At 44.4% G+C, this 44,628-nt stretch carries 35 protein-coding genes and 1 pseudogene; 22 read left to right on the forward strand and 14 right to left on the reverse strand.

The window, feature by feature from the left end; genetic code table 11:
• The coding region (gene istA / locus ACX0G7_RS23640) for an IS21 family transposase (RefSeq protein WP_458926003.1) at window positions 1–830 on the reverse strand (830 nt) is incomplete at its 3' end.
• Between the two features lie 312 nt (window positions 831–1,142).
• On the opposite strand from istA, the gene ACX0G7_RS23645 reads away from it, so the two are divergent.
• Complete coding sequence (locus ACX0G7_RS23645) at window positions 1,143–1,664, forward strand: hypothetical protein (RefSeq protein WP_458926004.1); 522 nt, start codon at window positions 1,143–1,145, stop codon at window positions 1,662–1,664.
• Window positions 1,665–2,152: 488 nt separating this feature from the next.
• On the opposite strand, the gene ACX0G7_RS23650 is transcribed toward ACX0G7_RS23645, so the two are convergent.
• Genes ACX0G7_RS23650 through ACX0G7_RS23660 form a run of 3 tightly spaced genes read right to left on the reverse strand, consistent with a single transcriptional unit; the run spans window position 2,153 to window position 5,741 of the window.
• The gene (locus ACX0G7_RS23650) at window positions 2,153–2,776 is read right to left on the reverse strand and encodes a DUF7002 family protein (protein WP_458926005.1); all 624 of its coding nucleotides are present in this window, start codon (window positions 2,774–2,776) and stop codon (window positions 2,153–2,155) included.
• 1 nt (window position 2,777) lies between these two features.
• Window positions 2,778–4,412, reverse strand: a complete 1,635-nt coding sequence (locus ACX0G7_RS23655; protein ID WP_458926006.1) for an adenylosuccinate synthetase — start codon at window positions 4,410–4,412, stop codon at window positions 2,778–2,780.
• Window positions 4,413–4,418: 6 nt separating this feature from the next.
• The gene (locus ACX0G7_RS23660; RefSeq protein WP_458926007.1) at window positions 4,419–5,741 is read right to left on the reverse strand and encodes an ImmA/IrrE family metallo-endopeptidase; all 1,323 of its coding nucleotides are present in this window, start codon (window positions 5,739–5,741) and stop codon (window positions 4,419–4,421) included.
• Between the two features lie 254 nt (window positions 5,742–5,995).
• On the opposite strand from ACX0G7_RS23660, the pseudogene ACX0G7_RS23665 reads away from it, so the two are divergent.
• From ACX0G7_RS23665 to ACX0G7_RS23675, 3 genes and pseudogenes are all read left to right on the forward strand, one after another.
• Window positions 5,996–6,426, forward strand: a pseudogene (locus ACX0G7_RS23665) (NAD(P)H-dependent oxidoreductase).
• Window positions 6,427–6,631: 205 nt separating this feature from the next.
• On the forward strand, window positions 6,632–7,756 hold the full coding sequence (locus tag ACX0G7_RS23670; protein ID WP_458926008.1) for a hypothetical protein: 1,125 nt from the start codon (window positions 6,632–6,634) through the stop codon (window positions 7,754–7,756).
• A 218-nt stretch (window positions 7,757–7,974) separates the two neighbouring features.
• Complete coding sequence (locus ACX0G7_RS23675; protein WP_458926009.1) at window positions 7,975–8,943, forward strand: phosphate/phosphite/phosphonate ABC transporter substrate-binding protein; 969 nt, start codon at window positions 7,975–7,977, stop codon at window positions 8,941–8,943.
• A 109-nt stretch (window positions 8,944–9,052) separates the two neighbouring features.
• Here the strand turns inward: ACX0G7_RS23675 and ACX0G7_RS23680 are convergent, their stop codons facing one another.
• Window positions 9,053–10,606 carry a M20/M25/M40 family metallo-hydrolase gene (locus ACX0G7_RS23680; protein WP_458926010.1) on the reverse strand — a complete coding sequence of 518 codons (1,554 nt, stop codon included), beginning with the start codon at window positions 10,604–10,606 and terminating at the stop codon, window positions 9,053–9,055.
• 28 nt (window positions 10,607–10,634) lie between these two features.
• Between ACX0G7_RS23680 and ACX0G7_RS23685 the strand changes: the two genes are divergently transcribed.
• A complete protein-coding gene (locus ACX0G7_RS23685; protein ID WP_458926011.1) occupies window positions 10,635–13,655 on the forward strand; it encodes a DEAD/DEAH box helicase in 3,021 nt (1,006 codons plus the stop codon).
• 63 nt (window positions 13,656–13,718) lie between these two features.
• On the opposite strand, the gene ACX0G7_RS23690 is transcribed toward ACX0G7_RS23685, so the two are convergent.
• Together ACX0G7_RS23690 and ACX0G7_RS23695 are read right to left on the reverse strand one after the other, a co-directional pair.
• Window positions 13,719–15,347 (reverse strand): beta-N-acetylhexosaminidase, encoded by a 1,629-nt coding sequence (locus tag ACX0G7_RS23690; protein WP_458926012.1) that lies wholly within the window; start codon window positions 15,345–15,347, stop codon window positions 13,719–13,721.
• 394 nt (window positions 15,348–15,741) lie between these two features.
• Window positions 15,742–15,942, reverse strand: coding sequence for a hypothetical protein (locus ACX0G7_RS23695; RefSeq protein WP_458926013.1), 201 nt, complete (start codon window positions 15,940–15,942; stop codon window positions 15,742–15,744).
• Between the two features lie 593 nt (window positions 15,943–16,535).
• Here ACX0G7_RS23695 and ACX0G7_RS23700 point away from each other — a divergent pair.
• From ACX0G7_RS23700 to ACX0G7_RS23725, 6 genes are all read left to right on the forward strand, one after another.
• A complete protein-coding gene (locus tag ACX0G7_RS23700) occupies window positions 16,536–16,976 on the forward strand; it encodes a hypothetical protein (protein WP_458926014.1) in 441 nt (146 codons plus the stop codon).
• 124 nt (window positions 16,977–17,100) lie between these two features.
• Window positions 17,101–17,556 (forward strand): hypothetical protein, encoded by a 456-nt coding sequence (locus ACX0G7_RS23705; RefSeq protein WP_458926015.1) that lies wholly within the window; start codon window positions 17,101–17,103, stop codon window positions 17,554–17,556.
• Window positions 17,557–17,715: 159 nt separating this feature from the next.
• A complete protein-coding gene (locus tag ACX0G7_RS23710; RefSeq protein ID WP_458926016.1) occupies window positions 17,716–18,192 on the forward strand; it encodes a DUF6843 domain-containing protein in 477 nt (158 codons plus the stop codon).
• Window positions 18,193–18,894: 702 nt separating this feature from the next.
• A complete protein-coding gene (locus ACX0G7_RS23715; RefSeq protein ID WP_458926017.1) occupies window positions 18,895–20,955 on the forward strand; it encodes an SUMF1/EgtB/PvdO family nonheme iron enzyme in 2,061 nt (686 codons plus the stop codon).
• Window positions 20,956–21,003: 48 nt separating this feature from the next.
• Window positions 21,004–22,197, forward strand: a complete 1,194-nt coding sequence (locus ACX0G7_RS23720) for an SEL1-like repeat protein (RefSeq protein WP_458926018.1) — start codon at window positions 21,004–21,006, stop codon at window positions 22,195–22,197.
• Window positions 22,198–22,422: 225 nt separating this feature from the next.
• Entirely contained in the window at window positions 22,423–23,166 is a 744-nt protein-coding gene (locus ACX0G7_RS23725; RefSeq protein ID WP_458926019.1) for a hypothetical protein, read from the forward strand.
• Between the two features lie 103 nt (window positions 23,167–23,269).
• Here the strand turns inward: ACX0G7_RS23725 and ACX0G7_RS23730 are convergent, their stop codons facing one another.
• Window positions 23,270–23,608 (reverse strand): hypothetical protein, encoded by a 339-nt coding sequence (locus ACX0G7_RS23730; RefSeq protein ID WP_458926020.1) that lies wholly within the window; start codon window positions 23,606–23,608, stop codon window positions 23,270–23,272.
• A gap of 883 nt (window positions 23,609–24,491) precedes the next feature.
• Here ACX0G7_RS23730 and ACX0G7_RS23735 point away from each other — a divergent pair.
• The 4 genes from ACX0G7_RS23735 (at window position 24,492) to ACX0G7_RS23750 (ending at window position 28,553) form a co-directional block, all read left to right on the forward strand.
• Entirely contained in the window at window positions 24,492–25,142 is a 651-nt protein-coding gene (locus tag ACX0G7_RS23735) for a response regulator (RefSeq protein ID WP_458926021.1), read from the forward strand.
• Window positions 25,143–25,323: 181 nt separating this feature from the next.
• A complete protein-coding gene (locus tag ACX0G7_RS23740) occupies window positions 25,324–26,163 on the forward strand; it encodes an aminotransferase class IV (RefSeq protein ID WP_458926022.1) in 840 nt (279 codons plus the stop codon).
• Between the two features lie 45 nt (window positions 26,164–26,208).
• Window positions 26,209–27,513 carry a cryptochrome/photolyase family protein gene (locus ACX0G7_RS23745; RefSeq protein ID WP_458926023.1) on the forward strand — a complete coding sequence of 435 codons (1,305 nt, stop codon included), beginning with the start codon at window positions 26,209–26,211 and terminating at the stop codon, window positions 27,511–27,513.
• A 491-nt stretch (window positions 27,514–28,004) separates the two neighbouring features.
• The gene (locus tag ACX0G7_RS23750; protein WP_458926024.1) at window positions 28,005–28,553 is read left to right on the forward strand and encodes an ORF6N domain-containing protein; all 549 of its coding nucleotides are present in this window, start codon (window positions 28,005–28,007) and stop codon (window positions 28,551–28,553) included.
• A gap of 618 nt (window positions 28,554–29,171) precedes the next feature.
• Here the strand turns inward: ACX0G7_RS23750 and ACX0G7_RS23755 are convergent.
• Both ACX0G7_RS23755 and mqnB read right to left on the reverse strand, forming a co-directional pair.
• Window positions 29,172–30,038, reverse strand: a complete 867-nt coding sequence (locus ACX0G7_RS23755; RefSeq protein ID WP_458926025.1) for a 1,4-dihydroxy-6-naphthoate synthase — start codon at window positions 30,036–30,038, stop codon at window positions 29,172–29,174.
• The gene (gene mqnB / locus ACX0G7_RS23760) at window positions 30,035–30,715 is read right to left on the reverse strand and encodes a futalosine hydrolase (protein WP_458926026.1); all 681 of its coding nucleotides are present in this window, start codon (window positions 30,713–30,715) and stop codon (window positions 30,035–30,037) included. Before mqnB ends, ACX0G7_RS23755 begins: the two co-directional genes overlap by 4 nt.
• A 69-nt stretch (window positions 30,716–30,784) precedes the next feature.
• On the opposite strand from mqnB, the gene ACX0G7_RS23765 reads away from it, so the two are divergent.
• The 4 genes from ACX0G7_RS23765 (at window position 30,785) to fabD (ending at window position 33,434) form a co-directional block, all read left to right on the forward strand.
• Window positions 30,785–31,195, forward strand: coding sequence for a 6-pyruvoyl trahydropterin synthase family protein (locus ACX0G7_RS23765; RefSeq protein WP_458926027.1), 411 nt, complete (start codon window positions 30,785–30,787; stop codon window positions 31,193–31,195).
• Between the two features lie 112 nt (window positions 31,196–31,307).
• On the forward strand, window positions 31,308–31,730 hold the full coding sequence (locus ACX0G7_RS23770; RefSeq protein ID WP_458926028.1) for a 6-pyruvoyl trahydropterin synthase family protein: 423 nt from the start codon (window positions 31,308–31,310) through the stop codon (window positions 31,728–31,730).
• 73 nt (window positions 31,731–31,803) lie between these two features.
• Complete coding sequence (gene folE, locus ACX0G7_RS23775; RefSeq protein WP_458926029.1) at window positions 31,804–32,400, forward strand: GTP cyclohydrolase I FolE; 597 nt, start codon at window positions 31,804–31,806, stop codon at window positions 32,398–32,400.
• 143 nt (window positions 32,401–32,543) lie between these two features.
• Window positions 32,544–33,434 (forward strand): ACP S-malonyltransferase, encoded by an 891-nt coding sequence (gene fabD / locus ACX0G7_RS23780; protein WP_458926030.1) that lies wholly within the window; start codon window positions 32,544–32,546, stop codon window positions 33,432–33,434.
• 241 nt (window positions 33,435–33,675) lie between these two features.
• On the opposite strand, the gene ACX0G7_RS23785 is transcribed toward fabD, so the two are convergent.
• The 3 genes from ACX0G7_RS23785 to ACX0G7_RS23795 all read right to left on the reverse strand — a co-directional run bounded on the left by ACX0G7_RS23785 (window position 33,676) and on the right by ACX0G7_RS23795 (window position 37,073).
• The gene (locus tag ACX0G7_RS23785) at window positions 33,676–34,977 is read right to left on the reverse strand and encodes a PQQ-dependent sugar dehydrogenase (protein WP_458926031.1); all 1,302 of its coding nucleotides are present in this window, start codon (window positions 34,975–34,977) and stop codon (window positions 33,676–33,678) included.
• 207 nt (window positions 34,978–35,184) lie between these two features.
• Complete coding sequence (locus ACX0G7_RS23790) at window positions 35,185–35,649, reverse strand: GNAT family N-acetyltransferase (protein ID WP_458926032.1); 465 nt, start codon at window positions 35,647–35,649, stop codon at window positions 35,185–35,187.
• A 197-nt stretch (window positions 35,650–35,846) separates the two neighbouring features.
• A complete protein-coding gene (locus ACX0G7_RS23795; protein ID WP_458926033.1) occupies window positions 35,847–37,073 on the reverse strand; it encodes a trans-sulfuration enzyme family protein in 1,227 nt (408 codons plus the stop codon).
• Window positions 37,074–37,400: 327 nt separating this feature from the next.
• Between ACX0G7_RS23795 and ACX0G7_RS23800 the strand changes: the two genes are divergently transcribed.
• A complete protein-coding gene (locus tag ACX0G7_RS23800; RefSeq protein ID WP_458926034.1) occupies window positions 37,401–38,447 on the forward strand; it encodes a nucleoid-associated protein in 1,047 nt (348 codons plus the stop codon).
• Window positions 38,448–38,545: 98 nt separating this feature from the next.
• On the opposite strand, the gene ACX0G7_RS23805 is transcribed toward ACX0G7_RS23800, so the two are convergent.
• On the reverse strand, window positions 38,546–39,538 hold the full coding sequence (locus ACX0G7_RS23805; RefSeq protein ID WP_458926035.1) for a beta-ketoacyl-ACP synthase III: 993 nt from the start codon (window positions 39,536–39,538) through the stop codon (window positions 38,546–38,548).
• 547 nt (window positions 39,539–40,085) lie between these two features.
• On the opposite strand from ACX0G7_RS23805, the gene ruvA reads away from it, so the two are divergent.
• Window positions 40,086–40,670 carry a Holliday junction branch migration protein RuvA gene (gene ruvA / locus ACX0G7_RS23810; RefSeq protein ID WP_458926036.1) on the forward strand — a complete coding sequence of 195 codons (585 nt, stop codon included), beginning with the start codon at window positions 40,086–40,088 and terminating at the stop codon, window positions 40,668–40,670.
• Window positions 40,671–40,756: 86 nt separating this feature from the next.
• Window positions 40,757–44,628 (forward strand): T9SS outer membrane translocon Sov/SprA (gene sov / locus ACX0G7_RS23815; protein ID WP_458926037.1); only part of this gene is annotated, 3,872 nt, incomplete at its 3' end.

Consider the following 44,628-nt stretch of genomic DNA (forward strand, 5'->3'; position numbering starts at 1 on the left):
AAGGTTTGGTTTCGCAGGGGTGCATATATGTTTCTGTAAACTATATTCACTGCTTTTTCGACCATAGCCTTGTCTCTGGGTTTGCCTGGTCTTGTTGCTGAGAAGGTGGTTTGATAATGTTCACTAAGTTGATAGCATAAATCTGTGAAGGTCGGTTCATAGCGATCATATTTTGTAACGGCGGTCTTTAAGTTATCGCAGAGAACTGTTTGAGTAACGCCTCCAATGTACATGAGCATGTAGTTGCTGGCCTCTAAAAAGTCTGCTGTCTTTTGACTATGTACCGCCCGACAAAAGATCAAGCCGCTATATGGCAATGTAGCAACGAATACCTCACAAGCTATACGTTCACCAGTTTCCATATCGACATAGAAATATTTCTTACCAGCAAAATCAACCATGATCTCCTGACCGGGATTATAATTGAGATGCATAACAACATCTTTTTTGTTCAAGAATTGTTGTAGATAGTAGCAGTATTGGCTATATCCGTAACCCTGAGGATCAGCATCCAGATATTCTCGCCAAAGTAATTGACGGGTAACACCAGGTCTGCTAAGTTCTTTTTCAATGTTCTCAAAGCGTGCAAGAAGTTCCTGGTACTTGACGCTTTTAATAAAAGCTGTATCCTGGTTAAACATAACTGCAGCCAGTTCACGATCGGTTGCATTAGGGGCATCTGCAGGAGCATCAGATCTTCTGCTCAAGTATGATCGAACTGTGTTACGCGCAAGGCCAGTCAGGCGCACAATTGCCTTGATCGAATGCCCAGTGCCATGAAGTTGTAACACTTGTTTTAATTGTTCCATTGCTATTGGTTTTGCTGCCATCCCTGTTTGATTTAGGAGGCAAGGTTACAACAGCAGAAAACCAATCTCTTACTATCTGATTAAAAGGGGGGGGTCAACATATGCCGGAATGACTGTGGATAAAAATTACACCGGGGGGGGTCAAGTTGGTCCGGAATAAACACTTCAGAATCGAACATCCTTAAGCTTTAAGAAAAGTGACGGGGTCAACATCGTCCGGAACAGGGGGGTCAACATCCCCCGGAACACCGGGGTCAGTTTGCTCTGGAACATGGGGGTCAGAATATCCCGGATTTTACATTTCATATTTTTACTGACCTAAACCTAAAATTAATGGTAACTATAGACTTAATGAAGGTTCCCTACATCAAATTAATTACTGGATTTTTCATGGCGACAGCGACAGTATTATCGCCGCTTCATTTTATCTTCCAATATGCTCCGGATGTTTTCAAACAATACGATACTTTGAAACTAGTGGTCGCATGTCTTGCGTTAGGGATTCCTTCGTTTATATTTTCCTCTGTTTGTATAACTATAATGCTTTGCGACGTCGATCAAGGTACAGGAGTTAAGTTTAGTGCTAACATTATTTTTGCAGGGATGGTCAGTGCTTCTTTCTTGCAAATTATGTTTATCCATGTGCCTATGCTCGACTACTTAATGGTAGCTAAAATTTACACTTTGCCACAAGCGATTGAGAAACTCCGTGTGAGTGGTAAATTATATCTCATTTTACTTCCGATATTAGCAGCAGGATTTTTCTTTGGAAAATTAATATACAGCATTGGAAAGGACTTCAGAGCAAAAATGAAAGTTAAAAGAAATAATCCACCGTCAGCTGAAATCAGCTAAAGAATGTATACATATCGTTGACGTTTACAAATTTAAGGAATACTCAAACTCGCCTAATAAGTTGGCCAGAGCTATGGGTAAACAAAAGTGCAGTAGGTAGATTAAGCAAGCTTATGGCTTGTCAGATTTCTTGATTAACAGGGGCCGGGCTACTACTCAGCGATAAAGCCACTTTAGCGTGCGATTCAAATCCACACATGCCGAAGATCCATGGCCACATTTTATAAAGGCCAATTTCCTATTCATGGTCTTATGCGGATCACATCCGATAAAGCGGAACAAAGCTTTGGGAAATATATAAGAATGTCAAAATAAGAAGCTGCAACTCGATTGATTGTGCTGTTGCAGAGTTGGAAGTCGAGTTTCCGGTATCCCACTTCACTCCCCCGAACGTAGCGCAAACCAGGTCGCATAACAAGGACGCATCAGTGATTTACGAATGTGATCGAGACCTGAGTTTTCAATGGTGGTGTTTAAGAAACCTATTGTTATTTCGGTTTCCATGGGCCCGCAGGGTGTTGACCTAACAGGAATGTGCTCGGAATTACACATAGTCGGGGGAATGTTACCTCCGCAATGGTTGCAGGTTGCAAATCATAGTTTTGCAGCTGTACAAAAGTGTCCTTTCCCCTAGCCGCAGCCCGGCCCCCTAATGTTCCACTTGGTCTAGTTGCACCTGAGTTTATCCGACTTAATTGAATATTTCGATTCAACTCTAATACTTCCTTACTTCTGAATCGCAGAATGACGGGCTTCTCATGGGCGTATCGACCAAAATGGATATTTAGCCTTTTAAGATTGGGCCACATAAAAACTCTACAGTTCAAATGTCTGATAAAATCTTCCCTTGTCCATCCATCTGTAAGACACTTATCCAATGCTTTGTTCAAAGGGCGTTGATCGCGTATGCGGACTGTCGCATCTCCAATTTGCAAAGTGGTGTGTTCGGCACGTCTAGTGCTGACAAAGGTTTGAACAGATTCTGGATTAGCCAGTTTTATCAGCTCCTCAGTACTCAAAAGGGCTCCCTTCTCCACTATATACGGAAGATTGGATACGTCCGTCAAATGATACAAAAAAGGGATTTTCTCAATGAATGTTGTACTAAGCATATTATACCCAATTTCTTCTGTCAATAATTGATCTGTATGAAAACCTGGTTGCAATCAGGCTTACTGGCCTTCCCGAACAGCGCTCAATTTCCTCTATAAATTGGGTGGTCTTGGCTGATAGTTGATCGAACCTACGAGCTCCCTGGTTGGAATAGTCCAAATAATCCGCAAATGTCAGTGCAATGTCTGTTGGGGAGTTTAACTCGCATGCTTTTCGGTACAAAGACCAACTAAACTCTGCTATCCTCCTTTTCTTCTTGGTAGTAGTCGTCATTTCGGTCCTTTCTAACTCCTGCAATGGAACACCAGACCTCCTATGAATTTCTTCGAAGGTTATCTCATCACTCTGAAACTCTCCAGATGTGCCATCTTCTGGACTTTGCACGCGAATAGGGTAAGTACGAGTGACCATTATTATTTTGCGGACGCGATTTATGGCTATACCTGCTTCTGCAAGACAGCCTCCAGCTGTTGTGTCCCTGGAAGTAACATAAGGGTAAAAGCCATGATGTAAGCTTAGAAGAGTGCCTTGCGTACCTTCCAACAATATTTTCTTATTTGCGCTAAGAAGTTTTTCTAATTCTTCATGAGATGACCCTAGATATTGTGTTAATTCCTTACAATTTTTTGCCTTATGTTGGTCCTTTTCTTGAAGCCGAACTAATAGATTACCTGCAGTAGCGGAACCTACGCCTTGAGCAGTCGAGCCAATTTTGCTCATCTTTCGCTCGTAAGCAATATCCTGCTCGCTAATGATCGTTACGTTGGAGTCGATAAGTAAGCGTTTAGGATCTTCAATGTTGAACTCCTTAATTTCTCGCAAGAGTACCTCTTTGCTGATAACCGCCCCAGGGCCAACGATTATTTTCGCCTTCGGATTTTTCACAGTACCAGATGGCAGTATGTGAAAGACGTGCGGATTAGGCTCAGCAAACACCTTGTGCCCGGCATTTGGTCCTCCGACACGAACCAAACAATCATAATTGGTTGATAAGTAGGCAGAAATCTGGCCCTTGCCTTCTGATCCAAATTGCCCTCCGACTATTACGTCTACCAGTTGGTTATTTATTGGTGGCAAAATTTTGAGGAACCCTGCTACTCGAATTAGCACATCCTCCAATTTGTTTCGTTCAGTATTTACGACTATATCGGCTTTGGGTTCCAGGGTATTAACTTGCTTCTCTGTTCGGTCGCTTTTGATTTTCTTGTATAGTGCCAGTAGTTCGCCTTCACTGCCGTCGACATCTTGCCTGTGTAGGTAACGTTGTTTCAATTCCTCTGGTGATGACTTTAGATGAACATGAACAACTGAATGGCCATATGAATGCCTAAAAGAATCAATTTGACTGGAGATACGCAGCGAATCGATAACTACCCTTTCGGAATTTAAAATCTCGCTTTGAAAAAAATCTCTTACCCAGGTTCCCTTTGATTCGTTGTCAAGGGACTCGCCAAGAGATTGTAGGTGTTGTCGACCTTCCTTAAGATTCTTGTTTCTTTCTTGAGCTATGGTTTTTAGGGCATCTTTGGTCTTTAAGATCTTGAAGCCAAGTCTTTTTTCCAGCTGGTCGGACAACTGCGATTTACCGCTACAGATTTCCCCGCTAAGCAGGACTATAATTTTATCATTCTTCATAGGCAATTACGAATCGAATAAAGTTAAAGGAGATGTATTGTTAGCAAAAGGTTTTGATCCAGGTAGAGTATATACAGTCACACTGATGTTGTGCTGAACAAGTTCGTCATAGATCATCCCCTCAATAATGTTCCAGTCTCCTTTTGCTTGCCCTGCCCCTATCATTGGCATATGGATCGACGCTTTCAGATCTATAGCGAGTTCACGAAGCTCTTCTAGACACAGTTGCAGACTAATGTAACTGAGAATTCTTTCGCCTTCGAACCTTGGCCTTATCCTCTTTTGCGCTAGAACTTGATAAACATTGATGTCATCGCTGAGCCTAGTCAGTTTAGCTTCGCCGAGTTTGAAGTCTTGTTGATCTTTCCATTCTTGTAAAGCTTTCTTGCTGGCTGGCCACTTGACGGCCATTGCCCGTCCAAATCCAAAGCCAACGGCGGCACTGGTGTTTACTAGCTGCACAATGATTTTTTCTCCGTCTCCACGTGGCTGCGTTGCGTCTCCATTTATCGTATAAATAGCTCTTGTAGGGACATCATCATACAACTCTGGCGCAATAAATATCCCAACTCGTTGACGCTTTTGTTTTTTTAAGGGGGGCAGTCCAATTGAAAAAACCTTGAATGGTTGGCCATCAAACATTTCCCAGCTCTCTAACGCTTCGGAGGTCCATCCTGAGTTAATACATTCATAAGCCTTCGAATCCCGCGGAACCGCTACTTTATTCGTGATTTTTTGATCAAATGAATGGGAGGTCTTAAAGTAGTCTATGACAAGGTCCTTCCTCTCATCCTTTTCAAAATATGCAATGATAATCGCACATGGTTTGTTCACAACTTCCGCAAATCGGAGGAAAACCGCTTCAAGTGAGGCTTTGTATTTATTCGATATTTCTAACAATGACTTCATGTTAAGGGCAACGGAATTGGCTTCAGTTGTAAACTCTGCATAGGGCAGCAGTATTTCAGATGCCGCTACATCACAAAGGAATTCCAGCTCCCACAAATCACCAATTCTCTTATCCTCTCGATTTCTGATCGTTTCACTCCAATCAGAGAACAGAATATGGCCCAATTCGTGTGAAACTGAAAAATTGGTTCTCGTTGGCTTTTGGAATGGATTATACTCAATCTGAAATTCACCATTGACCTCCAGGATGCGCGCATCTGTGATTGACTCATTTGGCGCCACACCAATATTAAGGAGTCTCGCCAGTTTAAAAGGGTCAAAAGGAGGTCCGCTCCATCCTCTCTCAAAAGCATTTAAAACCATTGTGCGGGCTTTCTGCCGGACGATAGCCACCGGATCTCCCTGATAATTTTCTTTCATCAGCTTTTTCACTGACTTGTTCCGCCAATCGCGATTCATAAATAATTGCCCAAAATATTTTTGAAAACTGCAATGTACTATAAAATTCTACATGCCAAGGTGGATGAGCCATCCGTATTATACTTCATAGAGGGCAGACCGAGAGAGCAGACCACTTAGTTTCATAGTCACGGTTACATGAGGTCAAACCAATATGCGATATCCGCACCAGCTATCCCGACGGTCAGATTGATGTACCTGCAGAACAGGAGGGCCTGCGTGAGGCGTCACTCATCATCCTGCAATTTCCCTTTGTATGGTATGGCGGCCCGCCCATATGCGAAGCTGGATGGAGGCTGTGTTCGTCCATGGTTTTGCTTATGGCGAAAACGGCTCCGCCCTGCGAAACAAACGCCTGTTGCTGTCCATCACACTGGGTGGCAGCGGGAAAGCCTACAGCAAGAACGGGCAACATCGCTACCCGGTAGAAAGCTTCCTGCTTCCACTGGAAATGTTCGCAGCCTATTGCGGCATGATTTACCTGCCACGGGTTTATGGTTATGAGATGACAAACAGCAACGGCGGTGATAATGACCTGCCGCGTAAAATTGCCCTGCATGTGCACCGGCTAACGCAAATCATTAACTCGATGGACCACCCGCCGGTTATTTTGCCACCCCTTTATGATCTTCAAAGTGTTCAATAGTTCATGAATCACCCCGGCTTCGATCCACCGGTAATTTAACAACCACCGCGTATTAAATCCTGGCGAATACCAAGATTTACCAATGGGATTTAAAAGAGTTTTGCTTTCCATCAAAGCCTGAAACATGAAAGTAAAAAGGATCCTTTGAAAAGAAAAGTGGGTACCCTTCCTGAAAAAGAGATCAATCAACTTCGAAACAAAAAAAATGAAAAACAAAATCGTGTTACGCGTTTTATTCGTGGCCTTACTCGGCCTCTCCTTTGCGGCCTGTACAAAAGAAGGCCTGCAAAAGCCTCCGCATAAACCTGCCGAACAACCGCCACCGGTTAAAAACGATACAACAGTCAAAATAAAACTGCAGGCGGTCGTCACCATTGGCGCTATTACCTACGACAGTCTCCCCGCACAATGGCGCATCACTTCCTGGGATGTAAACAATGTTCCCTACCAGAAAGATACGCTCCTGGCTGCCGGAGTTAATACCGTCACAGTACCGAAGGATCATATCCGCTTCCGGTTCCGCTTGAACAAATGGGGCATCACAGATGAACTGATGTTGCGGAAGGACCAGTTGCAGGAAGATGTCGTATACACCCTTGGCGGCCAGAAAGCTGCCAAAAGACTGCGCAAAGAAGAAAACTTTCGTTTTGTGATGCAACAGTGGGAGCCTTCTTCACGCATTCACTATGCTTATGGCAACAACGGCCTTTCTGCAGTCGAGTTCTACCAGAAAATGCCACAGTACAGTGCGCTGCAGTTCACTCAAAAACATCTTTACCAATACAACGGTTCTGCTGTTTCGCGAATCAATGTATTTGATGAAACGAACGCCGCTACCGGCTTCACTGAGTTTACCTATAACCCTCAGGGTACCAAAGTCACCCATATCCATCAGCAATCATACGATGTGGAGACCTTTGCTGCGGTGGAACACAGTTACCGGACGGGGACGGCGGAGATCACGATTGACTACCTGTACAATAACGGCAACGCCATGGAGTACGTGATGAAGATGAGGGGCGGTAACAAGGTGGAAGAACGGGCAATCAGTTCCACCGGTGGGGGTGAGGGCGGCACCTTTACATATGATTTATACATTAATCCCTTTGCACACATGAACATGCCTGATATTTTTATCTCCAACCTGTCGAAAAACAACCTGGTGGACGAGCAGAAAAACTATTCCGGCAATATTCCATCAGCCGTAGTGTACAAGCGGGAATACACCTACGACAGCGATGGCTACCCCGTGGAAGTCGTGAAACATTACAAAGGGTACCAAACTAACGAGCACCTGTACACGATCAAAACCGTTTACACCTACCTGTAAACGAACAGGACCTGTGCCTGGAAAATGCAGTTTGCCAGATGGTAAATAAAATGCAGGAGGGAGCTTTTTGCTGATGGCCCCTGCCAGGTGTTAAAACATTACCGAGTGGCTGCGGTTGTGGTTATAATGAATCCGTAATATTGTATACTTGTAAAAGCCAGCGGAGAGTGACCTTTCAGCTACAAGGCAGGACAGGATGATCAAAAAAAGCAGTCAACATGAATCTTACCTTTTTATCAATAAAATCCGTCGCGGCGATGCGATTGGCTTTCAGTACCAGGTACCGGATATTACTCTTATCGTGCCTCTTCATTTTCCAAAGCGCATGGTCGCAATCCAAACCATGGGTGGTGGCGACCTACCAGTATGGTGATAACAATCGTATAGGCAACATTAAACCGCTGGCCGATCACCTGGGCCGGTTATTGAACAATCCTGTTGAGGTGCGCAGTTATGCAACCGTCCATCTGTTTCTCTCGGCGCTTCAGTCCAGCGAAGTGGACATTGCGCTGATCAACACCTTTGGTTATTTGTTGTTAGATGCCTCGGGCAGGCATCACAGCATGATTCCAACGGTGGTCCTGCAACCAAAAGCAGGCACGCAGGACAATTACAAAACTGCAATTATTGCCAGCAAAAATGCCGGTGTGCAATCCATAAAGGCACTGCCGCAAAAGGCTGAAAAACTCCGGCTGGCATTGGTTAGCCCGGGGTCCACTTCGGGTAACCTGGTTCCCCGTTTGGCATTAAGCCGCCTTGGGTTAGAGCACCCGGAAAAGCAATTTCAGCAACTCAGTTACAGCGGAAATCATCGCCTGGCCATTGATTCGCTGCTGGCCGGTAAAGCCGATGTGTGCGCCGTTGGCAGCACCGAATATTTCCGACTGATGGAAGACAGTGTACGGGCTGCTCAGTGTACGCTGCTCTGGCTTTCACCGGAGATTCCTTTGGGGCCGGTACTTTTACATAAACGTTTACCGGATGAAACGCGCCGAAAGATCACCACTGCCTTTCTCGATCTGCATGGACAAAACAGCCTGGCGCTTGAAGCCGTAAAGCAAGGCTGGAGCGAAGCAAAAGAAGCGGAGAAGTATGTTCCCTTTTCAGAAAATTATTACACGCCTTTCCTGAACGAGATCGGCAGCAGGGAGTCTATAAAGATGATCATATCGCAATTTGCTAATTGATTGGAGGACGGCGTGGTGTTAACAATCTTCCATCTTTTCATGATACTGAATGTGGTAGAACTGTAAATCGAAAATTCCCCGCATCCCAGGTGATACCGCCGGAGCGGAATTATTTAATCATCATCAGTGATCCCAAAACTACCATTCCTTCAAATAAGTTGCCAATACGAATATTTTCATTTTCTGCATGTTGGTTATTATCATGGTTAGCTATAGGAACTGTAACAGTTTTAGCATCCAGGTATTTTTCAAATAGGAAAAGCGGAAGAGAGCCGCCCATCGTGGGCTGTAAAACAATCTGATCCCTGGTTGTCGTTTTAACTGCTGCAATAACTTTTTTTATAATTGGGAGATCCATTGATGTGCGTTGTGCATTGTAGCCATCAGCTCCGGCTATGACTTTGATGATCTTTGGGTATTTTTTTCTTTCTTCATCGGTAGGCTCATTATTAGTTACATAATAGCCCTCTTTTTTTATATGATTGATTACCTTTTGCTGCTGCCTCTGCCAATCATTACCTAGGACCAACCTAAGATCAAGAACAGCAGTTGCATAGGTTGGTATTTGATTGGAAGCCATCTTTCCTACATTGCCGCTTTGTATGCCATTAATATTTAATGAAGGCTGGTTTATAGATTCACTTAAGGACAGGCCCTGCATATCTGTAGTACTAATTCCCAGTTCTGTTTTCATTTGTTCATCCACCGGGGGAACTTCATTTAAAGATCTTCTTTCAGAAACGGACAAAGGGGTTACATCGTCATAAAATCCTTTTATAGTTACTCTTCCGTTTTCATCTTTCATGGAGGATAACAATTTTGCCAACATCATGGCCGGGTTAGGAGCCCAGTTTCCATAATGACCGCTATGCAGTGGTCTTTTTGATGCATATACAGTAAGATCAAGTTTTGCATCACCACGAACGCCAAATACAATTTGTTTTTTTCCAGATTGATGAACAGGCCCGTCACAAATAATCCACAGGTCTGATTGGAGCAACGCACGGTGATTTTCCAGTATTTCATTCAGATGTGGAGAACCTGCTTCTTCTTCTCCCTCAAAGAAAAACTTAAGATTACAATTTGGAGTAAGCCCGCTTTTTTTTATAGCATCATATGCATTTATGATGGCACTGACACCTGCTTTGTCATCAGAAGCTCCACGGGCATATATCCTCCATTCGTTTTTGTAATTGCCGTCTATAGGAAGGGGAATATCAGTTCCACCTTTATCTATGGCATCGGAAAACAACTTCGGGTGAAATGGATCAAGTCCCTTCGCCCATTGTGTGGGGTTAACGGGTTGTCCATCGTAATGAGCATAAAAAATAATAGTTTGTATTGCACCGGGAACTATTACTTCGCCATACACTGCCGGGGGCACGCCTGGTGTGTTAGCCCTTAATAGCTGCACTTTTTTAATACCCCTTTTGGTCATCATCTGCATGATGAAATCTGCATTCTTTTGTTGACCTATAGGGTCTGCAGCAACGTTTGGCAAAGCAAGAAACGCCAAGAACTCATTCATGATGTTGACGGCATTTTCACTTCCGTATTTTTTAATTGTCAGAACTTCTGGTGATTGTGCTGAAACTGATTCAGTATTCAAAAAACTTAACAGGAAAAAGATGAAGATTTTGATGTTTTGAATATGTTTTACCATATTGTTGAAGGTTGAAAGAGGGTGGGCCATGAATATACCCAATTCTTTGGTCAATGATGAGGCCTTCCCGTATTTCCAGTTTGACTCCCGTAACTTCGCGGCCTTTAGCGCCGGTTTACTTATGGATACGATCAGAGATTTAGCTCAACTTTTACTGCCTGACGATGAACCTTTATTTCATAGTGGAGAACCTGACGGCGTCCGTATCGTAGTGTTAAAGCAGTTTCGCTTTCATAAAAGTCTGAATATTGAGCTGTATGATGCCAGCCTCACACAGGCCGGGAAGATAAAAAATCCACTGCGGAGCATAACCCCCCAGGATGCTTCTTTGTATTCAAACGATACGAATGCACTCTTGTTCTATTCGTCGATCAGCCGCTTTCAAAATCCACCACCTGCATCCAAACCAAATGTTGATATAAGGGCACTAAAAACCATTGTCAAAAATCCGGCGGCTCTTCGCTTTTTCTATCATGATCCGAATTTCTCAGAAACGGTCAGTGCCGGTTCGCTCACGGAAGTGAAGGTCGGGCCAATGATATCAAACTTTTCTTTGATGATAAACAAGGAGGATCACTTCTACGTGATAACACCGCAACTTCGGGTTGGCGATGCCTTGCTTCATCCAAAGCAGGCAAAGCTCATGTTCGGGTATTTTGTTTTGCATGCAAATAGTTTTTACCTGGTGCCTGATGTGTACATGGTGAAATTGCTCAGGTATTTTGCGACGCGCTTATCCATGCAGGTAAGTGAACAGCAGTTTCCCGCATTTACAGAACAGGTGTTGTCTAAACTGGAAGACAAGGTCCGGGTGATCCATACTTATATCAGGGCGGCGACCAAAGAACAGGTCGATGAGGCCGGTCTGTCTGGCGCTATGGAAAAGATCATTTACTTATCTGATCTGAATCAGTATGTGATGATCAACCCGGTAATGCGATATGGCAGCATTGAGGTACCCATTCGCAGCAACAAGGCCATTTATCTGCCGGATATTCGTGGCAGGATGATGGCGATGGAGAGAGATACTGCAGCCGAGGATGATTTTCTCGCTTTGCTTCTTCGTCAGCACCCGCTTTTTTCGGAACAACTTGAAGATGGTCTCACTTATTTCTACCTGCACCGCGATCGTTTTCTTGATGAAGACTGGTTCCAGGAAAACTTCATGCAGTGGCGCGACGCTGGGATTTCCGTTTTTGGATTCAGCCAGTTGAAAGGGAATAAAAAGAATCCGAACAAAGCGTCTATTTCAGTAAATGTGCAAAGTGGACTTAACTGGTTTAATACCAAAATCAAAGTGGTATTTGGTAACCAGGCTGTGGCATTGAAGCAGTTGCAACTAGCCGCCCGCAACAAAAGCCGGTACGTGCGGCTGGATGATGGAACGCTTGGAATCCTGCCTGAATCATGGATTGAGAAAATGGCCGATTTCTTTTTTGCAGCTGAAATTGTAGGAGCAGACCTCAGGATCCCAAATTCCCGTTTTGATCTGATCGCCCGACTCACGGAAGACGCCGGAGACAACGAAAAAGACAGGAACACGGCAGGGCAGGTAGCGGTGGACATTGATGATAAGGTTAAAGAGGCCGTTGAACATTACAGGCACAGACTTTCTGATATCAGCGCTATTGAAAGTGTCAGAATTCCGCGGGGACTTAAAACAACCCTCCGCAATTACCAGGTGCAGGGATTGAACTGGCTGTGCTTCCTGGCTAAACACCAGTTCGGAGGAATACTTGCTGATGATATGGGTCTTGGAAAAACCGTGCAGGTAATTGCCTTTATGCTTTATCGTAAAGAAAATAACATTGCGGGTACACACCTCGTCGTGGCACCGACGTCGGTAATTTTCAACTGGCAGGCGGAAATCAGGCGTTATGGACCCGACCTGGCAGTGCATATTCATCATGGTGCTGAAAGAAAAAAATCAACTGTTGACTTTGATAAATATGATGTCGTGATCACTTCTTATGGAACCCTTCTTTATGATATTGGTTTTATGAAGGATTACGGATTTGGGTATATTTTTCTTGATGAATCACAGCAGATAAAAAATATTGGTTCGCAGAGGTACGATGCGGTGCGGTTGCTGCAGTCGCAAAACAGACTGGCAATCACCGGTACACCCATTGAAAACAATACGTTTGATCTTTATGCACAGCTATCATTTGTGAATCCCGGCCTGCTTGGCGATTCGCGGTATTTCCGGGAAGTATATTCAATACCGATTGATAAATTTGAAGATACCCGGCGTGCGAAAGAACTGCAGCGGAAAGTTGCGCCGTTTATTCTTCGACGTACCAAAGATGCGGTTGCCTGGGAGTTGCCCGACAAGACTGAACAGGTGTTACTTTGCCCGATGGGCAATTCCCAAAAATCGGTTTATGATGCGTACGAACAGGAGTTGAGGGATTACCTGGAAGGCAGAATAAAGGACGAGACGCTGCGGGTATCTATTCATGTTTTACGCGGTCTTACTCAACTACGGCAGATCTGCAATGATCCCCGCTTACTTAAGGCCGACCAGGTGCAGGGCGGCGGATCTTCAAAGATTGAAACACTGATGGAGCAGATCGATAGTAAATCGGTGACCCATAAAATTCTCGTTTTTTCTCAATTTGTTTCTATGCTGGAGTTGGTGGCTGGCGAGTTGGACAAGACGGGAATAAGATATGTTACGCTCACAGGTGCAACTACAAACCGGAAGCAGGTAGTTGATCAGTTTCAGAATGATCCGGAGGTCAGGGTGTTTTTGCTTAGCCTCAAAGCAGGTGGGATGGGCTTAAATCTAACGGCAGCTAGTTATGTTTATTTGATTGATCCCTGGTGGAACCCTGCGGTAGAGGCGCAGGCCATCGATCGTGCATATCGTATCGGCCAGCACAAAAATGTACAGGCGATCCGCCTGATCTGCCCGGGTACCATAGAAGAAAAGATCATGTTGCTGCATGAAAGTAAAAAAGCGCGTCTCGCCGGTTTGGTTAAGTCGGGAAAAAGTATCGTCGGAAATATGACTATGGACGATTGGAAAGAAGTGCTCGGTGGGTGAGTGTTTCCGGTGCGCGACTGTTCTAATGAGCAAAAAAAATCCCGCAGTGGGCGGGACTTTTTGTTATTTGTTTTTGGCCTGGTCAGGCCATTGAACTTTGGGCGAGCGATAATAATCAATTCCCATTGCTTTCCACATTTTCGCATGGTTAGCAAGTCGTCCTTTGTAATCATCCCAGTTTCGTGCTGACGATGGTGTCCATCCAATTTCAGCCACTCCTGGAAGTCGTGGAAACACAAGGTATTCGATGTCGTCCATGGTCACTACCGTTTCTGTCCAGAGTGGTGCTTCAACACCCATTATCTGCTCACGCCCGATACCCGGGACAAGCTTCGCAGGATCCCACTGATAGGATGAATCAACCTCGATATAAGCAGCCCAATTGAGCCCGATGCGTGAAGTTGAGTCATACTGCATGTCGAGATATACTTTCTTCGAAGGCGAAAAAATGATTTTGGCTCCCTTGTCAACAGCCATCTTTGCATATTCCGCGGAGTGCCAGTATTGAACTATCGCTCCTGAGTCGAGATTTCCCTGTGCTGATTCCTCCCATCCCACCATGATTTTTCCGTTGGCTTTGACAATTTCCTTAAAGCGATTAATGAACGCGATATAGTCCGGTTTTTTCGTTACCGCCGCTTCATCTCCACCTATGTGGAAATACGGCCCGGGAGTTATTTCAGAAATTTCGCGAATCACATCATTGATAAACTTAAAGGTCTCCTCTTTTTCCAGGCTGAGGGTACTGAATCCAACTTCGATGCCGGTGTGAGGATTGCCTGCGATCGGTCTGGGTGTTTCTCCGGCTTTCAGATTCATTGACGGGCTGGGAAGCAGTTCATTGCGATACGAAACCAGGGCCGCGTTTGTGTGACCAGGCATGTCTATCTCCGGAACAATTGTAATAAACCTACTCTGTGCATAAGCGACAATATCTTTGTATTGCTCCTGTGTGTAGAAACCACCTTTGCCGCCACCAACCTGGCTTTGGCCACCCACAGCCGTGAGGTTCGGCCATGATTTAATTTCGATACGCCACCCCTGATCGTCACTAAGGTGCAGATGAAGAATGTTGATCTTATAATAGCTCAGCAAATCGATGTAACGTTTCACATCTTCGACCTGTATAAAATGACGCGCAACATCGAGCATGGAACCGCGCCACGCATACTCAGGATAGTCCGTGATCTTTCCAGTTGCAATTCCCCATTTGTCGCGCCCTGACTTATCATCCTTGTCAGCGATAATCTGACGAAGGGTCTGCACAGCATAGAATATACCGGCGGGTTTGTTCGCGGTAATCTTTATTTGCTGTTCATCAATCTGCATTTCGTATCCTTCGTTTCCGAGTGAGGACGTTCCGCCATTGAGGGAAAGAATGATTGTGTTCCCCTCGGTTCCAGAACCGGTATTCAACGGGAGACCCGTCACAGTCTTGAGGTTTTCTGCGAGATAATCCGCAATAGCACCAAGTTCTGAGGATGAGTCGGCTACGATGGTAGTCTTCCCGGTAAGCATAAAACTTTTTCCAGTCGCGTTTGCCGAGACTGGTTTAGGAATGACGCGTCCGAAGGCAAGCTTTGCTTCCGCGGATGTTTCTTCAGAATCCGAATTCCCGCAAGAGGCAAACAAAAATATAATAGCAATGAACGAAGCACAGTTAAAATATCTGCGCAAGAGTAAAAAATGCATAGCGTCGTATATGTTTTAGGAAACCGAATGTAAAGAAAATAGTGATTCGCGTCTTATTATCCAGAATTTGGATAAGATTTGATATAATTGAACACGCTCAAAAACAAAAAACCCAGCAATATCAAGTGTTTTGCTGGGATATGGTATCATTTGATACCTGTAGTTGTGGCCGCGTCAGGATTTAAGCCTGATGCGCAATGTCTTGGCCTGCCTGAATTTCAAAGAATATATAAGTCTCAATTCACCATTGTGATTCCAAAGATTGGGACGTAAGCTCCGGCAGGCTGAAACCTCTGACCAAACAAGCAAGTGCTTTAAACAAAAATATTGAACTAATCAAGCGAAAGGCGCACAACGGTTTTGACCAATTTAAATATCAAATACAAAGCTGTCGTCACCTTACTTTGTAGATAATAGTGACGTCGTCTGCCTTTTTTTCCTGAATAAAAGGCCGCAATTTCTTGTCATAGTCAATTTGCAAAATATCATTCGAACGCCATATGTAATTTATCGATGTAAAGGCAAGCCATGTTTTGCCGTGGTCAGTGTCAACCGTAAAAGCATTACCACCTTTTACCTTTGTTCTTTGTGCCAATATGGGTAAATTAAATAGGTTAGCCCAATTTAATTTGACCTTCGGAGATGAGAGATGGCCACCGGTAGGCAACTTGTCAGACCATATCGAAGAATTCTGCATTTCCGCTTTTATTTCTTCAGAGTCTGTACAATACTTAAGGCTATCAATCGGTAAAAGCCTGTGTAAAATCGAAAGGGAGGACGAAGGAGAACCGTTGTTCAAATGATATCATTAATATTGACAAAATTTGTGGTAGTAAAACTCTCAAATCAAAAATGATCTTGTACTTCCCTCCAGATACCCAGAAGTTGCGAAAAGACTGGGACTTTAAATTGGATACCAATGGACGCGGAACAACGGAGACTATTAAGCAAAAGGTGAATGATGCACTTTATTAGAACTATAATATGTTGAGGAAAATCTCCGGGATATTTTTGATTATGACCAGTTTATTGGGTTGCGACACGTTCTATACGCCTGAAAAGTCTAACCATAGGCGTGACCTTAAGAGAAATTTTAATTCAAAGGACTTATTGGGACCGGACTCATTAAATTCTGGAGAATACTTCAGGCTTATACGGCAGTTTGAGAGGAAAATGAAAATCCCTGTAATGGCTGAATGTGCGGACTCTGTGCATCTGCGAATATGGTTTGTTTATGAACTGTCATCCACTGGTCAGCTTCTTGATATTCGAATGAGTTCTGGCGAATGGAATGCAGACCTTATAACCTATTCCAGCAATACTTTGTATTCCGACACACTCAAAATGTCGATAAAGGCGCGAAAGAGTGGCCTGCGACCCAAATCCGGGTGGGAACTGTTTCCCCGATGGTTGCATCGTCTGCGGGATAATGGTAATATTCCGGAGATGCCTGGCGGTGCTGATGGTGTCACCTATTGTTTCGAAGTTGCAGATCCATCTAGCTATCAATTTTTTACTAAGTGGACTCCAGAAATTTCTGCGCAATCCGACATTGCTTCAAAAGAAGTTGCTGAATTCCTTGCCAAAATGGAATATGAATTTGATTTCCAAAGATTATATGTCGAGTAATCGATGATTCAAATTTTGACTGTGAGTCTGCGCGGCTGTGAGATTTCGCCTATACTTGATAAGTTTAAGTGATTCACAGAAGTTTGCAAGGAGCGTCAACACAATCATAGAAAAAAGAAAACAGATGTATATCGGAAGATTATATAGATTAATTAAAATAATCTGGGTTATTTCAATCATTCATTTTACTTCTTGCAAAAATCACATTCAGGAACGTCGAATCAGGTTAATATTTACAGGAATAGAAGTGTTGCCTGGATATGTCTATTCGCCAGAATCGGAATATAAAGTAAACAACAAATTATATTCTTTGAGGGATGTCGCCGAATACGACCCAAACGGAAGTATCATTAAATTGACAATTTTTAAACCTGAAGGAATACTTGAATACGACAAAGATCATTTGATTAAGGATTCAGCCCTTTTGAAAAGCGTCAGTTTGCCAACCAGACATCACCTGAAATACGTTTCTGAGAAAGGACTTATTGATGAAAATAAAATATTCCCAGTGGAAGTCATAAATGAATCAATTTTTGTTGTCAGTGAAGGGATATTAACGGTCTTTTACAAACTGGATTAACTTTAGGGGAGGTCCATCATTATCCGTTTACCTTGATTCAAAAGGGGATATCCTCACAAGCAGCGGACATACTTGCCAATAAGTACAAGTTCGGAAGAAAGAAATTACAGAGCAACGATTTCAGCGATAATACATCCTGTCAAAAATTAAAAACTGAATATGATACTGAAAGCACAATTCATTATATGTTTAGCATTGATATGTATATCATCATCATGCCAAAGTAATGGAGAAGATTGTATTTACTTAATACCTAAAAACTTTGAGGGGAACCTATTGATTGTATATAATCAGGAAAACGGGACTGATACTATCTATGAAGGTAGGGATAGAGTATATAGTTTTGACACAACAGGGATTCTTAGAACGAAGTTTAAGCCAAACTATGGCTTACAGAGAAACTTCTATTTTTATATAGACAGTTTAGGGAATAGGCACAGCCTTAGATATGGAATACTATCACAACTAAATGGAAATAATGAAGTTGTCTGCTTAAATAAAGAAACTGGTAAAGACTTTGATAAAAGCAAATCAGTTGATAGGCATTTTGAAATGATAACTGTAGCCAAACAAGTTAACATGGATTCTATAGGTGATTTAAGGAGTTCTTTTCTCTGGAAGGCGTTTGCTCAATGATATTAAAATATAAGCCCGACATTCGCCGGGTTAAGCGCTCTGAAAAATTAAAAAAGATGTACCCGGATAAGCAATCTTTTTTTGAGTAGATAACTTCTTCTTGTTGAACCGACACGTAAATTGTAGAAGACAAAAGTTGTAGAGTCTCATAAGGACGATGATGTTAACTCCCCCACCTTCTCGCGTTTCAAAATTAAATAGCCTGTCTAAAACACGTCCAGAAAGTTTTTCCTGCAATTGATTCATATCCTCGCTAACCTTGCTTTCTAAAACTTTGGCATAAATCTGCGTCGTCGTAATTTTTGTACGCCCTAACATTCTACTAAGTGTTTCTATCGGTACCCCGTTTGTAAAGTGACAGTAGTGGCGAAAGTATGTCGAAGGTTTGGTTATCTTGCTTTATAGTAATCGAGTAAGCCAACCTTCGGTACAACGAAGGGTTTGTTAATGAATATAATCATCAGTTCGGTCAAAAAGTAAAATCAACCAGAAGAAACCGAACTGCACTTTGTCTTTTACGTGTTACGCAGTCAATTCAAAATCAACAACGCTCTTCAAATCCACGAGCAAAAATTTCGAACTCCGGCTAGTCCTGTGCACCTGCGTTCGATGCCGCTTAATACATATAAAAACATCCACAAGTGAGTAAATTAAAATCGGTAACTTACGTTACACCATAATTGGCGCTGCAAATAACACAGCATGAACGGCCAAATATTTATCAGTTACCGACGCGACGACAGCCTTGGTTCAACCGGCCGAATCTATGACCGGCTGCTGGAACATTTTTCCGCTGAACAAATCTTTATGGATGTCGACACTATCCCGCTCGGTGAAGACTTTGTTGAATACATAGAAAAGGCGGTCACCAGGTGTGATGTATTGCTTGCTGTCATCGGCAGGGATTGGGTTACCATCCAAGACCGCAACGGACGCAGAATGCTTGATAGTGATGGTGATTTTGTGCGAGCAGAAATCCGGGCGGCCTTACAACGAAAAGTGAAGGTGATTCCGGTGCTGGTAGAAAATGCTGATGTACCCAGTGAGGAAGACTTGCCGGATGACCTCAAACCCTTAGCCCGAAGAAATGCAATTGAGCTGCGGCATACCGCCTTTCATGCCGATGTAGACAAGTTGATCAAAGTCGTGCAACGGTTTTTCCAGGAAGAAGAAGAAAAGATAAGGATCAGGTCCGAACAGGAAATGGCACGGCAAAAGCAATTGGAGATGCAGGAAAAGGAAGAGCAGGACTGGAACCATGCTGTCGGGGAAGATTCCATCGAATCGTATTCGGTATATTTAAACCTTTATGCCAATGGAAAATATGCAGCGGATGCAACCACCCGCATCAATGCCTTGCAGGACCTGGCAGCACAGCAAAAAAAACAGCAGGACTTTGACCGTTTCGTAACGCTGGGTACCCAGGCCTATGAACAGCAGCATTTTGAGCAGGCCCTGGTTTATTTTGATGAAGCACGAAAGCTGTTTGCTGAGAAAGAAGAAATAAAAGAGTGGCGTCGTAAATGCGAGGAGGCCATAGTTCAGAAGCAGCGGGAAGAATACCAAAAAAAAGAGGCCAGGCAGCGGCAACAGGAAGAAGAGGCTCAGAAAAAAGCAGCGGAAGAAGAACGCCTTCGCCAGGCGGCAGCGAAACTGGCTGAAGAAAAACGAATTGAATTGCAGGTCCGGGACCTTGAACAGCGGGGCGATAAACTTCGAAAAAAGAAAGATTACAGGTTAGCATTGGCTTGCTTTGAGCAAGCGGTAGCCCTTCAGCCAAACCGGCAATATAGCCAGGAGGCTATTCAAGTTTGTCGGGCAGAAATACAGGCAGCAGAGGCGGAACGACAAAGAGTGCTTGAAGAAGAAAAAAGGGAACAAGACCTTGAAAAAAAAGGCGGAGAGAACACTGCCGGATCATCAAACAAAAAAAAATGGTACGCCAACCAATGGCTGATTGCCGGCGGCGGGCTCCTTTTGATCGGGGTCGTCACGATTTTACTTTTTTCCAATAAGAAAGGGAGTTCCCTAAAAAAAGATGAAACGGCAAAGCTCCCTCCAAAAGACACAGTCAGGAAGACCATACCCATCAGCTTACCGGACACACCTGTAAACACGCCCATAAGCCAGGCCGCCAGATTGATTTGGCAACAAATGGTTCCCATTGCCGGCGACTCCTTTGTCATGGGAAGCAACAAAAAAACAACCCCTGAATGGCCGGAACATACTGTGGCGGTAGATTCATTCTTATTGTCGAAATACGAGATCACAGGGAAACAGTGGAACGACATCATGAACGTAAGGAAGTACAAGACTTCGTTGAATGTGCCAGCGACCACCGTCTCCTGGGACGATGTACAAGAGTTCATTGAAAAACTCAATGCTGCAAGCGGCCGGCAGTATCGCCTGCCGACGGAAGCCGAGTGGGAATATGCCTGCATAAAAGGCCATGGTAATCATTACAGGAGCATCTTGAACGAATACAGCTGGAACGTCAACAACTCAAACGACAGCCTACATCCAGTAGGGCAAACAATCCCGAATGCGCTGGGTATTTATGATATGCTGGGCAACGCGTATGAGTGGTGTGCCGATTCGAAGGGAGCTTACCAAAGCAGCCAAAAAGATGAAAACAAGAAAATTATCAGGGGCGGAGACTATAAATCCAAAATCGGTTTTGTTTCACCAAAAGTGCGGAATTGGAATTTGAAGGCAGAAGGCAGGCTCGGGATCGGCTTTCGGCTGGCCATGGACGAAAAATAATAGATTCGTTTTCTCAGTCTAATCAAGCACTATCCAAAAACATTTTCTATGTTCAAAAATGCTGTCTTTCTTTTGCTGACGCTGTCCTGGTTCACTGCCATATTTGCCCAGGAAAGAGTAGATTTCATTGAAGTGCAAACACCTGTCGTCCCCAGGAAGGCCGTTTTTTCATCGTCTAAGTCAAAAAATACTCCCCCCGGAAGCAATAAGCCAAAAACGGGAGAACCCTACGTAAAAGAAGAGCCCTACGTTAATGAATTACGGAAGGCAGATGAAGAGTACGAAGGCGGAGAGTATGTCCCGGCGAAAACTGCTTTTCTAAAATACAGGACTAATCTCGACAGCGAACAATGCTATCGCCTCGGCTGGATCTTTGAAACAGGCAAAGCCGGGGAGACAGATATCGTAAGTGCCATTTACTGGTACAAGAAGGCTGCCGATCAAGAACATCCACAAGCCATGAACAATATTGCCTGCCTGTATTACAATGGACTGGTCGGCGTGGCGGAAAATTACAAAGAAGCCCTTGCGTGGTTTACTAAAGCCGCCAGTCTTGGCAATGGCGTATCGATGTCGAATCTTGGAATTCTGTACAGCAATGGTAGTGGTGTGCCAAAGAACGATGTCCTCGCAATGGAATGGTTTAAAAAAGCTGCGGCAGAAGAACATCTGTTTGCCATCAACAAAATCGGTTCTTTGTATGCTACCGGTAGAGGCGTGCCGCAGGATTATGCCGAGGCAAGGAAGTGGTTTGAGAAAGCCGCCGGAAAAGGCTATGCCCAGGCAATGAATAATCTAGGGGTGTTGTACGCCAACGGCCGGGGTGTACCGCAGGATTATGCCACCGCTTTGCAGTGGTACACAAGGGCAGCCGAAAAAGGAAATGCGGCCGCCATGGGAAATATCGGTGCCTTGTATGCAGATGGCCTTGGCGTGAAAAAGAATTTGAACGACGCGATGAACTGGTACAAGAAAGCGGCAGAAAAAGGAGATGGAGTAGCTATGTATCAGATGGGCGAATTTTACTACAAAGGCCGCGGCGTTTCAAAAAGCTACAGCGAAGCGATAAGATGGTACACCGAAGCGGTCCGGAAAGATGTTCCGGAAGCCATTTACAAAATCGGTCGGATGTACGAGAAAGGCGAAGGCGTTAAAAAAGAAAAAGACGAGGCAAGATTATGGTACATACATGCTGCGGAGTTGGGCAATGAAGATGCAAAAAAAGCATTGAAAAAACTTTAGGATTATAAGTATTGTTCCTTGCTTTTGGATGGGATCCGCTTGACATAAACCCTGGTTGGAATTAGTGCTCTGGTTTTTCCCGGCGACATCAGGGTAACCGTTTCGTTAATAATTTTCTGTTCTAAGGAAATTGAGGATATCAATCTAAGTTACATCGTAGGCTTCCATTTTAATCGAATATCCGACATTGTTGCATTCTTGCGTATTATTGCACAAATGCACTAGATGGTAATTACAAAACATTTTCTATCGCAAAACCTCGGTCTTGATTTCGAGATCGCCCAGTTTTTTGCTGATCGTAAAGTGCCCGCCGACAACTTATACTGGAAAGGGAAATTTTTATACCTGTCATTCGGTACGGGATTCTTATTTATACCCTTTATTATGGACGCCATTTATAAATCCGGAGTCGATAAGAAACTAGTGATTGACCCGGAACGGACAGCCCGGATGGAACAAGGCTTTGATATCGTTATGCAATACGAAAGAAAGAAGATAAGCTTCGACGATTATATAAAACAAATGTCTGAAGTTTTCCTGCCACATGTCGTGAACCGGGACCTGTACGACGATCTGCTGAGGCACTTCAAAGGCGAGCCGACCCAAACATATAAACTCGGAACCGGTGTTGCCGCCCTGGATCGCGCTGATGCATTTATGTTTGTTTATACCGATCTGCCGGTGGACCAGGAGACGATGAAAACGATCATCCGCAGGTGGTACTATCTGGCAATTGCCCACCTGATGCTGGACGATTTTATTGACATTGACGAAGACCGCGAAAAAGGGGAGGAGAACGCACTGATAGACCTGGGCGATAATCACGAAGCGCTAAAAAAATGCCAGCTGATGCTGGAAGAAAATATTGAAGGACTCAAGGAAACCAATGAAAAGATTGGGGAGTTCTTTAGAAAGATATATGACAAGGCCATCAACGATGCGCCCGTACAGGCACTGAAATCAAGATGATCCGGAGAGGTTCTTAATGATGATCCGGTGAGTGAATTAATAAGAAAAGGGTGGTCAACCACGACACACCCTTTACCGATTAAAACTTTTTGCTAAATGCAGATCACCAGCCATCAGCCTTTACGCGGTCAACGATAAGACCCTCTTCGAAATCCAGGCTGCCATCTGTAGAAACTACAGGGTAGCTGGAGATCACCTGGCCCTTTTCGTTAACTCCGGCAAATACCAATGTTGGATTGCCAGCTTCGTTCAGCGCCGGGTAAACAGTCATTCCGCTGCAATCAGGCTGTGCCATGATCTTAGCAAGGATTTCTTTACCAATTGTGTGACCGAATGCCAACTGTGGGTAAGCATCAAAAAAACTTTTTACCATTGTGGTTCCGAGTTCCATCCCGATGTGCTCACCAATCTGAGCAACACCTTGTGTTTTTGTTTCCTGCATTGTTACGAGTTTAAAGGTTTACTTAATAAAATCTGGATGCATTTTAGAACTCTGCCTAAACTCAACAAACGGGGGAAAACTCTTATTGGCAATTAATGGATTCGCGGGAATTCAATCCGGAAGCGAATTTGATAACGGGTACCACGTTAAGGCACACCCTAAAAACAAGTAAAATCCCATGGGGATTTTAGTAAAAATACGATGTGGATAAATTGAAAATGCCCGCCTCTTTAACCGTCCTGGCTGGGAGAAAGTTAAAAAAACGGGCATAGCATTTTTCGAGCCTCACTAGTCAAACCAATTTTCGGATTTTCACAGGAAAAAAAGTTGACGGTTAATCTGGGTTCAAAACGTTTTACTGAGGGATCCGGATTTAATAGTTATTGGAAATCATCGGGTTACACGGAGTTTCACGGGACCGGATCGCTGGATTTCAGAACCTAAACCTAATATAATTAAACTTTGAATGTTATAGTTAAAGTTGATTGACTTCGGTTTTTTCCCGGGTTTCATAGAAAATTGGAAAATCATTTACTGGACGGTTATGCTTTTCTGGATATTGGATATCAGGATTATTTTCGCCGTCAATCAACTTAAGTGCCAAAAATATATGTTAATAACATTGTGGACAAGCGCATTACTTCTCTTTTTCAATCTTGCAGTTATTACTATAATGTTCGTAGAACTACGATAGTAAAAACCCTTACCCCTACGTGCTTCCACGCGTTTCATCTAAGTATAAAAATTGTTCGTCTTTGAAATTCAAATAGTATAATTTCGTACTTATCCTATAGTATTTATCAGGAAATATTCGCATTTTGTGCTAATTAACAGATCGGCCCCATTGCCAGCAAATAACCCTTGAAAAAACCAAAACCAAAAAATGCCCATTAAAGTAGCTATCGCAGATGATCACGCCTTGTTCCGGGCAGGTGTAAAAACTGCTCTCTCTGCAAAAAAAGATGTTGAACTGATCGCGGAAGCCGATAATGGCATGCAGCTGCTGAACCTCCTGCGTCATATTGAACCCGACGTTATCTTATTAGATATCCAGATGCCCATCATGGATGGTATCCAGACCTTACCCGAGATCCGGAAACTTCGTCCCAATGCAAGGGTCATTATCCTGTCCATGCACAACGACCATTCGATGATCTCCAAACTGATGGAGATCGGCGCCAACTCATATCTCACCAAAAATTCAGACTCGGAAACGATCTACCAGGCCATAAAAACCTGTTACGAGCAGGAATTTTTCTTTAATGAACTCACCAATAAGGCACTGCTGACCGGTCTTCGTACCAAACGCGCCGACGTGGCCGGCCAGATAGAAGTGAATCTTTCTGATAAGGAAATGAAGGTGCTGAAACTGATGTGCGAAGAAAAAACCACCAAGGAGATCGCTGATATAGTAGATATCAGCCCCCGTACGGTGGAGGCTATACGCGATAAACTCAAAACCAAAACCGGCGCCAAATCAATGGCCGGCCTCGTAATGTACGCGGTTAAAACCGGGATCATCACCCAGGAATAATTCCGGTGGCGACTATCGAACCATAATCGTATACCTCCTTAGATCGAATACAAATACCATGGTCCGCCCCGGGAAGAGGCAGGATCCAGATAATTTTGAGCCGGCACAATTCTGCCGGCTTTTTTGTGGAACAATTAGCGGACCTTTATGGAGGCTGAACACCCTCGCCCAAGAATTTATTATGAGCAGTGTAATCAATTTTAACGGCAAGTTCCTGGCAGACGACACCCCGATAGTAGGTGCCGGCAGCCGCGCACTCCGTTATGGTGACGGTCTCTTTGAAACAATCAAGATCTACCACAAACATATCGTGCATGAAGAGCTGCATTTCAGCCGGCTTTTCGAGGGACTGGCACTCCTGGGTTTTGATCTCCCGAAATCAATGACGCGTGAAGCACTGCGCGAAAGTATCCTGCAGACCGCAAAAAAGAATAATGTTGAACAAGGGGCAAGGGTTCGCCTCGCATTTTTCCGGACCGACGGTGGCTTATACGATCCCGAACATCATCGCCCCAATGTGCTGATCCAGGCCTGGCCACTTCCGCCCCAATGCGGTACGCTGAATGTGAACGGCCTGGTGACCGGTGTCTACAAACTGGCCCGCAAAAGCTGCGATGCATTCAGTAATGTAAAATCTGCCAGTCATCTCCCTTATGTAATGGCCGCCATGTATGCCAAAAAGATGAAATGGAACGATGCGTTTGTATTGAATGCCTTTAACCGGGTGAGCGATTCAAGCATTGCCAACGTGTTTATCATCAAACAAAAAAAATTGTTTACGCCCCCATTGGCTGAAGGCTGTATCGCCGGCGTTACCCGTCGTTTTTTACTGCGTGAACTGCCGCAGTATGGTTTCGAGATAGAAGAAAAACCACTCTCCGTAGCTGATATCGAAAATGCCGACGAATGTTTCCTGACCAATGCCATCTCCGGCATCCGGTGGGTGAAAGAGTTCCAGGATAAACAGTTCACAAATGGTATGACCAGAGAACTCTTTGACCAGTTTGTTGTAATGGCATAAGAAAAGATTGAAGTCCACAAATCATTTAAGGCTCAATATCCAGGCATGGCTAAGGTAAATTTATTCTGGTTCCGGAGAGATCTGCGCTTACACGACAATGCAGGTTTATATCATGCACTGAAATCCGGCAACCCGGTGGTCCCCGTTTTTATTTTTGATAGAAAGATCCTTGACCTGCTCGAAGAAAAAAAAGATCCGCGGGTCACCTTTATATATGAGGCTCTTCATGAGATGCAGGCCGCGCTCGTGAAATCGGGTTCAACCATGGATGTGTTTTATGGCAACCCCGACGAGGCATTCAAAAGTTTCCTGGAAAAATACGAGGTGGAAGAAGTGTTCACCAACCATGATTATGAACCTTATGCCACCGAACGGGATGCGGAGATTAAAGCCCTGCTTGACGAGGCAGGTGTGGCGTTCAATACCTACAAGGACCAGGTGATCTTTGACCGTGATGAAGTTATCAAAGACGATGGAACGCCCTATACGGTTTTTACGCCCTATAGTAAACGATGGCTGGCCACGATGAATGACTTTTATCTCAAGTCGTACCCGGCGGGTAAGGTGGCTAAGTTTTATAAACAAAAGCCGTTAAAGATCCCATCGCTGCAGGAAATGGGTTTTGTGAAAACGGAACAGGATTATCCCACAAAAAATCCGGAAGAAGCTTTGATCAGGCATTATGATAAACATCGCGATATCCCGGGTATGCCCGGTACCAGCAGGCTGGGGGTTCATCTTCGTTTCGGGACCATCAGCATCAGGGAGCTGGCCAGGAAAGCAAAATCGCTTAATGATGTTTACCTGAAGGAGCTGATCTGGCGCGATTTCTACCAGATGATACTCTGGCATTTCCCGAAGGTCGGCAAGGGTCATGCTTTTAAGATCGAATATGAAAAGATCAAATGGCGCAATGATGAAAAGGAGTTTGAAAGATGGTGCTCGGGCGATACCGGTTACCCGATCGTTGATGCCGGTATGCGGGAACTGAACGCAACCGGCTTTATGCATAACCGCGTGAGGATGGTGGTGGCTTCATTTCTTTGTAAACATTTATTGATCGACTGGCGCTGGGGCGAAGCTTATTTTGCGGGTAAGCTGCTGGATTTTGATCTTGCTTCCAATAATGGTGGCTGGCAATGGGCGGCTGGGAGTGGCTGCGATGCCGCACCTTATTTTCGCATCTTTAATCCATACCTGCAGACCAAAAAGTTTGACCCAGAATTTAAGTATATCAGGAAATGGGTTCCTGAGTTTGAAGAGTTTAATTATCCTAAGCCGATCATTGAACATGAGGTTGCGAGACAACGATGTCTTGAGGCGTATAGTGAAGCTTTAAGAAAAGCTTAGGGAAGTGGTGAGTGGTTAGTGGTTATTGGTTAGTGGTGAGTTGGTTTGAAAAGGATTTCAGTTGTCTGAGATGAATACGTGGTGGCGTTTCGATCAGGTTAAAATACGGTGGGTGATAACCACATATCTCCGTGTATAAGTTCCGAAGATTAGGTATGTTTATATTTATGCCAGCAATGAATGTTTGTAGATTTGTTTTTCTATAGTCTAGTGAAACTTGAAGTCGCAAAATGCGACCTCAAGTTAAGGAGGAATAAGAACCGGGTACAGAGCCCGTATAAAGACCATCGGTTCAGAATGCACTTGAAGTAGAACGAGACCAGGTTCCTAAAGAAAAAGATTTTGAGAGGCAGATGTCGGGTCATCATTACCTTAGTTCAACACAAAATTTCAAGGAAGATAGTACTGACGATTTAAAACAAAATATCAAAGTAAAATACGGTAATGTCTGGTTTTAAGAACAGCTATATTTACAAAAACAGGCAAAGTTAATGGCGAAAAAAGAATTACATGTCCTGGTAATGGAGCAGAAAATTCTGAACAGGATATACGTTATAAGAGGCCAGAAGATTATGTTGGATACTGACCTGGCAGAGATGTATAAAGTGGACACAAAGCGTTTGAATGAGCAGGTGAAACGTAATATTAACAGGTTCCCTAAAGATTTTATGTTTACACTTACAACAAAAGAGTACGAAAACTTGAAGTCGCAAAATGCGACCTCAAGTTGGGGAGGAAGAAGAACGTTGCCGAAAGCTTTTACAGAACAAGGAGTAGCTATGTTATCAAGTATTTTGAACAGTGATGTTGCAATAGCCGTAAATATCAGAGTTATCAGGGTGTTTACAAAGCTTCGTGAATATGCATTAACCCATAAGGAAATATTATTGCAGCTTTCCAGGCTGGAAAAAGAAGTAAAAGGTAATAGCAGTGATATCGAAAATATTTTTATGGTGCTGAAAGAGTTAATAGAAAAACAAAGTAAGCCAATGCCACCAAGAAGGAGAATCGGTTTTAGAAGAGATAATGATGAAGAATAACTTACCTACGCACATATTTTATTAAGACTTATTTGGAAATGGAAAACACCAGCTTAAAAGAATGGTTATTAAGGGTATAAAGAACAATTAACAGGTATACTCAAAATAATCAGTTAGTTGATGAAATTGATATTGATAATATTCCTTTTGAAACATTGAGCGCAATTGTACGTCCAAAAAGAAGGTGATCATCTTCTATATGATGGCTATGTACTAACTGCCCAGCAGTTAAATAGCTTAAATTCATTTCTCGAAAATAAAAAGAAGTTGACATGAAATCGTTTTTCGTACTGGAATGTGCAAGTATTTATAAGTGACCGGGCTTTTGCCTGGATCAGCGACTTGGTACGAAAAACTTGAAGTCGCAAAATGCGACCTCAAGTTGTGAAAAAGAATATATGATCTATGAATCTATATCTCCGGGGGCGGAGATGAGTCAAATTTTGTTATTGGTTTTGATTTAATAATCGACACATTCATTTTCTTATTCGTTATAAAATGACTAATCGATTACTGAGATAGGTAAATTGCAATACCATAGTTGTATTTATCATGATTTTTGTTTTTTATTTTGGACATTTTAGCCTTTATAACTTTCACTTGCTAAAACTCAAATGATTAGATAAATACAGGTTTATCTCCATCTTTATCAAATAAGTTTGCCTCACTTGCGTGTCTCAACGAACCATAAATCTGCAAAAACATTTTCACCGCATCTTTGCCATCGGATCCGAGATCAAGAGAATAATTATTTACATAAAGATCGATATGCTGGCGCATGACCGATTCTTCCATCTCCTGTGAATGCTGTTTTACATAAGGCGCAAGTTCAGGTTCATGGGCATAGGCATATTCGATGCTTTCCCGGATCAGTGCATTGATGGTTCGTTGCAATTCCGGCGCAAACTTTCTTTTCATAACAATGCCACCTAACGGTATCGGGTAACCGGTTTCCTTCTCCCAGAAATCACCGAGGTCAACGATCTTTTTTAATCCTTTCTGCTGGTACGTGAACCGGTTTTCATGGATGATCACACCCAGGTAATGTTGACCATCCGGGCCGCCGGCATGATCCAGCACAAAATTTTCAATGCCATCAAATCTTAAGAATGTTTTGTTTTTTGCTGCCGGGTATGCCAGCGAAAAAAGCAGGTGCGCCGTTGTGTTGATACCGGGTATAGCAATAGTTGCGTTATTAATGTCAGCTGTTTCCAGTTCCCGGGATGCGATGAGTAATGGTCCCACACCTTTGCCCAGGGCACCGCCTGAAGTGAGCACGATATAGTTATCAAGGAACAATGGGAGTGCCCCGTAACTGATTTTTGAGATATCAAGCCTGCCTTCCCTGGCCCATTCGTTGAGTGTCTGCACATCTTCAAGCAATACCTCGAACTCCAATCCCAGGGTGTCTATTTTTTTGTTGACAAGCGCATCAAAGATAAAGGTATCATTCGGGCAGGGAGAAAAACCAAGTGTAAATTTCATGATGCCATTTGTTTTATGATCGCTTCCAGGTTATTATTGAGATTTGTGATCGCCTCCCTGATCCGCCAGTTGGCTTTGTCCCGCTCTCCGATATAATTTGACACAGCGCGTAACTGTATAAAGGGTATCCCTTGTTCGAGGCCCACAAAATGCAGGGCGGCTCCTTCCATGCTTTCCAGTTCAGCGCCGTATTTGTGTTTGAGCAATGTTATTCGCGTCGGGTCGGTCGTGATCTCGTTTACCGAAACCCCGATCGCGGCGGGCAGATGGTCAAGTTTCAGAAAGCCTGGTTCCCTGGCCATCAGCCTTCGTTCCTGATATGGCGGCGAACCAGGTTCTGCCAGTCCGAGATCAAATACATCCTTCCATTGCCCTTGTTCATTTACTCCCATATCGGCGATCAGATCAGAAGCCACCCGGTAAACGTCACCCAGGGCCAGGTTGTTCGAAAAACTGCCGGCAATACCTGCCTGTATGATGACGTCGGGCCTTGCGCTCAGTACGGCCGCGGTGAGCCGTGCAGCCGTCGCCAGCATACCGATACCGCTGGTCAGGAAGCTGATTTCAATACCTTTATAAGCGGATTTTCGGTTCGCGTGATAAGATTCGCGGAACGTGGCGGTTTCCATATCGGTAGCGGAGACCAGTAAGATGTTCATTGCTGCAAATATCTTCAAAATCCCCTTTGTTACCGATTATTGCCATTGTTTGCTTAAATATTAACTTTGCGAAAATTTTGAGGAGAAATGGTATACCTGACCAGGCAAGAACATTTTAATGCTGCGCATAAACTTTTCAATCCTAAATGGAGCGTGGAGGAGAATGAGCAGGTTTTCGGTAAATGCGCCAACGAGAACTGGCACGGGCACAATTATGATCTGTATGTTACCATCAAAGGAAATCCCAATCCTGACACCGGTTTTTTGTATGATGTAAAAAGGCTCAGTAATATTATCAATGAATACGTGGTCGACAAACTTGATCACAAAAATCTTAATGTTGATGTTGAGTTTATGAAGGGGCAGCTTTGTTCAACCGAGAACCTTGCGATCGCGATCTGGAAAGAGCTCGCACCGCATATTCCCCCGGAGGTGAAGTTGCATTGCATAAAACTATATGAAACACCAAGGATTTATGTGGAGTATTTTGGAGATTAAACCCAACATTTAGTCTTTATCATTGTTCTGCTATTCATCCGGCGGTTTTGTTCCGCAAAGTGCCGGATGATTTTTACGGGTCATTCCGTTGATAAAACATTTGTAAGTTGTTATGGGAAATAAGGTTGCTGTATTCAGGAAAGAACATTTTAATGCGGCTCACCGGTTGTACAACCCCGCCTGGGATATGCAGAAAAATGATGCGGTTTTTGGTAAGTGCAACAACCCGAACTTTCACGGTCACAATTACGAGCTGATCATAAAGGTGGTGGGTGAACCTGATCCTGAAACCGGTTATGTGATGGATATGAAAGTATTGAGTGATCTGCTGAAGACACATGTCATTGAAAAGCTTGATCACAAAAACCTGAATCTCGACACGGATCTGTTCACCGGTAAAAATCCGACTGCGGAAAATATCTGTATCGTGATCTTTGATATCATGAGGAAGCTGATCGACCCTGCTTTTGATCTGCAGGTAAGGTTGTATGAAACAGAAAGGAATTTTGTTGAGTACCCGGTTGAACCTGCATGATTCATCCTGCTTATCATCAACCCGGAGGCATTTGTACGGCACGAGCATAAACACTAACAGAATACTATAAACTATGGGTTACAGGAAAGTTGAACAATTTGACGAGCATATTACTTCCGGTCTGATATCTTCCTATAAAAATGCCCTTGCCCTGCTGGGTGAAGATCCCGAAAGAGAGGGCCTCGCCAAGACGCCTGAGAGAATAGCCAAGGCGATGCAGTTCATGACACAGGGTTACGAGATGGATGCAAAAGCTATCCTGGACTCCGCCAAGTTTCATGAAGAAGTGAGCGAGATGATTGTTGTCAAAGACATCGAATTATACAGCATGTGCGAACATCACATGTTGCCTTTTTTCGGAAAGGCGCATGTAGCCTATATTCCCAATGGTTATATCACGGGCCTCAGTAAACTCGCGCGGGTGGTGGATGTTTATGCGAGAAGGCTCCAGGTGCAGGAAAGACTCACCACCCAGATCCTCGGTGCGATCAAGGATTCATTGCAGCCGTTAGGTGTTGCGGTAGTGATAGAAGCTTCCCACCTGTGCATGATGATGCGGGGGGTGCAGAAACAAAATTCTGTAACAACCACTTCGGCATTTTATGGAGAGTTCGAAAAGAACGAAAGCCGCAGTGAATTTCTCAAACTTATCACGGCAAAACTTCATTGATTTAAAGGGGCAAATGCAGGCTGAATGGGCGTTTCTGGGATCATCCCGGGGCGTGGCGTCAGCAAAAAACCTTATTGTCAGTAATCATTTTTTGCAAGTTTACCAGTTTAAGGCATTTTTGTCCTCTTTTTAACTGTTGTATTATGAAGCACGCCTATATTTTCCCGGGACAGGGTTCACAATTTCCGGGAATGGGAAAGGAACACTACACGCACAGTGCGTTTGCAAAGAAGATGTTTGAACAGGCCAACGAAATTTTGGGCTTCAGGATATCGGATATCATGTTTGAGGGTAGCGAAGAGGAACTCAAGCAAACAAATGTTACTCAACCAGCCGTTTTTATTCATTCGGTGATTGCATATAAGAGCATTGATGGCGTGAGGCCGGATATGGTTGCCGGGCATTCTCTTGGCGAAATTTCTGCGCTTGTGGCTAATGGTGTGCTGCGTTTTGAAGACGGGCTCAACCTGGTGGCTGTCCGCGCTGCTGCCATGCAAAAAGCCTGTGAGCTCAAACCTTCGGCTATGTCGGCGATCCTGGCATTGGAAGATGAGAAAATTGAATCCATCCTGGCTGAAGTAACAAAAGAGAGTGGGGAAGTGGTGGTTCCTGCCAATTATAACAGTCCGGGACAGTTGGTGATCAGCGGATCAGTGCGTGGTGTTGAACTCGCCAATGAACGTCTTAAAGCAGCGGGTGCACGTCGCGCGCTGATGTTACAGGTGAGCGGTGCATTTCATTCGCCGTTCATGGAGCCGGCAAGGGAAGAGTTGAAAACGGTTATTGAACAGACTACTTTTTATACGCCCAATGCGGCGATCTATCAGAACGTGGTAGCCAAAGCGGTGGTGAGTAAAGATGATATCAAGAAAAACCTGATCGATCAGCTGACCGGTGCAGTGAAATGGTCACAGAGCGTTAATGCGATGATCAGTGATGGCGCCAGCCGCTTTACAGAGGTCGGTCCTGGCAGGGTGTTGCAGGGATTGGTCCATAAGATCAACAAAGACGTGCAGGTGGATAAGGTGGATTAATCCGGCTTTGATATGATGAGCATGATGATCCTGTTTGATCAGATGGCAATTATCAATTCCGACGCTTTGATCCTATTGATTTTTTTGCGATTGTTACTTACTGTTTTGTGATCACTTGCTGATTTTTGCCTGCTTGGTTTTTGCTTAGAGAATGACCTTATTGTCCACTCATCGATCACATTGTAAATGACAGCTGCTGCCGGCTGATCTCTTGCTCATTTTTGCTTGATTGTTTCCCCGATCATTTCTTGGCGATACGGTAAAATCTTCCCTGGTCGGTTATGGAATAAAGTGCACCATCAGCACCTTGTACGATATCGCGGAAACGCTGGCCTTCTTTTTCAAGCAATCTTTCTTCGCCGGTTACACGATTATCTTCAATGCGAAGGCGAACGATCTGTTGCCCACCAAGACAGCTGATAAAAAGATTGTTCTTCCATTCGGGCATATTGGTACCGGTGTAGAAAGTCATCCCGCTGGGCGATACTACCGGGTCCCAGTAATAAACCGGCTGCACCATTCCTTCTTTTTCTTGAATAGAGTCGCCGATCTTTCTGCCACTGTATTCAGTGCCATAAGTGATGATTGGCCATCCATAATTATTTCCGGGTTTAATAAGATTCAATTCATCTCCGCCTCTTGGTCCGAATTCATGCTCCCATAACCGACCCGTAACGGGATGTATAGCGAGGCCCTGAACGTTCCGGTGCCCATATGAATAAACTTCTTCACGGGCATCGGCTCTTCCTGCGAAAGGGTTACCGGGTGCGGGTTTGCCATCGGTGGTAATACGGATAACCTTACCAAGACCGGAGTTCAGTTGTTGTGCCTGGTGCCTTGAATGAAGATGTGCTCTTTCGCCGGTTGATAAAAACAAGTGACCTGTTTTATCAAAAAGCAATCTGCCGCCATAATGTATGGTGCCTTTATAGATGGGAGTGGCGCGATAGATGACGGTGACATTTTCCATTTTCTTTTCATCACGTGAAAATGTTCCTTTTGCAACAGCGGTAACATTGTCGTCCCCATGATTTTCTGAATAGGCCCAGTAGACTACGCGATTTTTTTCAAATGCCGGGTCCAGTGCCAGCCCGAGCAGTCCTCCCTGGTCGGAAGGATTCACCGCAGGCAGTCCGGTAACCGGTTCGCTGACTACGCCTTTGTTATTTACGATCCGCATGTCACCAAACTTCTGGGTGATCAGGAATCTGCCATCTGGCAGAACAGCGATTGCCCATGGGGTTTTCAGTTTGTCCGTTAGAATACGGACCTCGTATGGAGTTGCTGTTGCCATTCCGGCTATTCTTGTCTGCCCCTCGAAGGCAGCTTGATAATTTGTGTTCGGTGGTTTCTTTTCAACCGGTGGTAAGGTGTCTGCGAAGAGGCCGGTTTCTTTGATTACGGTCGAAAGTGATTGATTGGAAAACCTGGAACTGTTCGGGAAATTAAATGATGGATTAGATAAGGCGTTGGATGAGGGATCAAATGAGGCGTTAAATGAGGCATTGAACAATAGATAAAACACAATAGTGAACTTCAACATGATTAATCGGGTTTGTCTTGATGATTAAAGACCTCAAGTACCGGGATGCACTGCCCCGGGAGCATGTTAATTTACCGAATTTTGAATGATAACCGCTATCACAGTCAATCATAGGCGCCGATGTCTGAAATAGCGTCCTTTTTTTAAAATCCGGAATTCAAAGAGTCTCTTGGAACCATTTGAACCTTCTTAAGTATAGAATTTACGCTAAAAACTCATACTGCAATTGATCCACTCACCATCGAGTGTTGCACCATATCTTTTATAAAAGTTGATAGCCGGCTCATTCCAGTCAAGTACCTGCCAGACCATGCCTGCGTAATTTTTTTCTTTTGCTTCTTCAATCAAACGATCGAATAATAACTTGCCAAGTCCATGACCGCGCATATGTTCGGTAACCAGCAAATCTTCAAGATACATGCGTTGACCCTTCCAGGTACTGAACCGTATATAATACAATGCAAAACCCTGCACCAGTTTTGTTCCGTCCTCTTCTGTCACCTCCGCTACAAAGGCCCACCAGACCGGGTTCGGGCCAAATCCACTATCTGTAAAATGCTCGAGCGTAACTGTAACTTCCTGTGGCGCACGTTCGAACAGCGCCAGCTCGCGCACAAGTTCCAGCAATCTCGGGCAATCACTTTTAACCGCCCTCCTGATTTCTATATTCATAGTGTCTTAATCTTTATTTAACTGAGTCGGTTTCGGATCACCGTTTCATTGGCAGTCAATATAACCACTTGCAGTAATGAAACAAATCAGCACCATCAACCAACTCAACGCCATCAACCGAATCCATACCATCAAACTAGGCAGCACCATCAAACAATTCCACATCAATCAAACAAACTCCCTAAAGCAACACTCCTTTATGCCAATGCCTGCTCAAGATCCGCCATGATATCCTGCACGTTTTCCATTCCTATGCTCATTCGTATGAGCCCGTCCGTTATACCATACTTTTCACGCTGCTCTTTCGGTACACCATAATGGGTCATGGAAGCAGGATGCGATAATAAGGTATCACAGGTACCCAGCGAAACTGTCCTGGTACACATCTTCAGCTTATTCATCATCGCAGTACCCGCATCTAATCCTCCCTTCAATTCAATACTCATCATCGCCCCGGGATGGCGCATCTGCTTCATCGCAATATAATAATCCGGATGCGATGGCAGACCATTATAATTGATTCGTGCAATTGCCTTATGTGTCTCCAGATAACCGGCAATCTCCGCTGCATTATGACAATGTCTTTCCATCCTCACCTCAAGTGTCTTCATGCCATTGATCAACAGGAAGGCATCAAAAGCATTACCATTCGCACCCAACAAACGATGCACCTTCGTAGCCTTCGTTTTCATAAATTCTATATCCGTTCCCACAAATGCCCCACCGATTGCCGTACCATGACCATTTAAAAATTTCGTAGTGGAATGAACGATAAAATCAACACCATAACGAAATGGCTGCTGCAAAAAAGGAGTAGCAAAGGTGTTATCACATGCCACTATCTTACCATATTTTTTACCAAGTTTCGCCAGCTCCTCAATATCCACACACTGGATGGTTGGATTCGCAGGCGTTTCGATGTAGATCATCCTGATAGCAGGATCGGCTTTAAGAATATCTTCCGCTTTCTGCAGATCACGCAGATCCGCAACAATACCCTCCATATCAAAATCAGGCAGAATGCGATTCAGTATCTCCTGGGTACCACCATACAATGAAAAATGCGATAATACTTTATCGCCGGCCTTCAGGGTTGAAAAAAACAATGAGCTGATAGCGCCCATACCGGATGCATGAAGTATTGCTTTTGCTTCCAGCGGTTCACCATTTGAACCTGAAATACCAAAGGTTTCCATCGCTGCAATCTTTTCCTCTGCTTCCTGCATGGTCGGATTGCCCCACCTTGAATATATGAAGCCATCCTCCTGCCCGCTGAACCTTCTCATTCCCTGCTCAGCATTATCAAATGTGTAAGTTGAAGAAGCATATATAGGGGTAAGATGAGCATAGTTGGGATCCTGCTGGTGACCACCATGTATCGACAACGAACTAAAACCACTCAGCGGAAAATTCTTATCAGCCATGAAAAAAAGTTTAGGCTGCAAAATAGTCAATAACAAAATGCAAAGGGGTTGTCAATTCAATTTTCTAATTTGCACACCTTTAATACAAACCCGGTTAACAGCTTGAATGAAAATCCGGTTACCGCTTGAATGAAAACCCGGTTAACAGCTGAAACGAAAACCACGTTAACAACTTTAACAAAGACCCTATCAAAACTTAGACGTATACCAGGTCAATAACAACATTTCCAAAAACAGCAGGTCCTGGTTATTAAACCTGGTTTCCAGGACCGCTGCATTTTTCATACTGCGGCTCACGAGGCAATAGCCGCGACTTTGTAAAACTATATGATAGCAAGCTCAGACATTCTATTAAAACAATTGATCATTCATAAAGTAGGGAACCCAAGCCGCGGTGAAGAACTTAAGCTATCGGCAGGGGAAATGGATATCAGGGAAGAAATATTAAATGGTATTCTCAAAAAATATTTTCTCTCATCCTTTAATGAAAACGAATTATATCGTTTCAGTCACCTCAGTGATGTGAAGCTTAATGAGGTCTACAGCTATGTTTCAACCATCTTTGAAGATCATGAAACTTTTGTTGACCAGTCGCGACTGATCGCACAATTTCTTTACTCGAAGTCTACCCATGTTAAAGTAAAGGAAGGCGAGTTATACATTGCTTTTTTCGGTAATCTGCCTTTTGATGGCCAGGATATTTCAGGTATCGGGATCTTTAAATCAGAAAACAGGGATACATTTTTAACCGTGTTTCCCCAGGACGAAGACATCACACTTTCTGCGGAAGCAGGCATACCGGTGAACAAACTTGATAAGGGTTGCCTGATCTTCAGAACTGAAGGAGAAGATGGTTACCGCGCCTGCGTTGTTGATAATACAAACCGGCAACAGGAGGCACAATACTGGGTAAATGAATTCCTGCAACTCAGCCCGCTGGCCGATAGCTATCATCAAACCGATAAATACCTGAACCTCTGCAAACAGTTTATCACCAACGAATACCCTGAAAAGTTCGAGGTGTCAAAGTCTGACCAGGTGGAGATGCTCGGTCGCTCGATGGAATATTTTAAATCAAAGGAACAATTCAGCCTGGACGAATTTGCCAATGAGGTAATACATCATGATGAGGTAAAGGATTCATTCATGAAGTACAAGAAGAACTTTGAAGCTTCTAAAAATTTTGGAATGGATGATGAATTTGATATCCATTTATCAGCCGTGAAAAAGCAGGCTGCTTCATTCAAAACAGTACTTAAACTGGATAAAAATTTTCATATCTATATACATGGCCGCCGTGACCTGATCGAAAAGGGCAGGGACGAAATGAGCGGTAAAAAATATTATAAGATCTTTTACGACGAAGAACATTGATCCGCCATGGCCAATGTTATTTCCTAACTGTTGCGCCGGAAGTCGCGGGCCAGAACGGCAACCCGGACTGTGAGACCGGAATGGGAATAGCCCCCAACTCAATAAGCCCATTTCACCCAGGTGGCTCCCCAGGTAAAGCCGCCACCGAATGCTGCCAGCACCAGGTTATCGCCTTTTTTTAACTGCTTTTCGTAGTCCCACAAACAAAGCGGGATTGTCGCGGCCGTGGTATTGCCATAACGGTGAATATTCAACATCACCTTCTCCGAAGGCACACCCATTCTTTCAGCCGTAGCATCGATGATGCGTTTATTGGCCTGGTGGGGAACCAGCCATGCAATATCGTCCCCCGTAAGATTATTTTTCTGCAACAGCTCGGCACTCACATCAGCCATACCGGTAACCGCAAACTTGAAAACAGCCTGTCCCTCCTGGTAGATGAAGTGTTCTTTCGAAGCAACAGTTTCTACCGAAGAAGGTTTCAGCGAACCACCCGCTTTCATGTGCAGGTGACGGCCGCCGGCACCATCACTTCTCAAAATAGAATCCTGGATGCCAAGACCATCGGTTTCGGGCTCCAGCAACACCCCCGCGGCGCCATCGCCGAAGATGATACAGGTTGAACGATCAGTATAATCAACAATGGAGCTCATTTTATCCGCTCCCATTACCACCACTTTTTTATAACGGCCACTTTCGATCAACGCCGCGCCGGTTGTCAAAGCATACAAAAAACCCGAACAGGCAGCGGCAAGGTCAAAACCCCAGGCATTTTTGGCGCCCACTTTTTCACAAACCAGGTTGGCCGTAGAGGGAAAAAACATATCAGGAGTAACGGTGGCAACTATCAGGCAATCAATATCCGCGGGTTCAATACCGCGTTTTGCGCAAAGCTCTAGCACCGCAGGAACAATAAGGTCAGAAGTGCCCTTTCCTTCACCGGTTAAAATGCGCCTTTCTTCAATTCCTGTCCTGGTACGGATCCACTCATCACTGGTACTTACCATCTGCTCCAGGTCCTGGTTGGTAAGCCTGTGTTCCGGTACAAATCCTCCAACTGCAGTTATGGCTGCGTTAATTTTTTGACTCATTATGTTCAAAGAGATTTAGATTAAGCCTCAGGGTCGCAAAATTAAAGGAAAAACATTCATATTCCGGAAGTTGTGCATACGGAAGTCGCAGCCTGACAACAGAATCCGCCAGAAATAAGGAGCAACAATTGCCGGATCTAATAGAAACTGCTTACCTGTAATTTCCAGATTTGGTGCAAACTATACAGACGAAATGGCCTGGATAATGATAATTTCCAGGCTGAATTGCCAGGTAATGACAATTCCCAGGCTGAAAATGCCAGATCAATGAAAACTCCCAGGCTGAGATTGCCAGGTTAATGAAAACTCCCAGGCTGAAATTGCCACGTTAATGAAAACTCTCAGGCTGAATTGCCAGGTTAAAAGAACTGACTTGCCTGAAACTGGTTGATCTGATCCCGACCACCTTACTGAAATGACAAATTAAACGGAATCAACCACCTATAACACCCCTTGTTTAGGGGAATATCCTGCCTGAAATCAAGAAAAGCCTCCTTTCTCAATATCCAAAATTGGTATTTTAGTATTTCGCTTTACTTTCGCGCCGATGATCGCATTTCTCAAAGGCAATTTTGTCCATAAAACTCCGACCCTCGTTCATGTTGATGTGAACGGAGTTGGATATGAACTGCACATCAGCCTCAACACCTACACCCAGATTCAGTCGCTCCCCGCCGGAACATTATTCACCCACCTGCATATCCGGGAAGACGCACATTTGCTGTATGGTTTTTTTGAATTGTCTGAAAAAGAGATGTTCCTGATGCTCACCAGCGTTTCGGGAGTGGGCACCTCCACCGCGCGGATGATGCTGTCGAGCCTCAAACCTTCCGAGATCTCAAAAGCCATCACGCAAGGCAACACAAAACAACTGGAAAGCATCAAGGGGATCGGTAAAAAATCTGCCGAAAGAATTATACTGGAACTGAAGGACAAAATGGGTCGAATCGCTTCTGAATCAAATATTTCCCCACTTATAAACAATACCCTCGAACAGGACGCGTTAAATGCTCTTATTGCACTGGGTATAGCAAGGGCAACCGGCGAACAAGCCATTCAACGGGTACTCCAATCCGAGCCGGATCTCAGTCAGGTTGAACACATCATTAAAAAAGCTTTAAAATCAATTTAAGCCTATCGCCGGATCTCTACCTAACTAATTCTTGAGAAACCAGATTGTTCCTTTCTTGTAACCAAATCATTCTAACTGCGGTTAAGTTGTTTGTCTGTATCCTGATCTGCTGTTCAAACCTGAACGCACAACAGGACTCGACAAGACCAGCTTCCAGTTCCGATACGCTGAAGTTTCCGATCCAGGACAGGAGAGGGGACCGCTTCAGCAACCCGGGCAGGTCGTCTTTTGATTTAAAGGATCCATCAAACATCACGGACTCCATCGTTTACGATCCATCCACCCGCCAATACTATATCATCGAAAAGATCGGCGGATTTTACTACCGCAAGCCGACCTATCTCACTTTCGACGAGTTCATGAAGCTGCAGGCGAGGAAGTCTGAAATTGATTATTTCAAGAAAAGATCAGATATTGTCAACAGCCTCAACCGGAAACTCCTCCGGCCAAAACTCTCTGTCACCGATAATCTCTTCAACCGCATATTTGGAAATGGCAAGGTGGAAATACGCCCCCAGGGTGATGTTACCATCATTGCAGGCTACCAGGGACAGAATATAAAGAACCCGGCACTACCCGAAAGGGCCCGTAAAAACGGTGGATTCGATTTCGATATGAATGCCAACCTTAGCGTGGTCGGCAACATCGGCGACAAACTTAAGCTCCCGATCAGCTACAACACCCAGGCGAATTTTGATTTTGAGAACCAGCTGAAACTCGATTATACAGGTACCGAAGACGAGATCATCAAAAGGATCGAGGCCGGTAACGTTGCATTCACCTCCAAGGGTACCCTGATACCAGGTGCCCAGTCTTTGTTTGGTGTGAAGACCCAGCTGCAGTTCGGAAAATTATTTGTAACAGGCGTACTTGCCAACCAAAGGGCACAACGCCAGACCATCGGCCTGCAGGGGGGCTCAACCAAAAGCAGTTTCGAATTCAAGGCGCATGACTACGAGGAAAACCGGCACTTCCTGGTTGGACAGTATTTCCGGAAAAACTACAACAAGGCCATGAAAAGCCTGCCGGTAGTGAACTCCCAGGTCCAGATCCTCCGGATGGAAGTATGGGTCACCAACCGTAACGGATCAACAACTGAAACCCGCGACATCGTGGCCCTGATGGATCTTGGTGAATCCGAACCTTACAATACGGCTTTCAGACCGAACCCGCCGAGCCAGACCGGTCTCCCTGCCAACGACGCAAACTCGCTTTACCGCGATGTTATCAATACACCGAACAGCCGTAACCCCTCTGCTATTACAAGTTTATTATCTTCCAGGGGTCTGCGCGCGGTGCAGGATTTCGAAAAAACCTTTGCCCGCAAACTGGCGCCGACAGATTTTTATTTCAACCCGCAGATTGGTTTTCTTTCGCTGTCTGTTCCCTTACAGCCGGATGAAGTACTGGGTGTGGCATACCAGTATAGCTACAACGGCAAGATCTACCAGGTGGGTGAATTCAGCCAGGACGTACCTCCGGATACCACAACGAATGTAAGTGGCACGCAAAAAATACTATTCCTGAAATTGCTGAAGGCTACCTCCCAAAGGACCAATCTTCCCCTTTGGGACCTGATGATGAAAAACGTGTATGCACTCAAAACACGTGATGGTTATACCCTGTCATCGGTTCAGCCGGCAGATTTCAAACTGAATGTTTTATATGAAGAACCGAGCCAGGGCCTGAAGCGTTTTCTTCCTGAAGGCGATAAACCCGGCACCCCCCTGATCACCATAATGAACCTTGACAGGCTGAACGCGCGGAACGATCCATTGCCGGATGGCGTCTTTGACTATATTGAAGGTTTTACGGTGATCTCCCAGCAGGCGAGGATCATATTTCCGATGCTTGAGCCTTTTGGGGATGATCTCGACTCGGCTGCGTTTGCCAACCAGCCCCAGGCAGTAAAAGACAAGTATATCTTTTACCCGCTTTACGATACCATCAAAGAGATTGCACGAAACTTTGCAAACCTTGACCGCTATATCATCAGCGGTTCGGCAAAGGGATCGAATACTTCGGAGATCTCTCTTGGTGCCTTCAACATTCCCCCGGGTTCGGTAACAATGACAGCTGGTGGCCAGGTGCTGAAGGAAAATATCGATTATACCATTGATTATAATCTTGGCCAGGTGAAGATCATCAACCAGGCCATCTTAAATGCAGGACTGCCGGTAACCGTGCAGTTTGAAAACAACGCCAGCTTCGGGATCCAGCAAAGAAACTTTATGGGTCTGCGGCTGGATTATATGGCGAAGAACACGGACAAGGAATCATTAAGCATTGGTGGATCCATTGTGCGGCTTGGTGAAAGACCATTTTTTACCAAAACTTCCTACAACGAAGACCCGATCAAAAACACGATGTATGGTCTTGACTTCAACTACCGCGCGGAGTCACCAAGACTTACGAGATGGCTGGACAAATTACCATTCTATACCACAACAGAAACAAGCACGATAACGGCTTATGGTGAAGCGGCGCTTTTACAGCCGGGCCACCCATCACAGATCGGAAAGGGTAGCAGCGGGTTGATATTTGTCGACGACTTTGAAGGCACCCGTAACTCAATCGATCTTCGCTTCCCGCTTACCAACTGGGGACTTGCCTCAACGCCGGCCGGCAACGGGCTTTTTCCTGAATCGGAATACAATGATTCACTGCCTTACGGATTTAACCGTGCCCGTGTTTCATGGTACAATATTGAACCCGTGTTGCAGGATAAAAGAGGAGCGAATAACCCGGTGAAAGGTTACCAGGATTTCACTGATCCCCGCATCAGGGCTATTGAGGTTAGACAACTTTATCCTCAACGTACCGCCGATTTCGGACAGGCACAACTGGTAACCTTTGATATGGCCTTTTATCCGAAAGATAAAGGTCCATACAACTTTGATGCAAGACCGGGCAGTGTTGATGCCAATGGTAAACTCGCAAATCCGAAGACCCGCTGGGGTGGAATTATGCGTGGTCTTGACCAGGTGGATTTTGAAACAGGTAACGTGGAGTTCATCGAATTCTGGCTGCAGGATCCGTTTATTAAAGATCCTGCACTCGGTGTGAATGGCGGACAGCTTTATTTTAACCTCGGTAATATTTCAGAAGATATATTAAAAGACGGTAAACGATTTTTTGAAAACGGTATCTCCGGTTCGGTAACCAAGGCACTTGAAGATACGAATACCCGTTGGGGTAAGGTGCCGGGTAACCCGATACAGGTAACCCAGGCTTTCAGTAACGATCCGGCTGACCGTCCTTTGCAGGATGCAGGTGTTGATGGACTTGATGATGAAGCAGAGGTCAGGAAATACGGTCAATACCTCAACCAGTTGCTTACCACCTTTGGTGCAAACTCGAAGGTTTACCAGGATGCGTTAAATGATCCGGCAAATGATAATTTTAAAAATTACCGCGACGCCGCTTATGACGCCAGCCAGGCGGATATACTTGCCCGTTATAAAAATGTAAACAGCCCGCAGGGTAACTCACCGGTTGCTACTACCGGTGACGATTTTGTAAACGCATTTACATTATACCCCGACCAGGAAGAGTTCAACCGTGATAACACGCTAAATGAACTTGAAGAATATTTCCAGTATAAGGTTGATCTGAAAAACAGTGAATTCAAAGTTGGTCAGAACTTTATTACTGATACCAGGATACTTACACCGAGTGGCGGTGTACAGGAAAAATGGTACCTGTTCAGAATCCCGATAGCTGAATACCAGTTAAAGGTTGGTAATATCCCGGATTTCAAATCTATCCGTTTTGTAAGGATGTACCTGAATGGATTTGAAGATTCGGTGGTACTCCGGTTTGCCAAACTTGAGTTGATCCGTAACACCTGGAGAAGGTTCAATTACGAACTTGATACTACCGGTCAATACCTTCCTATTCCGGCCAATTCAACAACATCTTTTAACCAGCTTGCGGTTAACGTTGAGGAAAACAGTTC

This window comes from Flavitalea antarctica, assembly GCF_054461535.1.

Coding starts and splice junctions, on each gene's coding strand:
- ACX0G7_RS23685 (WP_458926011.1), top strand. CDS start 10,635: ATGAATATACCCAATTCTTTGGTCAATGATGAGGCCTTCCCGTATTTC.
- ACX0G7_RS23725 (WP_458926019.1), top strand. CDS start 22,423: ATGGTAATTACAAAACATTTTCTATCGCAAAACCTCGGTCTTGATTTC.
- ACX0G7_RS23670 (WP_458926008.1), top strand. CDS start 6,632: ATGAAAAACAAAATCGTGTTACGCGTTTTATTCGTGGCCTTACTCGGC.
- ACX0G7_RS23680 (WP_458926010.1), bottom strand. CDS start 10,606: ATGGTAAAACATATTCAAAACATCAAAATCTTCATCTTTTTCCTGTTA.
- folE (WP_458926029.1), top strand. CDS start 31,804: ATGGGTTACAGGAAAGTTGAACAATTTGACGAGCATATTACTTCCGGT.
- ACX0G7_RS23710 (WP_458926016.1), top strand. CDS start 17,716: ATGATACTGAAAGCACAATTCATTATATGTTTAGCATTGATATGTATA.
- ACX0G7_RS23785 (WP_458926031.1), bottom strand. CDS start 34,977: ATGTTGAAGTTCACTATTGTGTTTTATCTATTGTTCAATGCCTCATTT.
- ACX0G7_RS23720 (WP_458926018.1), top strand. CDS start 21,004: ATGTTCAAAAATGCTGTCTTTCTTTTGCTGACGCTGTCCTGGTTCACT.
- ACX0G7_RS23690 (WP_458926012.1), bottom strand. CDS start 15,347: ATGCATTTTTTACTCTTGCGCAGATATTTTAACTGTGCTTCGTTCATT.
- ACX0G7_RS23750 (WP_458926024.1), top strand. CDS start 28,005: ATGGCGAAAAAAGAATTACATGTCCTGGTAATGGAGCAGAAAATTCTG.
- ACX0G7_RS23735 (WP_458926021.1), top strand. CDS start 24,492: ATGCCCATTAAAGTAGCTATCGCAGATGATCACGCCTTGTTCCGGGCA.
- ACX0G7_RS23755 (WP_458926025.1), bottom strand. CDS start 30,038: ATGAAATTTACACTTGGTTTTTCTCCCTGCCCGAATGATACCTTTATC.
- ACX0G7_RS23795 (WP_458926033.1), bottom strand. CDS start 37,073: ATGGCTGATAAGAATTTTCCGCTGAGTGGTTTTAGTTCGTTGTCGATA.
- ACX0G7_RS23700 (WP_458926014.1), top strand. CDS start 16,536: ATGGCTGAATGTGCGGACTCTGTGCATCTGCGAATATGGTTTGTTTAT.
- ACX0G7_RS23650 (WP_458926005.1), bottom strand. CDS start 2,776: ATGCTTAGTACAACATTCATTGAGAAAATCCCTTTTTTGTATCATTTG.
- ACX0G7_RS23730 (WP_458926020.1), bottom strand. CDS start 23,608: ATGCAGGAAACAAAAACACAAGGTGTTGCTCAGATTGGTGAGCACATC.
- ACX0G7_RS23765 (WP_458926027.1), top strand. CDS start 30,785: ATGGTATACCTGACCAGGCAAGAACATTTTAATGCTGCGCATAAACTT.
- ACX0G7_RS23675 (WP_458926009.1), top strand. CDS start 7,975: ATGAATCTTACCTTTTTATCAATAAAATCCGTCGCGGCGATGCGATTG.
- ACX0G7_RS23645 (WP_458926004.1), top strand. CDS start 1,143: ATGGTAACTATAGACTTAATGAAGGTTCCCTACATCAAATTAATTACT.
- ACX0G7_RS23655 (WP_458926006.1), bottom strand. CDS start 4,412: ATGAAGAATGATAAAATTATAGTCCTGCTTAGCGGGGAAATCTGTAGC.
- ACX0G7_RS23745 (WP_458926023.1), top strand. CDS start 26,209: ATGGCTAAGGTAAATTTATTCTGGTTCCGGAGAGATCTGCGCTTACAC.
- ACX0G7_RS23790 (WP_458926032.1), bottom strand. CDS start 35,649: ATGAATATAGAAATCAGGAGGGCGGTTAAAAGTGATTGCCCGAGATTG.
- ACX0G7_RS23770 (WP_458926028.1), top strand. CDS start 31,308: ATGGGAAATAAGGTTGCTGTATTCAGGAAAGAACATTTTAATGCGGCT.
- ACX0G7_RS23660 (WP_458926007.1), bottom strand. CDS start 5,741: ATGAAAGAAAATTATCAGGGAGATCCGGTGGCTATCGTCCGGCAGAAA.
- ACX0G7_RS23805 (WP_458926035.1), bottom strand. CDS start 39,538: ATGAGTCAAAAAATTAACGCAGCCATAACTGCAGTTGGAGGATTTGTA.
- ACX0G7_RS23800 (WP_458926034.1), top strand. CDS start 37,401: ATGATAGCAAGCTCAGACATTCTATTAAAACAATTGATCATTCATAAA.
- fabD (WP_458926030.1), top strand. CDS start 32,544: ATGAAGCACGCCTATATTTTCCCGGGACAGGGTTCACAATTTCCGGGA.
- ACX0G7_RS23705 (WP_458926015.1), top strand. CDS start 17,101: ATGTATATCGGAAGATTATATAGATTAATTAAAATAATCTGGGTTATT.
- ruvA (WP_458926036.1), top strand. CDS start 40,086: ATGATCGCATTTCTCAAAGGCAATTTTGTCCATAAAACTCCGACCCTC.
- ACX0G7_RS23715 (WP_458926017.1), top strand. CDS start 18,895: ATGAACGGCCAAATATTTATCAGTTACCGACGCGACGACAGCCTTGGT.
- ACX0G7_RS23740 (WP_458926022.1), top strand. CDS start 25,324: ATGAGCAGTGTAATCAATTTTAACGGCAAGTTCCTGGCAGACGACACC.